60 protein-coding genes and 1 other RNA gene (2 of these 61 cut by a window edge) are annotated in these 55,329 nt (G+C 61.6%); 19 read left to right on the plus strand and 42 right to left on the minus strand.

Annotation, left to right across the window (positions count from 1 at the left end; genetic code table 11):
* Both GZH79_RS12400 and GZH79_RS12405 read left to right on the plus strand, forming a co-directional pair.
* Positions 1–136 carry the 3' end of a pyridoxal phosphate-dependent aminotransferase gene (locus GZH79_RS12400; RefSeq protein WP_211644095.1) on the plus strand. The gene continues 1,067 nt to the left of window position 1, outside the view, so 136 of the gene's 1,203 nt are visible here — the last part of the coding sequence; its start codon lies beyond the left edge, outside the window; its stop codon occupies positions 134–136.
* Between the two features lie 70 nt (positions 137–206).
* Positions 207–635 carry a hypothetical protein gene (locus GZH79_RS12405; RefSeq protein WP_211644096.1) on the plus strand — a complete coding sequence of 143 codons (429 nt, stop codon included), beginning with the start codon at positions 207–209 and terminating at the stop codon, positions 633–635.
* Here the strand turns inward: GZH79_RS12405 and GZH79_RS12410 are convergent.
* The 5 genes from GZH79_RS12410 to GZH79_RS12430 form a co-directional block, all read right to left on the minus strand.
* On the minus strand, positions 632–1,240 hold the full coding sequence (locus GZH79_RS12410) for a DedA family protein (protein WP_211644097.1): 609 nt from the start codon (positions 1,238–1,240) through the stop codon (positions 632–634). The genes GZH79_RS12405 and GZH79_RS12410 overlap by 4 nt on opposite strands.
* Entirely contained in the window at positions 1,233–2,627 is a 1,395-nt protein-coding gene (locus GZH79_RS12415; protein ID WP_349291198.1) for an MATE family efflux transporter, read from the minus strand. The genes GZH79_RS12410 and GZH79_RS12415 overlap by 8 nt, the downstream gene beginning before the upstream one ends.
* A gap of 45 nt (positions 2,628–2,672) precedes the next feature.
* Positions 2,673–3,473 (minus strand): hypothetical protein, encoded by an 801-nt coding sequence (locus GZH79_RS12420; RefSeq protein ID WP_211644098.1) that lies wholly within the window; start codon positions 3,471–3,473, stop codon positions 2,673–2,675.
* A 69-nt stretch (positions 3,474–3,542) separates the two neighbouring features.
* Positions 3,543–4,427, minus strand: coding sequence for an NAD(P)-dependent oxidoreductase (locus GZH79_RS12425; RefSeq protein ID WP_211644099.1), 885 nt, complete (start codon positions 4,425–4,427; stop codon positions 3,543–3,545).
* Positions 4,428–4,448: 21 nt separating this feature from the next.
* On the minus strand, positions 4,449–5,399 hold the full coding sequence (locus GZH79_RS12430) for a D-2-hydroxyacid dehydrogenase family protein (RefSeq protein WP_211644100.1): 951 nt from the start codon (positions 5,397–5,399) through the stop codon (positions 4,449–4,451).
* A gap of 123 nt (positions 5,400–5,522) precedes the next feature.
* Between GZH79_RS12430 and GZH79_RS12435 the strand changes: the two genes are divergently transcribed.
* Together GZH79_RS12435 and GZH79_RS12440 are read left to right on the plus strand one after the other, a co-directional pair.
* Positions 5,523–7,478, plus strand: a complete 1,956-nt coding sequence (locus tag GZH79_RS12435) for a DNA topoisomerase IV subunit B (RefSeq protein ID WP_211644101.1) — start codon at positions 5,523–5,525, stop codon at positions 7,476–7,478.
* Between the two features lie 12 nt (positions 7,479–7,490).
* Positions 7,491–8,282 (plus strand): TIR domain-containing protein, encoded by a 792-nt coding sequence (locus GZH79_RS12440; RefSeq protein ID WP_211644102.1) that lies wholly within the window; start codon positions 7,491–7,493, stop codon positions 8,280–8,282.
* Between the two features lie 41 nt (positions 8,283–8,323).
* Here GZH79_RS12440 and GZH79_RS12445 read toward each other — a convergent pair whose 3' ends face one another.
* Entirely contained in the window at positions 8,324–8,464 is a 141-nt protein-coding gene (locus GZH79_RS12445; protein WP_211644103.1) for a hypothetical protein, read from the minus strand.
* Positions 8,465–8,566: 102 nt separating this feature from the next.
* Positions 8,567–9,205 (minus strand): DUF3047 domain-containing protein, encoded by a 639-nt coding sequence (locus GZH79_RS12450; RefSeq protein WP_211644104.1) that lies wholly within the window; start codon positions 9,203–9,205, stop codon positions 8,567–8,569.
* A gap of 119 nt (positions 9,206–9,324) precedes the next feature.
* On the opposite strand from GZH79_RS12450, the gene GZH79_RS12455 reads away from it, so the two are divergent.
* The gene (locus GZH79_RS12455) at positions 9,325–10,035 is read left to right on the plus strand and encodes a DUF1194 domain-containing protein (RefSeq protein ID WP_211644105.1); all 711 of its coding nucleotides are present in this window, start codon (positions 9,325–9,327) and stop codon (positions 10,033–10,035) included.
* Here the strand turns inward: GZH79_RS12455 and GZH79_RS12460 are convergent, their stop codons facing one another.
* From GZH79_RS12460 to proS, 5 genes are all read right to left on the minus strand, one after another.
* Entirely contained in the window at positions 10,036–10,419 is a 384-nt protein-coding gene (locus tag GZH79_RS12460) for a cytochrome c (RefSeq protein WP_211644106.1), read from the minus strand. It lies immediately after the preceding gene.
* 91 nt (positions 10,420–10,510) lie between these two features.
* On the minus strand, positions 10,511–11,203 hold the full coding sequence (locus tag GZH79_RS12465; protein ID WP_211644107.1) for an ABC transporter ATP-binding protein: 693 nt from the start codon (positions 11,201–11,203) through the stop codon (positions 10,511–10,513).
* Positions 11,196–12,479 carry a lipoprotein-releasing ABC transporter permease subunit gene (locus GZH79_RS12470; RefSeq protein WP_211644108.1) on the minus strand — a complete coding sequence of 428 codons (1,284 nt, stop codon included), beginning with the start codon at positions 12,477–12,479 and terminating at the stop codon, positions 11,196–11,198. Before GZH79_RS12470 ends, GZH79_RS12465 begins: the two co-directional genes overlap by 8 nt.
* A gap of 146 nt (positions 12,480–12,625) precedes the next feature.
* Positions 12,626–13,222: a DUF2937 family protein gene (locus tag GZH79_RS12475; RefSeq protein WP_211644109.1), complete on the minus strand. Its 597-nt coding sequence runs from the start codon at positions 13,220–13,222 to the stop codon at positions 12,626–12,628.
* A gap of 99 nt (positions 13,223–13,321) precedes the next feature.
* The gene (proS, locus tag GZH79_RS12480; RefSeq protein WP_211644110.1) at positions 13,322–14,659 is read right to left on the minus strand and encodes a proline--tRNA ligase; all 1,338 of its coding nucleotides are present in this window, start codon (positions 14,657–14,659) and stop codon (positions 13,322–13,324) included.
* Between the two features lie 136 nt (positions 14,660–14,795).
* On the opposite strand from proS, the gene GZH79_RS12485 reads away from it, so the two are divergent.
* The 4 genes from GZH79_RS12485 to GZH79_RS12500 all read left to right on the plus strand — a co-directional run bounded on the left by GZH79_RS12485 (position 14,796) and on the right by GZH79_RS12500 (position 20,349).
* Positions 14,796–15,854, plus strand: coding sequence for an AI-2E family transporter (locus GZH79_RS12485; RefSeq protein ID WP_211644111.1), 1,059 nt, complete (start codon positions 14,796–14,798; stop codon positions 15,852–15,854).
* A gap of 4 nt (positions 15,855–15,858) precedes the next feature.
* A complete protein-coding gene (locus GZH79_RS12490) occupies positions 15,859–16,524 on the plus strand; it encodes a chromosomal replication initiator DnaA (protein ID WP_211644112.1) in 666 nt (221 codons plus the stop codon).
* A 39-nt stretch (positions 16,525–16,563) separates the two neighbouring features.
* The gene (locus GZH79_RS12495) at positions 16,564–18,729 is read left to right on the plus strand and encodes an RNA degradosome polyphosphate kinase (protein ID WP_211644113.1); all 2,166 of its coding nucleotides are present in this window, start codon (positions 16,564–16,566) and stop codon (positions 18,727–18,729) included.
* 72 nt (positions 18,730–18,801) lie between these two features.
* A complete protein-coding gene (locus GZH79_RS12500; protein WP_211644114.1) occupies positions 18,802–20,349 on the plus strand; it encodes a Ppx/GppA family phosphatase in 1,548 nt (515 codons plus the stop codon).
* On the opposite strand, the gene GZH79_RS12505 is transcribed toward GZH79_RS12500, so the two are convergent.
* From GZH79_RS12505 to scpA, 5 genes are all read right to left on the minus strand, one after another.
* Positions 20,346–20,720 carry a hypothetical protein gene (locus GZH79_RS12505; protein WP_211644115.1) on the minus strand — a complete coding sequence of 125 codons (375 nt, stop codon included), beginning with the start codon at positions 20,718–20,720 and terminating at the stop codon, positions 20,346–20,348. The genes GZH79_RS12500 and GZH79_RS12505 overlap by 4 nt on opposite strands.
* Before the next feature lie 118 nt (positions 20,721–20,838).
* Positions 20,839–21,519, minus strand: coding sequence for a molecular chaperone DjiA (locus tag GZH79_RS12510; RefSeq protein WP_211644116.1), 681 nt, complete (start codon positions 21,517–21,519; stop codon positions 20,839–20,841).
* Between the two features lie 9 nt (positions 21,520–21,528).
* On the minus strand, positions 21,529–21,999 hold the full coding sequence (locus GZH79_RS12515) for a GNAT family N-acetyltransferase (protein ID WP_211644117.1): 471 nt from the start codon (positions 21,997–21,999) through the stop codon (positions 21,529–21,531).
* Positions 21,996–22,601 (minus strand): VOC family protein, encoded by a 606-nt coding sequence (locus tag GZH79_RS12520; protein WP_211644118.1) that lies wholly within the window; start codon positions 22,599–22,601, stop codon positions 21,996–21,998. The genes GZH79_RS12515 and GZH79_RS12520 overlap by 4 nt, the downstream gene beginning before the upstream one ends.
* Positions 22,601–24,727, minus strand: coding sequence for a methylmalonyl-CoA mutase (scpA, locus tag GZH79_RS12525; protein WP_211644119.1), 2,127 nt, complete (start codon positions 24,725–24,727; stop codon positions 22,601–22,603). The genes GZH79_RS12520 and scpA overlap by 1 nt, the downstream gene beginning before the upstream one ends.
* A gap of 169 nt (positions 24,728–24,896) precedes the next feature.
* Here scpA and GZH79_RS12530 point away from each other — a divergent pair, with 169 nt between their 5' ends.
* A complete protein-coding gene (locus GZH79_RS12530; protein ID WP_211644120.1) occupies positions 24,897–25,373 on the plus strand; it encodes a DUF4174 domain-containing protein in 477 nt (158 codons plus the stop codon).
* Here GZH79_RS12530 and GZH79_RS12535 read toward each other — a convergent pair.
* The 7 genes from GZH79_RS12535 to GZH79_RS12565 all read right to left on the minus strand — a co-directional run bounded on the left by GZH79_RS12535 (position 25,367) and on the right by GZH79_RS12565 (position 30,820).
* A complete protein-coding gene (locus tag GZH79_RS12535) occupies positions 25,367–25,762 on the minus strand; it encodes a hypothetical protein (RefSeq protein ID WP_211644121.1) in 396 nt (131 codons plus the stop codon). The genes GZH79_RS12530 and GZH79_RS12535 overlap by 7 nt on opposite strands.
* Positions 25,759–27,756, minus strand: a complete 1,998-nt coding sequence (locus tag GZH79_RS12540; protein WP_211644122.1) for an acetyl/propionyl/methylcrotonyl-CoA carboxylase subunit alpha — start codon at positions 27,754–27,756, stop codon at positions 25,759–25,761. Before GZH79_RS12540 ends, GZH79_RS12535 begins: the two co-directional genes overlap by 4 nt.
* A gap of 90 nt (positions 27,757–27,846) precedes the next feature.
* On the minus strand, positions 27,847–28,071 hold the full coding sequence (locus GZH79_RS12545; RefSeq protein WP_249219152.1) for a hypothetical protein: 225 nt from the start codon (positions 28,069–28,071) through the stop codon (positions 27,847–27,849).
* 130 nt (positions 28,072–28,201) lie between these two features.
* Positions 28,202–28,546, minus strand: a complete 345-nt coding sequence (locus tag GZH79_RS12550; protein ID WP_211644123.1) for a hypothetical protein — start codon at positions 28,544–28,546, stop codon at positions 28,202–28,204.
* A complete protein-coding gene (locus GZH79_RS12555) occupies positions 28,546–29,031 on the minus strand; it encodes a DUF6497 family protein (protein ID WP_249219153.1) in 486 nt (161 codons plus the stop codon). The genes GZH79_RS12550 and GZH79_RS12555 overlap by 1 nt, the downstream gene beginning before the upstream one ends.
* On the minus strand, positions 28,929–29,192 hold the full coding sequence (locus GZH79_RS12560; RefSeq protein ID WP_211644125.1) for a Rho termination factor N-terminal domain-containing protein: 264 nt from the start codon (positions 29,190–29,192) through the stop codon (positions 28,929–28,931). Before GZH79_RS12560 ends, GZH79_RS12555 begins: the two co-directional genes overlap by 103 nt.
* 101 nt (positions 29,193–29,293) lie before the next feature.
* Entirely contained in the window at positions 29,294–30,820 is a 1,527-nt protein-coding gene (locus GZH79_RS12565; protein ID WP_211644126.1) for an acyl-CoA carboxylase subunit beta, read from the minus strand.
* A gap of 190 nt (positions 30,821–31,010) precedes the next feature.
* Between GZH79_RS12565 and GZH79_RS12570 the strand changes: the two genes are divergently transcribed.
* Together GZH79_RS12570 and GZH79_RS12575 are read left to right on the plus strand one after the other, a co-directional pair.
* On the plus strand, positions 31,011–32,231 hold the full coding sequence (locus GZH79_RS12570; protein ID WP_211644127.1) for a multidrug effflux MFS transporter: 1,221 nt from the start codon (positions 31,011–31,013) through the stop codon (positions 32,229–32,231).
* Between the two features lie 2 nt (positions 32,232–32,233).
* Positions 32,234–32,680, plus strand: a complete 447-nt coding sequence (locus GZH79_RS12575) for a VOC family protein (protein WP_211644128.1) — start codon at positions 32,234–32,236, stop codon at positions 32,678–32,680.
* A 55-nt stretch (positions 32,681–32,735) separates the two neighbouring features.
* On the opposite strand, the gene GZH79_RS12580 is transcribed toward GZH79_RS12575, so the two are convergent.
* From GZH79_RS12580 to mgtE, 6 genes are all read right to left on the minus strand, one after another.
* The gene (locus tag GZH79_RS12580; protein ID WP_211644129.1) at positions 32,736–33,485 is read right to left on the minus strand and encodes a YebC/PmpR family DNA-binding transcriptional regulator; all 750 of its coding nucleotides are present in this window, start codon (positions 33,483–33,485) and stop codon (positions 32,736–32,738) included.
* Between the two features lie 68 nt (positions 33,486–33,553).
* Complete coding sequence (locus GZH79_RS12585) at positions 33,554–35,326, minus strand: SLC13 family permease (protein WP_211644227.1); 1,773 nt, start codon at positions 35,324–35,326, stop codon at positions 33,554–33,556.
* Positions 35,327–35,346: 20 nt separating this feature from the next.
* The gene (locus GZH79_RS12590; RefSeq protein ID WP_349291199.1) at positions 35,347–36,273 is read right to left on the minus strand and encodes a DMT family transporter; all 927 of its coding nucleotides are present in this window, start codon (positions 36,271–36,273) and stop codon (positions 35,347–35,349) included.
* Positions 36,270–37,085: a TIGR00282 family metallophosphoesterase gene (locus tag GZH79_RS12595; protein ID WP_211644130.1), complete on the minus strand. Its 816-nt coding sequence runs from the start codon at positions 37,083–37,085 to the stop codon at positions 36,270–36,272. The genes GZH79_RS12590 and GZH79_RS12595 overlap by 4 nt, the downstream gene beginning before the upstream one ends.
* 223 nt (positions 37,086–37,308) lie before the next feature.
* Positions 37,309–37,869: a 5-formyltetrahydrofolate cyclo-ligase gene (locus tag GZH79_RS12600; protein ID WP_211644131.1), complete on the minus strand. Its 561-nt coding sequence runs from the start codon at positions 37,867–37,869 to the stop codon at positions 37,309–37,311.
* Complete coding sequence (gene mgtE, locus GZH79_RS12605) at positions 37,857–39,245, minus strand: magnesium transporter (RefSeq protein ID WP_211644132.1); 1,389 nt, start codon at positions 39,243–39,245, stop codon at positions 37,857–37,859. The genes GZH79_RS12600 and mgtE overlap by 13 nt, the downstream gene beginning before the upstream one ends.
* Before the next feature lie 107 nt (positions 39,246–39,352).
* Between mgtE and guaD the strand changes: the two genes are divergently transcribed.
* Both guaD and GZH79_RS12615 read left to right on the plus strand, forming a co-directional pair.
* The gene (gene guaD, locus GZH79_RS12610; RefSeq protein WP_211644133.1) at positions 39,353–40,648 is read left to right on the plus strand and encodes a guanine deaminase; all 1,296 of its coding nucleotides are present in this window, start codon (positions 39,353–39,355) and stop codon (positions 40,646–40,648) included.
* Positions 40,649–40,685: 37 nt separating this feature from the next.
* On the plus strand, positions 40,686–42,257 hold the full coding sequence (locus GZH79_RS12615) for a hypothetical protein (protein WP_211644134.1): 1,572 nt from the start codon (positions 40,686–40,688) through the stop codon (positions 42,255–42,257).
* Position 42,258: 1 nt separating this feature from the next.
* On the opposite strand, the gene GZH79_RS12620 is transcribed toward GZH79_RS12615, so the two are convergent.
* The 4 genes from GZH79_RS12620 to GZH79_RS12635 form a co-directional block, all read right to left on the minus strand.
* On the minus strand, positions 42,259–42,774 hold the full coding sequence (locus GZH79_RS12620; protein ID WP_211644135.1) for a CAP domain-containing protein: 516 nt from the start codon (positions 42,772–42,774) through the stop codon (positions 42,259–42,261).
* 85 nt (positions 42,775–42,859) lie between these two features.
* Positions 42,860–44,200 carry an 8-oxoguanine deaminase gene (locus GZH79_RS12625; protein WP_211644136.1) on the minus strand — a complete coding sequence of 447 codons (1,341 nt, stop codon included), beginning with the start codon at positions 44,198–44,200 and terminating at the stop codon, positions 42,860–42,862.
* Positions 44,193–45,005 (minus strand): inositol monophosphatase family protein, encoded by an 813-nt coding sequence (locus GZH79_RS12630; protein WP_211644229.1) that lies wholly within the window; start codon positions 45,003–45,005, stop codon positions 44,193–44,195. Before GZH79_RS12630 ends, GZH79_RS12625 begins: the two co-directional genes overlap by 8 nt.
* A 79-nt stretch (positions 45,006–45,084) precedes the next feature.
* The gene (locus GZH79_RS12635; protein WP_211644137.1) at positions 45,085–45,450 is read right to left on the minus strand and encodes a helix-turn-helix transcriptional regulator; all 366 of its coding nucleotides are present in this window, start codon (positions 45,448–45,450) and stop codon (positions 45,085–45,087) included.
* A gap of 258 nt (positions 45,451–45,708) precedes the next feature.
* On the opposite strand from GZH79_RS12635, the gene GZH79_RS12640 reads away from it, so the two are divergent.
* A complete protein-coding gene (locus tag GZH79_RS12640) occupies positions 45,709–46,668 on the plus strand; it encodes an NADPH:quinone oxidoreductase family protein (RefSeq protein WP_211644138.1) in 960 nt (319 codons plus the stop codon).
* Here GZH79_RS12640 and GZH79_RS12645 read toward each other — a convergent pair.
* Complete coding sequence (locus tag GZH79_RS12645; protein WP_211644139.1) at positions 46,658–47,524, minus strand: LysR family transcriptional regulator; 867 nt, start codon at positions 47,522–47,524, stop codon at positions 46,658–46,660. The two genes, GZH79_RS12640 and GZH79_RS12645, sit on opposite strands and share 11 nt — an antisense overlap.
* A 114-nt stretch (positions 47,525–47,638) precedes the next feature.
* Here GZH79_RS12645 and GZH79_RS12650 point away from each other — a divergent pair, with 114 nt between their 5' ends.
* Both GZH79_RS12650 and GZH79_RS12655 read left to right on the plus strand, forming a co-directional pair.
* A complete protein-coding gene (locus GZH79_RS12650; protein WP_211644140.1) occupies positions 47,639–47,851 on the plus strand; it encodes a DUF1127 domain-containing protein in 213 nt (70 codons plus the stop codon).
* Positions 47,852–47,976: 125 nt separating this feature from the next.
* Complete coding sequence (locus tag GZH79_RS12655; RefSeq protein WP_211644141.1) at positions 47,977–48,747, plus strand: Bax inhibitor-1/YccA family protein; 771 nt, start codon at positions 47,977–47,979, stop codon at positions 48,745–48,747.
* A 161-nt stretch (positions 48,748–48,908) separates the two neighbouring features.
* Here the strand turns inward: GZH79_RS12655 and rpmG are convergent, their stop codons facing one another.
* From rpmG to gatC, 7 genes are all read right to left on the minus strand, one after another.
* Positions 48,909–49,076 carry a 50S ribosomal protein L33 gene (gene rpmG / locus GZH79_RS12660; protein ID WP_193142580.1) on the minus strand — a complete coding sequence of 56 codons (168 nt, stop codon included), beginning with the start codon at positions 49,074–49,076 and terminating at the stop codon, positions 48,909–48,911.
* A 105-nt stretch (positions 49,077–49,181) separates the two neighbouring features.
* The gene (locus GZH79_RS12665; RefSeq protein WP_211644142.1) at positions 49,182–50,282 is read right to left on the minus strand and encodes a histidine kinase dimerization/phosphoacceptor domain -containing protein; all 1,101 of its coding nucleotides are present in this window, start codon (positions 50,280–50,282) and stop codon (positions 49,182–49,184) included.
* A 105-nt stretch (positions 50,283–50,387) separates the two neighbouring features.
* An RNA gene (gene rnpB, locus GZH79_RS12670) (RNase P RNA component class A) lies at positions 50,388–50,815 on the minus strand.
* Between the two features lie 12 nt (positions 50,816–50,827).
* Positions 50,828–51,439: an N-acetylmuramoyl-L-alanine amidase gene (locus tag GZH79_RS12675; protein ID WP_211644143.1), complete on the minus strand. Its 612-nt coding sequence runs from the start codon at positions 51,437–51,439 to the stop codon at positions 50,828–50,830.
* 59 nt (positions 51,440–51,498) lie between these two features.
* Positions 51,499–52,164 (minus strand): hypothetical protein, encoded by a 666-nt coding sequence (locus tag GZH79_RS12680; RefSeq protein WP_211644144.1) that lies wholly within the window; start codon positions 52,162–52,164, stop codon positions 51,499–51,501.
* Positions 52,165–52,192: 28 nt separating this feature from the next.
* The gene (gene gatA / locus GZH79_RS12685) at positions 52,193–53,674 is read right to left on the minus strand and encodes an Asp-tRNA(Asn)/Glu-tRNA(Gln) amidotransferase subunit GatA (RefSeq protein WP_211644145.1); all 1,482 of its coding nucleotides are present in this window, start codon (positions 53,672–53,674) and stop codon (positions 52,193–52,195) included.
* Positions 53,674–53,961: an Asp-tRNA(Asn)/Glu-tRNA(Gln) amidotransferase subunit GatC gene (gene gatC, locus GZH79_RS12690; protein ID WP_211644146.1), complete on the minus strand. Its 288-nt coding sequence runs from the start codon at positions 53,959–53,961 to the stop codon at positions 53,674–53,676. The genes gatA and gatC overlap by 1 nt, the downstream gene beginning before the upstream one ends.
* A 126-nt stretch (positions 53,962–54,087) precedes the next feature.
* Between gatC and GZH79_RS12695 the strand changes: the two genes are divergently transcribed.
* Both GZH79_RS12695 and lysM read left to right on the plus strand, forming a co-directional pair.
* Complete coding sequence (locus GZH79_RS12695) at positions 54,088–54,777, plus strand: metal-dependent hydrolase (RefSeq protein ID WP_211644147.1); 690 nt, start codon at positions 54,088–54,090, stop codon at positions 54,775–54,777.
* 214 nt (positions 54,778–54,991) lie between these two features.
* On the plus strand, positions 54,992–55,329 hold the 5' portion of the coding sequence (lysM, locus tag GZH79_RS12700; protein ID WP_211644148.1) for a peptidoglycan-binding protein LysM. It continues 103 nt past the right edge of the window; the window shows 338 of its 441 coding nt (coding positions 1–338); its start codon is at positions 54,992–54,994; its stop codon lies beyond the right edge, outside the window.

Raw genomic sequence — 55,329 nt, forward strand, 5'->3', positions numbered from 1 at the left:
CGAATCCGATGTCGCGGTGGTCTTTGGCGCGGCCTTTGGCCTATCACCGCATTTCCGGATTAGCTATGCGACCTCTGACGCGGCCCTGACAGAAGCCTGCGCGCGCATCAGGACGTTCTGCGACGGCCTGCGCTGAAATGAACCAACACACTGGCGGACGATGGCCGCACCTGTATAGTTAACGCGGCAAAAGATGGGCGGGCCAGATGGGCGCAGACCTACCAGACTATTACTTTCGGATCCGTGAAAATGGCGCGGTGGTGTTTCGCGTGGATACCGAAAACCGGCAACGCCGGATCGAAATGGATCAGCTGGCCGTGATCAACGTCCGCAACGGAGAGGTCAAACCCCACGGCGACACCGTTTTGTCAGATGGGGACATCGCCGCCATTCAGGCGTGGCTGGATGAACGGGTGGCCCTGCTGGCGCGCCGCGATATCGACGATATCCACCGCGCGATCGACTATCTGAACATCACGACCCAATGGGTGCAATCAAAGGCCAGCGACGGCCAGTTGGAAGACGTGACAGACCCGCTGTTGCTGGCAATGCACGATTTGCGGACCGTGCTGGTGCGCAAGAAAGCCGACCGCCTGCTCAGCCGTGCAGATGGCGGCAAGGCTGACGAAGACTAGCTGCGACTGCGTGCCCACAGGCGGCGCGTGACGCGCCAGACGTAAAATCCCAGGATGCCCAGTAGCAAAATGTTCGTGACCGGGTTCAGAAATGCGGCGACGCGATCATAATTCGCGGACAGCAAATAGCCCGCCGCGATCAGCGCCGCGTTCCATAGGGCAGATCCCAGCGTGGTATAGATGAAAAACCGTGTCAGCCCCATGCCGGACAGGCCCGCAGGCACCGAAATCAGCGTGCGGACACCCGGCACCATGCGCCCGAAAAACACCGCCGCCTTATCGTGGCGGTCGAACCATGCCACAGCCCTGCGAATATCCTCCACCTCAAGCGTCAGCCAGACGCCATGCCGGTCGATGAAATCCTCAATCCGGCGCTGGCCCAGCATCTGCCCCACCAGATACCATAGATACGCGCCCAGAACCGCGCCGATCGTTCCCAAGATGAAGACCGCAATCAGCGACATCCGGCCCTGTGCGGCCTGAAATCCTGCCAGCGGCATGACCAGTTCGGATGGAATGGGCGGAAATACGTTTTCCAGCAACATGACCAGCCCAACGCCAAAGGCGCCCGCTGCGTCGATCAGTCGGGTAATGAAATCAAACATGCTGCCCAACCTTTTCCCGACCCGGCAGTTCCATCAGGGGGCGCCGCTTTCGCCCGGCGATGAACCGCCAGCACAGGCAGACGGCAGCCACAGCCAGCCCAACGACCAGCCCCAACCACAACCCTTGCGGTCCCCAACCCAACGTGAACGCCAGCAAATAGCTTAACGGGATCGCCACAACCCAATAGCTGAATGCCGCAATCACCATCGGCACGACCGTATCCTGTAATCCGCGCAACAACCCCAGGGCCACGACCTGCGCGGCATCGACGATCTGGAACAAGGCCGCCATCGCCAGCAACGTCGTCCCCAGCGTCAGGATCATCGGCAACGAAGGGGCCTGTGGATCGACGAAAAACGAAATCAGCGTCCGGGGGATCGCCAGAAACGCCACGATCGTCAGACACACGAACGCACCCGACAGGACAAAGGACGCAATGGCGCCACGGCGCAACCCGGTCTCGTCCCGGCGGCCCACAGCACGCCCTGCCCGCACGGTGGCGGCTTGCGATATGGCGATATGCACCATGAATGTCAGGCTGGCTAGTTGCAGCGCGATCCCGTGGCTAGCCAGCGCAACCTCGCCGATCCAGCCCATCATGATGGAACTGGCGGTGAACAAACCGCCCTCTGCCAGTGACGTGATCCCGATCGGCAATCCCAAACGAAACACCCGCGACATGATCTGCGGATCGGGGCGGAACGGGTTTCTCAGCAGTTCCTGCTCTGGCAGCTTTCGCAGAATATAGATCACCAGCACGATCAGCGTCCCGGCCTGCATCAGCACAGATGCGATGGCCGCACCCCTGATCCCCATTTCCGGCGCACCGAAATTGCCAAAGATCAGCAGATAATTCACCCCGACGTTCAGGACGGCGGCGGCAACGGTGGACCAGAAAATGAATGCCGTCAGTTCCAGTGCGACCAAAAAGGATTTGAGCGTCATCACGATCAGCGCGGGGATCATGCCCAAAATCGCAATGACCAGATAATCCGCCCCTGCCGCCGCGACTGCGGGCGTTTGTCCGATTGCCAGCAGGATCGGTTCGGCCACGAAAAACGGGATCGACACCACACCACCGTAAAAGATCGACAGCCAGACCGCCATGCGGGTCACACGGCGGGCTGTGCGTGTATCGCCTTCTTCGGCGGCGGTGGCGACCAGCGGTGTGACGGCTTGCGCAAAACCGGCACCGACGATGAAGATGACAAACAACAGCGATGTCGCCAGTGTCGCTGCCGCCAGTGCCGTCACGTCATACCAGCCCAGCATCAGCGTGTCCGTGATATGAATTGCGAATTGCGCAAGATTGCTTGCCATCAGGGGCGCGCCAAGACGCAGCAGCGCGCGGAAATGGCCGGTGTATGTCATGGTGGGCGTCATCATGTCCGACGACTTATGCCCGTTGCGCTGGCCCGTCCAGCGCCTGCGTCATCCCCGGTTCGGAAACACCTGCTGCAGTTCGGCGTCGAACTGTGCCCATGAAATGGAAGACTTGTTTCCGGCATAGCCGTGGTAGTGCGATTTCCCCGTCGAATTTGGCAAACCAGCCCAGATCCGGGCCAGATTGTTCATGAAACGGTGGCGCCCCATGTCACCGGCACGCACATCGTCCAGACCCGCCTCTGCCAGCAGGACATCGGCCAGCCGGTCCTGCAGGGCGGGGGAAAACAGGTCCCGTTCAGACGTCCCTGTGACGCGCACAAGACGGCGCAGGGTGGACGGGATGAATTGATAGCGTCCGATGGCGTGGTTTTGCCGCGGTGTGGCGTCGATCCACGCAAAGATATCCCCGACGGTCATCTGTGTGGGGCGGGCCGGTGGCATCACGCGCGCGCCGTAAACTACGGCGTCATAACCATCGCGCCGGGATTCCGCATACCCGATGACCTGCCGCAGGACCTGCACATCGCGCGCGCCTGCCTGCCCCCGCAGCATGATCCGTTGGTCCGGTACGATCAGCGGGCTGACGGCGGCAACCCTGCGTCGATCGTTTTCTGCCGGTCGCGGTGCGGCGGGTGCAAACAGGCTATTGCCCGCCTGCCCCGCAAACAGACTGGGCGTACGTGTCAGTGCAGCCGGTCGCGGGGTGGGTTCGCGCGATACGATCAGCGGCCCGCGTTTTTGCAAGAAAGCGGCAGGCTGCGTGTCAGCCTTTGGTTGTTCGGGCCATAGGATCACAAGGGTGACAGTTGCGGACAGCACCGCTGCGAATAGGTGTTTCAAGATCATTGGCCCGCCTGTCTTGGTAAAGGAACAGGCGGACCATGTGATGCAGAAGTTTAGATTTCGTGTCCCCGCTTAGCCCTTGAGCACATCGCGCCAACTGTGTTTCGGCGCAAAGCCAACCATCTTTTTGGCCTTGTTGTTGGCATAGAACGTCTCATTCTGGCCCATATCTCGGGTCTTTGGCACGCCTTGATAGAAGCGTTCCATGACCTCATCGGTGCTCAGGTTCACGCTCATGTCGTCGTTGGATACGTTGAACACCTCGTACCCCAGACCATCGGTGTTCAGACAACATTCGACCATCTGCGCCAGATCGCGCGCGTCGATGTAGGCAAAGATATTGCGCCGCCGCAGGGCCGGATCATCCATGAAAGCGGGGAACATCTGTTCGTATTCGTGCGGCTCGATCACATTGTTGATCCGCAGGCCATAGATATCAGCCCCCGTGCGGGCCTGAAACGACCGCGCCGTCACCTCGTTCACGACCTTGGACATGGCATAGCTGTCCTGCGGCACCGTCGGGTGTTCTTCGTCGATGGGCACATAATCGGGCTTTATCTCGCCGTCCCAGAAACAGATGCCATAGGTGGTTTCGGACGAGGCAAAGATGACCTTGGGGATGCCCAGTTTCGCCGCCGCGTTCAGCACGTTGTAAGTGGACATCGTGTTGTTGCGATAGGTTTCGCCGTCCGGCACCAGCATGATCCGTGGCACGGCGGCAAAATGCACCACAGCATCATAGCGGGGCACACCGGTGCCGGGGTCCAGCTCGTCAAAATCGGCGTAGTTGTGCATCGCGTCGATCACTTGCCCCGCGTCGGTCAGATCGACCCGCAGCGCGCGATCATCCGCATCGGCGGCACTGTCGATATTCGTGACCTGATGGCCCGCATCCCGAAGATGCTGCACCGCATAGCGCCCGGCCTTGCCGCTGCCGCCTGTAAAGAAAATACGCATCGGCGTCTCCTGTTTTTGGTATCAAATTGTACGGATCGGGTCACCCGCCTGAAAGGCGCGGATCGCCTCGACCGTCTGGGTATAGAAGACGCGGAACGTCTCCTGTGTGGTATAGCCAAGGTGCGGCGTCAGCAGCAGCCTGCCCGAAGCAATCAGGTCGGGGTCGCGCAGTGGATCGTCCATCGGCAGCGGTTCCACATCGAACACATCCAGCCCCGCCATCGCCGGACGCCCCGCCGTCAGCCCGTTCAGCAGGGCGTCGGTATCCACCAGCGGCCCGCGCGAGGTGTTGATGAACACCTGTCCCTGACGCGCTGCGGCAAAGGCATCGGCCCCCACCAGCCCGCGCGTGCGATCCGACAGCACCATATGCACAGACGTCACATCGGCCCGCGCCATCAGGTCGGGCAGGCTGTCCATGCGGGCGACGTCGAGTGCGGCACAGCGGTCCGCCGTCAGGTTGGGCGACCATGCGACGATGTCCATGCCCAGCGCGCGGCCCAGCGTCGCCATCTGCGCACCGATGTTGCCGAGCCCGATCAGCCCCAGTGTCAGCCCGGCGACATCGCGGCCCAGCCCGACCTGCCAGCCTTTGGCGTGCAGGGCGCTGACCTCTGGCAGCAGGCGGCGGTTCAGCGCCAGCATCATCAGCACGGCCAGTTCCGATGTGGTCGTCTTGCGGCTTTCGGTGCCGCAGACTGTCACGCCCGCAGCGCGCGCCGCATCCAGATCAATGCTGGCGTTGCGCGGCCCCGACGTCACGATCAGCCGCAGCGCAGGCAGTGCGGCGATCAGGTCGGCGTCCATCGGCGTGCGTTCGCGCATCAGGCAAACCACGTCGTAGCCCGCCAGCTTGTCCGGCAGATCATCCCGCGCGATGGGGTCGGCAAACACATCGACCTGCCCCAGCCCGTCCCAGTCGGCCAGCCGCAATGCCGCGCGCGCATAATCGTCCAGTACCGCGATTTTCATGTCATCCCTCCCCGGTCAGACCACATCTATCGCGTTTGCCCCGCCTGACCACAAGTCCCGCCGCCCATTGCCGCCGGGCGCGCTGGCTCTTAGACTGGCGCAAACCAAAGCAAAGAGCAGCACATGTCCGATCTTCTGTCCGGCAAGACCACATCCACCTATGACGCCTCCTCGATCCAGGTGCTGGAGGATATGGAACACGTGCGCCTGCGTCCGGGCATGTATATCGGCGGCAAGGACGAACGGTCCCTGCATCACATGGTGGCGGAAATCGTCGACAACTCCATGGACGAAGCGGTCGCCGGACACGCCACATGGATCGAGATCGAACTGCACGCCAACGGCCATGTCAGCGTGCGCGACAACGGGCGCGGCATCCCCACCGATCCGCACCCCAAGGACCCCGCCAAATCCGCGCTGGAAATCATTTTCTGCACCCTGAACGCGGGCGGCAAGTTTTCCGGTGACAGCTATTCCACCTCGGGCGGTCTGCACGGCGTCGGGTCTTCGGTCGTGAACGCCCTGTCCGACCATTTGCGGGTCGAGGTCGCGCGCAACAAGGAACTGTTCGCGATGGAATTTTCGCGCGGCGTTCCGCAGGGCAAGCTGGAAAAGATCGGCGCGGCCCCCAACCGACGCGGCACCGCCGTCACATTCCACCCTGACGAGGAAATTTTCGGCAAGCTCAAGCTGAAGCCAAGCCGCCTGTTCCAGATGGCCCGGTCCAAGGCGTATCTGTTTTCCGGCGTCGAAATCCGCTGGAAAACCGACATCGACGATGGCGACACACCCACCACGGCCACGTTCAAATTTCCCGGCGGCCTGTCGGATTACCTGAACGAAACGCTGGCGGGGTCCACCACCTATTCCGACCGGCCCTTTGCGGGCACCGTCGATTTCACCGAAAAATTCGGCGTCCCGGGCAAGGTGGAATGGGCGATCAACTGGACCCCGGCCCGCGACGGGTTCATCCAGTCCTATTGCAACACGGTCCCCACGCCAGAGGGCGGCACCCACGAGGTCGGGTTCTGGAACGCGATCCTCAAGGGGATCAAGGCGTATGGAGAGCTGACCAACAACCGCAAGGCCGCGACCATCACCCGCGAAGACCTGATCGTCGGCGGCTGTGCGCTGGTGTCCTGTTTCATCCGCGAACCGGAATTTGTCGGCCAGACAAAGGACCGTCTGGCCACCGTTGACGCGCAGCGCATGGTCAATGCCGCCGTGTCGGACCATTTCGACAACTGGCTGGCGGCGGACAACAAATCGGCGGGCGCGATCCTTGATTTCCTGATCCTGCGCGCCGAAGAACGCCTGCGCCGCAAGCAGGAAAAGGAAACGTCGCGCAAATCGGCCACCAAGAAACTGCGCCTGCCCGGCAAACTGACCGACTGCACGTCAAAGACCCGCGAAGGCACCGAATTGTTCATCGTCGAAGGCGACAGCGCCGGCGGGTCCGGCAAGGGCGCGCGCGACCGCAAGACACAGGCGCTGCTGCCGCTGAAGGGCAAGATCCTGAACGTGCTGGGTGCGGCGTCGGGCAAGCTGACCACCAACGCCGAAATTTCCGACCTGTGCGAAGCTTTGGGTGTCGGCATGGGATCGAAATTCAATTTGGACGATCTGCGCTACGACAAGATCATCATCATGACTGACGCCGACGTGGACGGCGCGCATATCGCGGCCCTGCTGATGACGTTCTTTTTCAGCCAGATGCGTCCGCTGATCGACAGCGGCCACCTGTATCTGGCCTGTCCGCCGCTGTATCGTCTGACACAGGGGCCGAAACGGCTGTATGTGGCATCCGACGCGGAAAAGGACGTCGCCATGCAAAAGGGTCTGGGCGGCAAGGGCAAGATCGACGTGCAGCGGTTCAAGGGTCTGGGCGAAATGGACGCCAAGGACCTGAAGGAAACCACCATGGACCCCGCCACCCGCAAACTGATCCGCGTGATGGTCAACGACGACCTGCCCGGCGAAACTGGCGATCTGGTGGAACGTCTGATGGGGAAAAAGCCCGAACTGCGCTTTCAGTATATTCAGGAAAACGCCCGCTTCGTGGAGGAATTGGATGTTTGAGGAGTTGCATTTATGATAAACGTTTTTGTCAGCTGGAGCGGAGACTCGAGCAAAAAAATCGCTGAAGAGCTTAGAAACTGGATCCCTTCAGTTCTACAATTCGCGAAACCGTATTTTACACCTAGCGATGTCGATAAAGGCGCCAGATGGGGTAGTGACATATCTCAAAAACTGTCAGAATGCGATATTGGAATCATTTGCCTAACGAAAGAAAACCTAACGAAACCTTGGATACTTTTTGAAGCGGGCGCTCTTTCAAAGGACATGGACCGCTCAAAGGTATGCTCTGTTTTATTTGGTGTTGACAACGCAGATATCTCGGGACCCCTAACGACATTCCAAACTACCTCATTTGAAAAAGCAGATTTCAAAAAAATGATGTCGACTGTAAACGACGCCGGTGGGGAGAATTCTCTCACTAGCGGCACTTTCGACGATGTCTTCGAAATGTGGTGGCCAAGATTGGAGCAGAAGATATCGAAAATTCTTGCAGAAGGTACTCCCGTCGAGAGAAAACTTCGCGATGATCGGGAAATTTTAGAAGAAATTTTGATGCTAACCCGAAGCCAGCGGAGAATTGCACGAAACCAGCACTCCATAGCGCCTTCAATAGTCAAGGATTTACTATCTGTCGGTGACATTTTGCTGAAGGCGTACAATAGAGAAACTGATTATGGTTCGCAAACCCGATCTTACTTTAATGCGCTCGCTTCAATAATAAAGGCGGATGAGGCTCTAACTGTAATGTTCGAGGACGAACTAGTACGGCTAGACCAACAGTGGGACGAAATAATTCCATTTTGATTTTCTTCGGCTTGATGATCCGAAATTAAAATTTGATTTTGCTACTGCACCATCAACCCACTCACATGCTCCTCGATCAGCGTCTCGGTGTCGTCGCTGTCCGCGCGCACCGCCATGCCGACCAGTGCGCCCGACTCACCATCAAACGCGCGGGCGTAGCCGTCGACCTGGTTGCCGGACACGCTGGCTTCTTCTGCTGCCGCAATCCCCAGCGCCCTCCCGGGGGGAGGGTCGGGCGCTGCCGTTGCCTAGGGCAACGGCTGTCATTTTCCCCTCTTTAGCGCCTACTCCACCCGCAACCCGCTCACCTGTGCCTCGATCATCGTGACCGTGTCGTCGCTGTCGGCGCTGACGGCCATGCCGACCAATGCGCCGGGGGCGCTGCCGAATGCGCGGGCGTGGTCGGCGGCCAGATCGACGGTGACGCTGTCCTGCCCCGTGTCAGCTTGCCGCAGCGGGATCGTGACGGCGGTGCCTGCCACACCATAAGGCGACGGAATCGGCTGACCCACAGCGTTGTTGCCGCCCCAGACATACTGGATGATCCGCACGTCGTCGCGGCCCAGCAGGCTGCGGATATCGGCCTGCGATGCGGCGGCGGCGGCCCCGGCGGGCAACCACAGGAAATAGACCGCGATATTACGGTCGTCGCCGCCCTTGCGGCCCAGATCCGTGGGCGGCACGGATTGCGTGACCTGCCAGTTCCACTGTGCGCGTGTCGCGTCCCACAGCGGTTGCGGCAGCCGCGTCCACAGGATGCTGACCGTATTGTCGGACCGGATGCCCAGCGTGCCGCCCGATTGGGTGTAATCGTTGGATGACAGCAGCTTTAGCCGCTGTTCGTTCCAGTTGGCAAAGCTGATCGCCTCTGCCGTGGCGGTGGTGGCGAGAAATGTGGCGGCGATTGTCAGGGTGCGCAGCATGGGAATCTCCGTTTCAGTTGGGTTGACCATAGCGCCCGCGCCGGGTGCGTCACCTGAACCCGCCAGCCGTCACGCAATTGTCAGAGACAGGCGCGCCCGGACGGGTTTATGTTTCAGTCATGCGGATACTTGCCCTGTGCCTGACCCTGCTGGCCCCCGTGGCCCATGCCCAGACCCCGATGGTGGAAACATCGCTGGAACTGGTGCTGCTGGCCGATGCGTCGGGGTCCATCGACGCGGACGAACTGGCGTTCCAGCGGCAGGGCTACGGCAATGCGCTGACCAGCCAGCCCGTGCTGGACGCGATTGCCGATACGCTACACGGTCATATCGCCGTCACCTATGTGGAATGGGCGACCAATCAGGTGCAGGTCGTGGACTGGATGCTGATCGACGGGCCGGATGCTGCACGGGAATTTGCCGATGCGCTGCTGCTGGCCCCCCGGTCCGCCTATGGCCGAAACGCCATCGGTGCCGCCCTGCTGGAAGGTCAGCGCCTGATCGACAGCAACGGCTTTGACGGGTTCCGCCATGTCATCGACTTTTCCGGGGACAGCATGGGCAATTCGTCCGGCCCGCCCATCGTGCCGTCACGCGATGCGGTGCTGGCCACGGGCACCGTCATCAACGCCCTGCCGATCCTGCGCCCCGACAGCCCGCGCCGCGCGGGTCGCGATCTGGAACAGCTATATGCCGACAACATCATCGGCGGTCCCGGCGCATTCATGGTCACGGCAGACGGGCGCGACAGCTTTGCCGCTGCCGTGCAACGCAAGCTGTTTCTGGAAATCGCCGGACAGATGCCACAGGTGGAACTGGCCCGCCGCTGATCAGCGTTGCAGCGTTTCGATATAATTCGACAGCGCCAGCAATTCGGCGGGGACAGGCACGGGGTTGCCGTCTTCTTCGGTCATGATGATCGGCCCCAGATCGCCGTCACCGAATTTCGGCATCAACCCGCTGACATGCTGGCCCCGGTTGAACCCGTCAATCACGCTCATCACGTAATCGGCCGGATAGGTGCCGCCGTTGCGCGCGCTGATCCGTGTCAGGTCCGGCGCCGTGACACCGGCGGCCAATGCCACACCGTCCTGTCCCGTGATGCCGTGGCATTGGGCGCACTTCGCCTCGAACGCCGCCTTGCCGTTGACGGGGGGCTGTTCCGGCGTGCAGGCCGCAAGGGCAAGAACGGCGAACGGCAAAAAACGGAACATGGTGGATACTCCTGAAAGGGTGACAAGATCAAAGGCTATGCGCGCGGGCGGTCCTGCGCGTTGATCTGGGTCAAAACGCGCTGCTTTGGTGTCAGTCTGCCTTGGTCGCCACCAGTTTGCCAGACTCCAACCGCACCGACCGGTCCATACGGGACGCCAATTCCAGATTGTGTGTCGCAATAACCGCAGCCAGCCCGGTGGACCGCACCAGCGTCATCAGCGCATCGAACACCCGGTCCGACGTTTCGGGGTCAAGGTTGCCTGTCGGCTCGTCCGCCAGCAACAGCTTTGGATCGTTGGCCAGCGCCCGGCAGAACGCAACGCGCTGCTGTTCGCCGCCCGACAGTGCCGCAGGCCGGTGATCGGCGCGCGGCGCAATGCCCACGGTATCCAGCAGGCTGCGGGCGCGGTCGCGTGCGGCGGCATCCTCTGCACCATTGGCCAGTTGCGGCAGAACGATGTTTTCAAGTGCCGTGAATTCCGGCAGCAGGTGGTGGAATTGATAGATGAACCCCACGTCATTGCGCCGGATCGCGGTGCGGCGGCGATCCGACAGGCGGGTCACGTCCTCGCCCCCGATTTCGACAGTGCCGGAATCCGCTGTATCCAGCAGTCCCGCGATATGCAGCAGAGTGGATTTGCCTGCCCCCGACGGTGCGACGAGCGCCACGACTTCGCCCGGTGCGACCGACAGCGACGCGCCGTCCAGCACGCGGACTTCGGATGGCAGACCGTGATTGTAGCCTTTGGACAGGCTGGTCAGGGCAAGGACAGGATCATTCATAGCGCAGCGCCTCGACCGGGTTCATGCGGGCCGCCCGGCGCGCGGGAAAGATGGTGACAATCCACGACAAACCCAGCGACAGCACAACCGCCGACAGCACGTCGCGCAGGTGCAGTTCCGCAGGCAGGGCATAGATGCCGCGGATCGACGGGTCCCAGACGCCGCCCCCCGCCAGATAATTCACAAAGGCGAATATCGGGTCGATCCAGATCGCAAAGGCGCAACCCAGAATGACGCCCAAGATCGTGCCGACGGTTCCGATCCCCGCCCCGCAGATAAAGAAGATCCGCAGCACCGACCCTTCGGTCAGACCCATGGTCCGCAGGATGCCGATGTCGCGGCCCTTGTTCTTGACCAGCATGATGAGGCCGGAAATGATGTTCATCGACGCGATCAGCACAAGGATCGACAGCAACACGAACATCACGTTGTCTTCGACCGTCAGTGCGCGCAGGAACGCGCCCGCGCTGTCGCGCCATGTCCAGATGAACGCGAAATCGCCTGCCGCATTCAGGATATCGGGGGCGATATCTTCGACATTGTCGGGGTTTGCGACCATCACCTCGATTTCGTCGACGACGCCGTCGCGGTTGAAAAACGTCTGTGCCTCGGCCAGCGGCATGTAGACCCGCGTACGGTCGATGTCATAGCGACCGGCGGTGAAAATATAGGTGATGTCGTAAACGCCCACACGCGGGCTGGTGCCCATCGCGGTGCGCACGCCGTTGGGCGAAATCAGTTTGATCCGGTCGCCCAGCCCGACGCCCAACTCGCGCGCAACGCCCGACCCGATGGCGATCCCGTCGCCAAAGGCGTCGATGCTGCCGATCGCTTCCTCTGGCGTGGCGATGCGGGGGATGGTGCGCAGGTCGGCTTCGCTGATGCCAAAAACCTCTACCCCGGAATTGAAGTTGCCCCGGTTCGCCATGACCTGCTGGCGCACCAGCGGGGCGGCGCGGATGACACCGGGCACATCGGCGATGGCCGCAGCAAGCGTTTCATAATCACTGATGATCCGCGTCGTCTGGTCGGTGCCCGCGATGGGGGTCTGTTCATAGACGGTGACATGGGCGTTGGCGCCCAGGATCGTATCCACGAATTCGGCCCGGAACCCAGACCGGATCGCCAATGTCGCAATCAGCGCGAACACCGCCAGCGTGATGCCCAGCAGGCTGATCCACGTCATGACGCTGACGCCGCCTTCGGCGCGTTTGGCCCGAATATAGCGCCACGCGATCATCCATTCGAAGCGTGCAAAGGGGGGCGTGCTGGCCATGGCATGGTCCCGTCAGGTTGGTCGCGCGGACCTTGGGGGTATTTGGCGCCTCGCGTCAATGCAACCGGGTGTGAACGGTATCGGCGGACTTGGGGGCGCTGCCCCCAAACCCCCGGGATATTTTCGGCAAGAAGAAGATGCCGACGTCACGCGCGGGTTTTGCGCACGCCGTCCAAACGCGGACCGGGGCGGGCGGCAGATCGGGCAAGGGTTGGTTCGGCACGATTTGGCCTTGCGCGGGACCGGCTGCGGCGGCGCGGGCCACGGCGCAGCAACGCGGACAGTCCAGACCATGTGATCGCCGCAACGACCCAGCCCACTGCCGCACCGATTGCGGCTGTGGCCAGCCCTGCGATCGACAACGGCATTGCCGGTTCAAAATCGCCCCATGCCGCACGCAGCGTCGCGGGATCACTGACCCGAGCGACCAATGCGATCCGGCCCAGCGATGTGGCATCACGCAAGCGCGCCAGATCGTCGGTCAGCACCGCATGGCGGCGAAAGGTACGGCGCATGTCGTCCTGACGATCCGCCAGAAAGGCCGTGCCTGTCATCTGCGCCAGCGCGTCAGTCCGGGTCAGACCGGCGCGCATGGCGGATGCTTCAAAATCACCAACGACGACGTCCAGCGCATCGACCTGCCCTGCCAGACGCTGCACATATTGCTGCGTGAACGCAGGATATTGCGAACAGGCGGCAGCACCTGCCACAGCGCCTGCCAGCGTCAGTGCGCGCCCGATCATCGGGGCACCGGACAATATCCGGGTGTCATGGGTGTCATCTGCTGCCTCTTGCGTTTTAGGGCAGCATACAGGGGCGCAGCGCCCCTGTCATCGCCTGCGTCAGATGCCGTCGTAGATCGTTGCAATCCGGGCAATCGCATCTTCGAGCGACATCTCTTCAGCCACGCCACTGCGGCGGCTGGTCAGTTCGACGACGCCGTTCTTGACCCCGCGCGGACCCACGGTGATCCGCCACGGCAGGCCGATGATATCCATTGTCCCGAATTTCGCGCCCGCGCGTTCGTCGCGGTCGTCATAGAGCGGGTCCAGACCGCGCGCGCGCAACCGGGCGTACAGATCTTCGCAGACCGCGTCACAGGCATCGTCACCCTGCCGCATGTTCAGAATACCGACATGGAACGGTGTGACACCTTCGGGCCAGATGATGCCCTTGTCGTCGTGGCTGGCTTCGATGATGGCACCCAGCAGGCGGCTGACGCCGATCCCGTGCGACCCCATGTGAACGGGCAGGCTTTCGCCGTCGCGGGTCTGGACGGTCGCACCCAGCGCCTCGGAATACTTGGTTCCGAAATAAAAGATCTGGCCGACTTCGATGCCGCGTGCGCTGCGGCGGCGGTCCTCTGGCACTTGGGCGAACAGGGCTTCGTCGTGGGTTTCATCGGTCCGGGCATAGCGCGAGGTGAATTCGTCCATGACGGCCTGACAGGCGGCACGGTCGTCGAAATCGATGTCCCGGTCGCCAAAGGTCAGATCGGTAATCGCGCTGTCGTAGAACACCTCTGATTCGCCGGTTTCCGCGAGCACCAGAAATTCATGGGTGTCGTCGCCGCCAATCGGGCCGGAATCGGCCCGCATTGGAATCGCCTGCAGCCCCATGCGTTCATAGGTCCGCAGATAGGTCACCAGATGGCGGTTGTAGGCGTGCAGCGCGTCTTCCTTGGTCAGATCGAAGTTGTAGCCATCTTTCATCAGGAATTCGCGGCCCCGCATGACGCCGAAACGCGGGCGCACTTCATCACGAAATTTCCACTGAATCTGATAGAGCGTCAGCGGCAGGTCCTTGTAGCTGCCGACATGGGCGCGGAAGATGTCGGTCACCAATTCTTCGGCCGTAGGCGTGAACAGCATGTCGCGGCCGCTGCGATCCTTGACCCGCAGCATTTCGTCGCCATAGGCGTCGTACCGCCCGCTTTCACGCCACAGGTCGGCGGACTGCATGGTCGGCATCAGCATCGCCAGATGACCGGCGCGGGCCTGTTCTTCGTGGACGATCTGTTCGATCCGCTTGAGCACCTTGTAACCCATCGGCAGCCACGAATAGATGCCGGCGCTGGCCTGCTTGATCAGACCGGCCTGCAACATCAGGCGGTGGCTGACGATCTGCGCCTCGCGTGGGGTTTCCTTGAGGACGGGCAGGAAATAGCGGGACAGACGCATGGTGTGGTGATCCTTCACTCAAGCTACATTCGCGCCGGGTGTAATCGGCGGGCCAAAGCGCCGCAAGCGCTGCGTGGCTTGCGTGAAGCTGCCGGGTGGGTCATTTAGAACGAATATCTGTCAGGAATGAACCGTCATGCCGCTCACCTCGCGTCAGCAAACGATCTACTGGGGCTTTGCCATCGTCGTGTTCCTGCTGCTGCTTTATGCACTGGGCAATGTGATCATGCCCTTCGTGCTGGGCGGGGCCATCGCGTATATCCTTGATCCGGTGGCCGACAGGCTGCAGCGGCTGGGGTTAAGCAGGGTTGTGTCGGTCGCGGTCATTTCAGTCGTGGCGCTATTGCTGTTCGTGCTGGCCGTGTTGCTGGTGATCCCGACGCTGATCCGTCAGACCAGCGATCTGATCCAGATCGCGCCGGAATTGTTCGAAAACCTTCAGGTCTGGCTAGCGGCCCGGTTCCCGGACCTGCTGGTCGAAGGCAGCACGATCCGCACCCAGCTTGATAACATCGGCAGCATGATCCAGTCGCGCGGCGGCGCGCTGCTGGAAACGGTGGTGTCTTCGGCGATGGGACTGGTCAACGTGGTGGTGTTGCTGGTCATCGTGCCGGTCGTGGCCATTTATCTGCTGGTGGACTGGGACAATATGGTCGCGCGGATTGATGAAATGCTGCCCCGAGACCACGTGCAGACCATCCGCCAGCTTGCCAGCCAGATCGACAGGACGTTGGCCAGCTTTATCCGTGGACAGGGTTTGGTCTGCCTGATCCTTGGCAGCTATTACGCGGTTGCGCTGGCGCTTGTCGGCCTGAACTTTGGTCTGGTCGTCGGCGCGATCGCGGGCGCGCTGACCTTTATCCCCTATGTCGGGGCGGTCGTTGGCGGTGGTTTGGCGATGGGTTTGGCCCTGTTCCAATTTTGGGGCGACTGGCCGTGGATCATCGCTGTCTATGCGATTTTTCAGTCCGGCCAGTTCGTCGAAGGCAACATCCTGACGCCCAAACTGGTCGGATCATCCGTCGGATTGCACCCCGTCTGGCTGTTGTTCGCGCTGTCGGTCTTTGGGTCGCTGTTCGGTTTTGTCGGCCTGCTGGTCGCGGTGCCCATCGCTGCCGTCATCGGTGTGCTGGCCCGCTTTGCTGTCGAACGCTACCGCGCCAGCCCACTTTATCGCGGCACTGCGGAGGACTAGTCCGGTGTCCGAACAGCTGACCTTTGACTGGCCGGTCGGGGTGTCGCTGGAAGCGGCGGATTTCTTTGTGTCCACCGCCAACAGCGACGCGTTCCGCATGGTTCGCCACCCGGCGCGCTGGCCACAGGGTAAACTGTTGCTGGTCGGCCCGTCCGGGTCGGGCAAAAGCCATCTGGCGCGCGTCTTTGCCGCGACCCACGGGGCCGCGATCATTCAGGCGCAGGACGCGGCAGATCGTTTTCCGGACACTGCCACCGTGGTCGAATCGGTCGACACCCTGCCCGCCGCGCTGGAACCCGCGCTGTTTCATCTGCACAATCACATGGTGGCGCACGGCCTGCCGCTGCTGATGACCGCGCGCAGCCTGCCTGCGACCTGGAATATCGGCCTGCCAGACCTGAACAGCCGGATGCAGGCGACGACGCCGGTGCGGATTGCGCCACCTGACGATGCGCTGCTGGAAGCCTTGCTGATGAAACTGTTCGCGGATCGCCAGATCCTGCCGCCGCCCAGCCTGCCGCGTTATCTGGCGTCGCGCATTGATCGGTCATATCTTGCCGCACAACAGATTGTCGCGGCACTGGACGCTGTGGCACTGGGCAGCGGCAAATCCGTCAGCACCCGCATGGCGGCCCGACTGTTGGAAAAGGATGATCCCGATGCAGAATGAGTGTCATAATCCTGAGATACAATCGGTGCAACTGCGCCCATGACCCATGCTGATTTTCTGGCCTCTGCCTTTCCCGAACCTGTCGCCTTTGATCTGGATTTCACCGGCCCCGACCGGTTCGTGAACCGTGAACTGTCATGGATCGGGTTCAACATGCGGGTCCTTGAAGAGGCCGAAAACCCGCGTGTCCCTTTGCTGGAACGGCTGCGGTTCCTGTCGATTTCCGCGACCAATCTTGATGAATTCTACACGGTCCGCGTGGCGGGTCTGCGCGAACTGGCACAGGCTGGCAATACGACGCCCGCGATGGACGGTCTGACGCCTGCCGAACAGCTGCGCCTGATTGATTCGGCAGCGCGCGATCTGATGAACCGGCAGCAGGACGCGTTGGACATCCTGACGCGCGAAATGGCGCAAAAAGGAATTGCCGTTCTCACGACCTCCGACCTGTCAAAGGACGATATCGCCTTTCTCGAAGGCTTCTTTCTGGAACAGGTGTTTCCCGTCCTGTCGCCGCTGGCCATCGACCCGGCCCATCCGTTCCCGTTTTTGCCGAACGAAGGCTTTGCGCTGGCACTGCAACTGGAACGTTCGCGCGACAAGCGCGCACTGCGCGCCCTGTTGCCGGTGCCAGCGCAGATCGCGCGATTTGTACGCCTGCCCGGCGACGCCTATCGCTACATCCCGCTAGAAGACCTGCTGCTGCAATTTGTCGGGCGCCTGTATCCCGGCTACGTGATCAAGGGACATTGCGCTTTCAAGGTGCTGCGCGACAGCGATCTTGAACTTGAAGACGAAGCCGAAGACCTTGTCCGGGAATTCGAGACAGCGCTGAAGCGCCGCCGCCGGGGCGAAGTGGTCAGACTCAAGATATCGGCCAATGCGCCCACAGCCCTGCGCAAGCTCATCATGGATGCCCTGCCCGTGACAGAGGCCGAAATCGTGGCCGTCGATGGTCTGATCGGTATCGCGGATCTGTCCGAACTGGTGTTGGACGAACGGCCCGATCTGTTGTGGCCGACGTTTGCGCCGCGCGTCCCTGAACGTGTGCAGGATCACGACGGCGACATGTTCGCCGCGATCCAGCAAAAGGACATGCTGCTGCATCACCCCTATGAAACGTTCGACATGGTCGTCCGGTTTCTGTCGCAGGCCGCGCGCGACCCCGATGTCGTGGCGATCAAGCAGACGCTGTACCGCACGTCCAAAAAATCGCCCATCGTCGAAGCCCTGTGCGAAGCCGCCGAAGACGGCAAATCCGTCACAGCACTGGTGGAACTGAAGGCCCGTTTCGACGAAGCCGCCAACATCCGCCAGTCACGGCGGCTGGAACGGTCCGGCGCGCATGTGGTTTACGGGTTCCTTGACCTGAAAACCCACGCCAAGATCAGCACCGTTGTGCGGCGCGAAGGCAATCGTCTGGTGACCTACACCCATTTCGGCACCGGAAATTACCATCCGATCACGGCCAAGATCTATACCGACGTGTCGCTGTTCACCTGCGACGCGCAACTGGGCCGCGACGCAAACAAGGTGTTCAATTACCTGTCTGGCTACGCACAGCCCGAAGCATTGGAAAACCTGTCGATCGCGCCCATCGACCTGAAATCCACCTTGCTCGCCCGCATTGCCGAAGAAACCGAATACGCCCGCAACGGCAAACCCGCGACCATCTGGGCCAAAATGAACAGCCTGATCGAAACCGACGTGATCGACGCGCTTTATGCCGCGTCGCAGGCCGGTGTGCAGATCAGCCTTGTGGTGCGCGGCATCTGTGGGCTGCGGCCCGGTGTGGCGGGGCTGTCCGACAATATCCGCGTCAAATCCATCGTCGGGCGGTTTTTGGAACATTCGCGGATCGTGTGTTTCGGTGGTGGCCAGGCGCTGCCGAACAAGAAGGCCAGGGTCTACATCAGCTCTGCCGACTGGATGGGCCGTAATCTGAAACGCCGGGTCGAAACATTGGTTGAAATTACCAACAACACGGTCAAGGCGCAGATCGTCAGCCAGATCATGGCCGCCAATATGGCCGACGTAGCGCAAAGCTGGGTCATGCAGCCAGATGGGCAATTTGTGCGCGCCACCGTCGCTGACGGTGAATTCGCGTTCAATTGCCATAGGTTTTTCATGGAAAATCCGTCGCTGTCCGGGCGTGGTTCGGCAGGCGCGTCCGATGTGCCGCAGCTGACCCACACCGACGACTGAACCTGCACTGTCGGGCGTTGACACCGGGGGAACCTGCCCTGATTGATGACCAAAGACCGATGGGAACGACCGATGACGGACAGCAACAGTGACGAGGCCATCGACTGGGGGCCGTTCGGGCGCCCCCTGTTCAACGACGAAGCCGCGCAAAACCTGAAACGGGTCGGCGTCGTGGATGTGGGATCGAACTCTGTCCGTCTGGTGGTGTTCGATGGCGCAGCGCGTAGTCCCGCCTATTTCTACAACGAAAAAATCATGTGTGCCTTGGGCGCGGGTCTGTCCGATTCAGGTCGCCTGAATCCCGAAGGCCGGGTGCGCGCGCTGTCTGCGATCCGGCGTTTCGCGGCGCTGGCACAGGGCATGGGATGCGGCCCGCTGACCGCTGTCGCAACCGCCGCCGTCCGCGAAGCCAGCGACGGCGCGGATTTCCGGGCCGAGGTTGAACGTGAAACCGGCGTCAAGCTGTGGGTCATCGACGGCGAGGAAGAAGCCCGCCTGTCCGCTCAGGGTGTTTTGCTGGGATGGCCCGGCAGCTACGGCCTTGTCTGCGACATCGGTGGGTCCAGCATGGAACTGGCCGATCTGGCCGATGGCCGGGTTGGGCGACGCGTCACCTCTGCGTTGGGTCCGCTGAAATTGCGCGAAATCAAGGGCGGTCATCAGGCCGTAAAGGCCTATATCAAAACCGTCGTGGCCGATCTGCACGACCGCATGGGAAACCAGACCGACATGCGGCTGTTTCTGGTCGGCGGCAGTTGGCGTGCCATCGCCCGCGTCGACATGGAACGCCGTGGATACCCCCTGACGGTGCTGCATGAATACCGGATGACGTCGCGCCGGATCGCCCATACCGCCGCCTATATCAAGGCGTCCGATCTTCAAAGCCTGCGGGCGCGCTGTTCGATTTCCGACAGCCGGATGTCACTGGTGCCGCTTGCGGTGCTGGTGCTGAAGGAACTGATACGGGTGTTCAAACCCAAGGATGTGGCCGTGTCGGCCTATGGCATCCGCGAAGGCATGCTGTTCGAACAGATGCCGCGTGAATTGCGTGAGCGCGATCCCCTGATCGAAGCCTGTCGCTTTGCCGAAAGCAAGGACGCCCGCCTGCCCGGCTTTGGTCGTCTGTTGTATGATTTCATCAAGCCGCTGTTTCCGCGCGCCAATTGGCAGCGCCTGCGGATCATCAAGGCCGCTTGCCTGCTGCACGATGTCAGCTGGCGCGCTCATCCAGATTATCGTGGTGAAATCACGTTCGACAACGCGACCCGCGCCAACCTTGGCGGGCTGAAGCATTATGAACGCGTTCTTTTGGGTCTGGCGCTGATGAAACGCTATTCCGGCAAGACACCCGATGGCCGATTTGAACCGCTGTTCGCCCTACTGTCCGACGACCAAAAGCGCGAGGCGGAAATCATTGGCCGCGCCATGCGGTTCGGGGCGATGCTGTGGCTGGACGGCGACCGCCAGCCCGGCACCTTCAAATGGAGCGCCAAGCACAAGCAACTGACGCTGACCTTGGCCGAAGACGCACGCCCGCTGTTTGGTGAAGTCGCGGAATCCCGCCTGAACGCACTGGCGCAGGCTATGGATGCGACGCTGACCGTTCAGTTCAAACGTTAAAGTTCGATATCGTCATTGGTGACGGCGGGTGGCACATAGGCCGGTGCATCAGGTTCGCGCCGGATGATGATATCACCGTTCGGCAGGATTTCCGGCGGCTGATAATTGGCGATATCGTCGATCTGCGACATGATCTGCGCCAGCGCCGGTCCCATTTCCTCTCGGAGCATTTGCAGGGCTGGTCCGACGTTGTTGGCGAGATCCTGCAATTCACGGATCGCCGGGTCCGCTTCGCGCAGCAGACCGCGCAAAAACAACTTTGTCCCTTCTTCGATCAGGTCACGACCGGGCGCGTCGTCGACTGGCGGCGTCTGCGCAAGCACCGGGGTGGCGGACAGGGTTAAACAGGCGGCGATGATGATGTGTTTCATACATGTGATCTAGGCTGGTGCGCGCGATTTGCAATCTTGGGGCGCAATCGGGGTTCGACCGGCCTGTCGTCCTGCCCCACCGCGCGCTCAAAAATGGGCGCTAATGGTTCAGCAGATGTCACGCCCGCGCGGCGCTGATCTGTTCCCAGGCCCGGTTGATCGCGATCAGCCGCTTTTCCGCCAGGCGCACGGCTTCTTCGGGGACGCCGCGCGCGATCATCCGGTCGGGATGGGTTTCGCGCACCTGCGCCCGCCACGCATGGCGCACATCGTCAAGTGACGCATCGGGCGTGACACCCAGCACATCATAAGGGTCGTGTTCGGCCCCCGGCACAAACTGTGCCCTGATCCGCGCGAACCGTGCCGCGTCGAACCCGAAAATATCAGCCACACGCGCCAGAAAGGCATCTTCTGCCGGATGATAATCACCGTCGGACAGCGCGATATGAAACAGACCTTCCATCAGGTCGCACAACGGGCCTTCGGCGCCGCGGAACATGTCAGCGATCCGGGTCGCATAGGATTCAAACCCGGCCACGTCGGTGCGGGCCATGTTGAACACGCGCGCGGCATGTGCCTCGTCCGCCTGCGGAATATGAAACACCTCACGAAATGCCGCCACTTCGTTGCGGGTCACCATGCCGTCGGCCTTTGCCATCTTGGCCCCCAGCGCGATCACGGCGATGGTAAACGCCACCGACCGGTCCGGCGGCGTGCGCAACCGGTCGAATACAGCGGCCAATCCTTCGCCTGCGCGAAGCGCCGCCAGCGCATCAGAAATTCGGGTCCAGATCGACATGCGATCAGTCTAAATCACTTTGGTCAAAAGTATAAGATCCATCCATCGGTCAAATTTGCGTCCGACCTGCGGCAATATCGCCACCTGATGAAAGCCCAGCCTTTGGTGAAACGCGACGCCGCCCGGATTTTCCGCGCTGCATCCGGCCCAAAGCGTATGGATGCCCGCATCGCGGGCGTGCACGATCAGATGATCCATCAGAATCCGGCCAACCCCCTGTCCGCGCGCGTCCGGGTGCAGGTGGATCGTATGTTCCGCCGTATGGCGGTAGCCATCCCCGCCGCGAAACGGGCCATAGGTCGCAAATCCGACAAGCGCCCCGACCCGTTCGACTACCAGAACCGGCCGCGTCGCAATCAGATCGCGCAAGCTGTCCGCCGTCTTTTCCACGGCGGTAAAAGTAATGCCGGTGTCCCGGATCACCGGGTTCCAGATCGCTGCAATGGCGACCGCATCATCAGGCTTTGCATCGCGGATCATGTCAGCGTGCGCAGCCCATACGGTGTGCGGATCGTCGCAGTGAATCCCGGCGCACCCGCAACAAAGCTGATGCGCGGATCATCCAGTGCAAGCTGTGCTTGCACCATCGCGGCCTGCGGGTGCTGCACCTGCCATCCGACCAGTGCGCAGCCTTGATCAGTCAGCGTATCCGTCGGATGCGGCGTCCCATCGGCCCAGCGCATCAAGGTAGGATAAGCCCCCTGCAGCGGCAGGCTGCCGTCGTCCGGCACAGTGATCGCCCAACGCAACGCGCCGCGTTCCAGCGGCACGGCAAGACCAGTATCGGTTGGTGCGGCGGTGATCGCCGCATCCAGATCGTCGGCGCGGCAAATCCAGTTGGCACAGCGCGGTGTTCCGGCAAAGCTGTCCAGCCCGAACCATGCGGGCCGGGTCCGGGTGGCGCCGGGGTCCAGTGCGATCACCTCTAGGTAGGTGTCGCCTAACCCCAGCAGCGCATTGTGGGTGCCATAGCGCGCGTGCTGCCCGCCAGCTTGCAGCGGCACGCCCAGCGTCTGTTCGACCCATGCGACCCCTGCCGCCAGATCGGTGCAGGCGACAGCAATATGGTCCAGCGTCAGCATCAGACGCGCGTGTCGCGGATCAGCTTCAGGATATCCTGCGCCGCTTTGGGTATATTGGTGCCGGGACCGAAAATCGCCTTGACGCCCGCGTCGGTCAGGAACTTGTAATCCTGCTGCGGGATGACCCCGCCGCAGATCACCAGAATGTCGCCCGCACCCGCCGCGTCCAGCGCCTTGATCAACTTCGGCGCCAGCGTCTTGTGTCCCGCTGCCTGAGAGCTGATGCCGATCACATGCACATCGTTGTCGATGGCATCCTGCGCTGCTTCTTCGGGGGTCTGGAACAACGGGCCCACATCAACGTCGAACCCGATATCAGCGAACGCCGTGGCAATCACTTTGGCCCCGCGGTCGTGGCCATCCTGCCCCATCTTGACCACCAGCATACGCGGACGGCGGCCTTCTTCGGCGGCGAAATCTTCGATATCCTTTTGGATGGCGGCAAAGCCTGCATCGCCTTCGTAGGCGGCACCGTAGACGCCCGCCAGCGTCTTGACCTCTGCCCGGTGGCGGCCAAACACGTCTTCCATCGCGGTGCTGATTTCACCCACAGTGGCGCGGGCGCGGGCCGCTTCGACCGCTGCCGCCAGCAGGTTGCCCCCTTCGCGCGCGCGCCGGGTCAGTTCGGCCAGCGCCGCATCACAGGCTGCCTGATCGCGGCTGTCGCGCGTCGATTTCAGCCGCGCGATCTGGCTGTCGCGCACGCCGGCATTGTCGATATCGCGGATGTCGATCGGGTCTTCGCGGTCCTTGCGGTATTTGTTGACGCCGACGATCACTTCGGTGCCGCGGTCGATATGGGCCTGCCGTGTGGCGGCGGTTTCTTCGATCCGCAGCTTCGGCATGCCGGATGCAACGGCCTTGGTCATGCCGCCCATCTCCTCGACCTCTTCCATCAGTGCCCAAGCGGCCTCTGCCAGATCGTGGGTCAGCTTTTCGACGTAATAGCTGCCTGCCAGCGGATCGACGACCTTTGTCACGCCGGTTTCTTCTTGCAGGATCAGTTGTGTGTTCCGCGCAATCCGGGCCGCGAAATCCGACGGCAGGGCAATCGCTTCGTCCAATGCGTTGGTGTGCAGTGACTGGGTACCGCCCAGCACCGCGCTCATCGCTTCATAGGCGGTGCGGACCACATTGTTATAGGGATCTTGTTCCTGCAACGACACGCCCGACGTCTGGCAATGGGTCCGCAGCATCGACGATTTCGGGTTCTTGGGCTCAAATTCCGCCATCACCCGATACCACAGCAACCGTGCCGCCCGTAGTTTCGCCGCTTCCATGAAAAAGTTCGTCCCGATGGCAAAGAAAAAGCTAAGCCGCCCGGCAAAGCGATCCACATCCATGCCAGCATGGATCGCCGCGCGCACATATTCGCGCCCGTCCGCCAGCGTATAAGCCAGTTCCTGCACCAGACTGGCCCCGGCTTCCTGCATGTGGTAGCCGGAAATCGAGATCGAATTGAATTTCGGCATCTCGTCAGAGGTATATTCGATGATGTCCGAAATGATCCGCATCGACGGTTCCGGCGGATAGACATAGGTGTTGCGCACCATGAATTCTTTCAGAATGTCGTTCTGGATCGTGCCGGACAGAACCGACCGATCATGTCCCTGTTCTTCGCCCACGACGATGAAATTCGCGAGGATCGGAATGACCGCGCCATTCATCGTCATGCTGACCGACACCTTGTCCAGCGGGATGTCGTCAAACAGAATCTTCATGTCCTCGACGCTGTCGATGGCGACACCGGCCTTGCCCACATCGCCTTCGACGCGGGGATGATCGCTGTCATAGCCCCGGTGCGTTGCCAGATCGAACGCGACCGATACCCCCTGCTGCCCCGCCGCCAGTGCCTGCCGATAAAAGGCGTTCGATTCCTCTGCCGTGGAAAAACCCGCGTATTGCCGGATCGTCCAGGGGCGGCCCGCATACATCGTGGCCTTCACACCCCGCGTATAGGGGGCGACCCCGGGAATGCCGCCCATATGCGGCAGGTCAGCAATGTCGTCGGCTGTGTACAGGGGCTGGACGTCGATGCCTTCCAGCGTGTGCCACGTCAAATCGGCCAAAGAACGCCCCCGCAGTTCCTGTTCAGCGATCTTTTCCCATTCGGTTTTGTCGGACATCACGCGGCGCTCCCATCTTCGTGCAGCACCTACATGCCGCGCCCCAGCGCAAAGGTCAAAAACTTGCGCTAAGATGGTGACATTATTTTACTGTTACCGGTAACATAATTACGCGACTGTGACACCTTGAAGCCATGACATCCCTAAGCCCCGCACCTATATGAAAGACATGAACAAAAGATATTTCATCGCCAGTGTCGCGGCGCTCGCATTCATGCCATTTGCAAGCGGTGCGCAGACTGCGCCATCCGATGCCGTGACCACATGGCTGGCCGATCCTACGATACCGTTGTCAGCAGATTCCATCGACGTCACTGATTTTCAGTGGATCGCGCGCACGGTGGCCGTTTTCGCGGATTCGCCCAATGATCCTGCGTTTATCGAACAGATGACGCTGCTGGAAGCGCGGTCAGATGAACTGGCGGAACGCGATGTTGTGGTGATCTATGACACCGACCCTGACGCGCGGTCGCCCCTGCGGCTGAAACTGCGGCCACGCGGGTTCATGCTGGCATTAGTCGGAAAGGATGGACAGATCGTGCTGCGCAAGCCAAGTCCGTGGGACGTGCGTGAATTGTCCCGATCGATCGACAAGATGCCGATGCGGCAAACCGAAATAGACGACAGGCGCGGGTCGGATCAGTGACGTTCCAGCGGTTCGCGCACACCGCGCGCTGCCGCACGGATGGCGATCCATGCCATCAGCATCAATAGCCCCGTCACGATCAGCACCACCAGCATCGGACTGATCGCGACGGTCGACAACAACCGCCCCACCACGAACAGCGCCAGATAGACGGCCAGCCCGCCAAAGGTAAACGTGCGGACCGGTTCAAGCTTTACACCCGACGCCCGCACGACCCCCCAAAAGACGATCACGCAAATCATCGGCACGGTCACGACCGACCGCGGCATCTGTGTCTCGTAACTGATCTGGCTGTCCTGCACCATGATCGACAGCAGGCCAAAGCCCGCGATCGCCGCGATGATGCAGGCCGCAAGCCAGATCAATATCAATTGCCAGGTGCGGGTCACTCGAACTCCATGATGATGTCATCGACTGCGAGACTGTCACCCGCGCTGGCGTTGATCTTGGACACGATTCCCTTGCGTTCGGCACGCAGGATGTTTTCCATCTTCATCGCCTCGACGGTACACAGCGGTTGGCCGTCCTGCACCTCGTCGCCGACGGCCACGTTGACGTTCACGATCAGGCCGGGCATCGGGCACAGCAGCAATTTCGACGTATCGGCAGGCTGCTTGACCGGCATCAGCCGGGCCAGTTCCGCCTGACGCGGCGTGCGCACATGCACCTTGATATCCGCACCACGGTGCCGGACCCGGAATCCGCCGGAAATCTTGGCGACCTTCAGCACCAATGGCGTGCCGTCCACCGTCAGGGTCGCCAGCGGCTGCCCCGGCAACCAATCGCTTTCGACGCGCAGGGTGCGGTCCCCGATGGTGACATGCGCACCACCCTTGTCGGCATCGATGACCGCATCCAGACTTTCACCCTGCAAGGTCACGTTCCAGTCCGCCCCGACATGACGTTCGTGGTTGTTCATCCGGCCGGTGATGCGGGTGCGCCTGATTTCACCGATCCGGTGCATGGCCGCCGTCGCCGCCGCGATCCGCACCAGCGCATCGTGGGGCAGATCCACCCCGGCGAACCCATCGGGGAATTCTTCCTCGATAAAGGCGGTGGTCATCTCTCCGGCTGTAAACTTTGGATGGTCCATCACCGCCGCCAGAAACGGCAGGTTGTGACCGATGCCTTCCAGCTCGAACGAATCAAGTGCCAGCCGCATTTCTTCGATCGCGGCGGCACGGGTCGGCGCCCATGTGCACAGCTTGGCGATCATGGGATCGTAAAACATGCTGATCTCGCCGCCTTCATAGACGCCGGTATCGTTGCGGACAGCACGGTCAGCTGTGTGTTCTTCCACAGGCGGGCGATAGCGCGTCAGCCGCCCGATGGATGGCAGGAAATTGCGGAACGGGTCTTCGGCGTACAATCGGCTTTCAACGGCCCAGCCGTTGATTTTCAGATCATCCTGCCCGAAGGACAGTTTTTCGCCAGCCGCGACCCGGATCATCTGTTCCACAAGGTCGATCCCCGTGATCAGTTCCGTCACCGGATGTTCGACCTGCAAACGGGTGTTCATTTCCAGAAAGTAGAAATTCCGGTCGCCATCGACGATGAATTCCACGGTACCCGCGCTGGCATAGCCCACCGCCTGCGCCAGTGCCACGGATTGCGCGCCCATCGCGGCACGTGTTTCGGGGTCCAGAAACGGGCTCGGCGCTTCTTCGATGACCTTTTGGTTGCGGCGCTGGATCGAACATTCGCGTTCATGCAGATAAACCGCGTTGCCATGACTGTCGGCCAGCACCTGAATTTCGATATGGCGCGGCTGGGTCACAAATTTTTCGATGAAAATGCGGTCATCGCCAAAACTGTTGGCCGCTTCATTCTTTGAAGACTGAAAACCCTCGCGCGCGCCCGCGTCGTCCCATGCGATCCGCATCCCCTTGCCACCGCCCCCCGCGCTGGCCTTGATCATCACCGGATAGCCGATTTGCTGGCTGATTTTCACCGCCTCGTCCGCATCGGCAATCAGGTCCATGTGGCCGGGTACGGTGCTGACCCCGGCCTCGTCCGCCAGTTTCTTTGATGTGATCTTGTCGCCCATCGCCTTGATCGCATTCACCGGCGGCCCGATAAAGGCCACGCCTGCGGCTTGCAGCGCCTCGGCGAACTTGGGGTTTTCCGACAGAAAGCCATAGCCGGGATGCACCGCTTCGGCGCCCGTCTGGCGAATGGCATCCATGATCTTGTCGATCACGATATACGACTGGTTGGCGGGTGACGGGCCGATATGCACGGCTTCGTCAGCCATTTTCACATGCAGCGCCTGCGCGTCCGCGTCAGAATAGACGGCGACCGTCGCAATGCCCATCTTGCGCGCCGTCTTGATGACGCGGCAGGCGATTTCGCCACGATTGGCGATCAGGATCTTCTTGAACATTTAGGCCCTCCCTCAAACGAAAAACCGCCACCGGGGGTGTCCCGGTGACGGTTGAAATAATCGTTCTCCCCCCGCAGAGGGAAAAAGTATTTAGCGGCTGCGACGCACCAGACCGATATCGTCGGCCAGCGCACCGGCGGCAGCGCCACCCAATGCAGCAGCGACGGTATCACGGTCATCGCCGCCCAATGCTGCGGAACCGGCAGCGCCGACGCCTGCGCCGATAAGCGCGCGCTCACCGTCGGTGTCGATGTTGTCACAGCCTGCGACGCCCAGAACGGCGACGAGTGCGAATACGGATGTAGCTTTGAACATTTTATCTTGCCTTTGATTGGTTTGAAGATGCCTGCAAATTCGCTTGCACCACGGGTGAACTCAAGCCCGATTAACGACAAAAGGCGCAAACCCGCCGAAAAGTTCCCCGCCGTGAAAATTGCCCTTTGCGTCACTTGAAGACATCCGGAAAACTGACACGGGCGATTTTGACATTAATCTGCAGCAATGCATCATAGCTTTCGGGGTCGAACGGGTCCTCTGCCGCGATAACCTCGCGTTCGAACAACCAGCTCAGCCGACCCGCATCCAGATTGCCGCGCACAAACGGCTCTTCCCCGAAATGATCCCACAGCGCCTGCAGAAACCCTTCGTCAGCGCGTCGGTCCGGCGGTCTGCGGTCGGAAAACCGTTCACGCGCCCGCAACGGGGTCGCCCCATCCTTGTGGGCCCGCCGGATGACGAACTGAAAATCGGTCCCCGGCAGGCGGCCCGGAAATCCACGGTGTTTTTCCATCAAAAGTCTTCCCAGCGACAGGCGCCGTCCGCCACGCGAAACGGCTGAAAGAATTGCGTGACCTGCGGATCGTAGATCCCAAATTCCGTCGGACGGTCAGACACCGACAGCACCACCTGTTGCCCGGTCCATTCCTGCAATTCAAGCGCTGGCACGACAACGCTGTCACAAAGCCATGTCAGATCATCGATCACATCGGAAAATGTCGCGGCTTCGTCACCACCCGACAGCGCGGATGACAGAAACCGGAACCGGGCGATCCCCGCACCGGAATCCATGATGACATCGGCCAATGCGATATCCAGCCCGGATGGCACCGTGATCGGTTGCGGTGCGCGCACCGCATCCTGTGCCGCGGCAGGTGCAGCCCACAGTGCTGCGATCAGTGCGACCGCAAAGCGTCGATCAATTCGTCCTTTGTCATATCCGACCGGCCTTCGATCCCGATCTCCTGGGCGCGGGCATAAAGATCGTCCTTCGTCCAATCCTCGTAGGCCGGCGCCTTGCCCCCCTTGTGCGAAGGGTCCATGTCGTCGTTGGCCTGCGCATTGGCGATCCGGGCGGCTTTTTCCTTGCTCGCCCCGTCGTCGATCAGGGCTTGATAGGTTTCGTCGTCCTTGATGGACGGTCCATGATCCTTGGTCATCGCAATCTCCTTTGCGCACCAACGGACCGGCCCCGCGCGGGGTTCCCTGCATCATCTTGCCGAAAATACTCCGGGGGGTCCGGGGGGCTGGCCCCCCGGGATCACAGCGGAATGTTATCATGCTTTTTCCAAGGGTTCTGCAATTTCTTGCCGCGCAAGGATGCAAAAGCCCGGCACACGCGCCGCCGGGTCGACCGTGGCATGATGACCTCGTCGACGAACCCCTTGGATGCCGCAACGAACGGGTTGGCGAACCGGTCCTCGTATTCCTTTGTCAGTTCTGCAATCTCGTCGGCAGACCGGCCACGATAGATGATCTCGACAGCACCCTTGGCCCCCATCACCGCGATTTCAGCGGTTGGCCAGGCATAGTTGAAATCGCCCCGCAGGTGTTTCGACGCCATCACGTCATAAGCCCCGCCATAGGCTTTGCGGGTGATGACCGTGACCTTGGGCACCGTCGCTTCGCCATAGGCGAACAGAAGTTTCGCACCGTGCTTGATGACGCCACCGTATTCCTGACTGGTGCCCGGCAAGAAGCCCGGCACGTCCACCAGCGTCAGGATCGGAATTTCAAAGGCATCGCAGAACCGCACGAACCGGGCGGCCTTGCGGCTGCTGTCGATATCCAGCACGCCTGCCAGCACCATCGGCTGGTTTGCCACGACACCGACGGTCTGGCCTTCCAGCCGGATGAACCCGGTCAGGATATTGCCCGCATAATCCGCCTGAATTTCGTAGAAATCGCTTTCGTCAGCAATCTTGTGGATCAGTTCCTTCATGTCATAGGGCGTGTTGGCGTTGGCGGGGATCAACGTATCAAGACTGTCCTCGATCCGGCCGACATCGTCAAAGAACGGTCGCGTCGGCGCTTTCTCACGGTTGTTCAGCGGCAGGAAATCGAACAGGCGACGGCATTCGGCTAGCGCTTCGACATCGTTGTCGAATGCACCGTCCACCACGCCGGATTTTTTGGTGTGGGTGGACGCCCCGCCCAGTTCTTCTGCAGTCACGACTTCATTTGTTACGGTCTTGACCACATCGGGGCCGGTCACGAACATATAGGACGTGTCGCGCACCATAAAGATAAAGTCAGTCATCGCGGGGCTATAAACGGCCCCCCCCGCACATGGCCCCATGATCAGGCTGATCTGCGGCACCACGCCCGATGCCATGATGTTGCGCTGAAACACATCGGCATAGCCCGCCAGACTGGCGACGCCTTCCTGAATGCGCGCACCACCGGAATCATTGATCCCGATGACAGGCGCGCCGTTCTGGATCGCCATATCCATGATCTTGCAGATCTTTTGCGCGTGGGTTTCGGACAATGACCCGCCAAAGACAGTAAAATCCTGGCTAAAGACATAGACCATGCGCCCGTTGATCGTGCCCCAACCGGTGACGACCCCGTCGCCCATCGGTGTGGTGGCCTGCATGCCGAAATCAGTGGCCCGGTGCGTCACAAAGGCGTCGAATTCTTCAAAGCTGTCGTCATCCAGCAGCAATTCGATCCGTTCGCGTGCGGTCAGCTTTCCCTTGGCGTGCTGCGCATCGATCCGCGCTTGCCCGCCGCCGAGTCGTGATTCCGCCCGCCGGGATTCCAACGCTTCGATGTGATCTTTCATGCAGGGCCCTTTCGTGCAAACGGCCCGTCGGACCGCACCTCGCGGCACTCTAGTCACCGCCAACGACAAGGAAAACCCCCACACGGTCATAATTCTGCATCGCGCGCGCGCGTGACGAAACAATCTAACGCCACCAAAGGTCAGCACCGGGTCGTCTGGACATCCCGCAGCGCTTGGCTAACGTGTGGCTATGACTGATTTTCCGCCGGCCCGGTTTCTGGACCGCAGCACCCCGCCCCATATCTTCACCCTGACGCTGCTGGCCGGCGTATCGGCGTTGAATATGTCCATTTTCCTGCCTTCGCTGACGCGGATGGCGGCTGATTTCCGCACCGATTACGCCACGATTCAATTCGCGGTGTCGGGCTATCTGGCCGCAACGGCTGTCTTGCAGGTCATCGTCGGCCCCTTGTCCGACCGTTACGGGCGGCGCACGATCACATTGTCGGCGCTGATCGTGTTTATCCTCGCGACACTCGGTGCCTATCTCGCCCCCACGATAGAGCTGTTTCTGCTGTGCCGCCTGCTGCAGGCCGCTGTCGCCACCGGCATCGTGCTCAGCCGTGCCATTGTGCGCGATATGTTCGCGGCAGAACGCAGTGCGTCCATGATCGGCTATGTAACAATGGGCATGGCGTTGATCCCGATGATCGGCCCGACCATCGGCGGTGTGCTGGATCAGGCATTCGGCTGGCATGCCTCTTTCGTGTTTCTGATGGGTGCCGGCATCGTCGTTTTCATCCTGTGCTATTTTGATCAGGGCGAAACCGTCCGGGGCGGCGGCACGGGGTTCCGCGAACAACTGGCCAGCTATCCCGCCCTGCTGCGCGCACCCCGGTTTTGGGGCTACGCGCTGTGCACGGCGTTCGCGTCAGGATCGTTCTTTGCCTTTTTGGGTGGTGCAGCATTTGTCGCAGACCGGATCTATGGCCTGTCACCGTTCCAAAGCGGCATGGCCTTGGGCGCGCCGGCCATTGGCTATGCCATCGGCAACGGGGTTTCGGGGCGTTATTCGGTGCGGGTCGGCATCAACCGCATGGTGGTGCTGGGCTGCGGGATCGCGGCGTTAGGCATGGGGTTTTCACTGCTGCTGGCGTTGGCGGGGATCAGTTCGCCGGCTGTGTTCTTTGGTCTGTGCACGCTGTTAGGGCTGGGCAACGGCATGACGCTGCCGAACGCGACCGCGGGTCTGTTGTCGGTCCGGCCCAATCTTGCGGGCACCGCAAGCGGGCTGGGCGGCGCGCTGATGATCGGCGGCGGTGCCGCGCTCAGCCAGTTGGCGGGTGTCCTGCTGGCGGGCGGCACCACGGCGATCCCGCTGCAGGCCTTGATGCTGGTGTCTGCCCTGCTGGCAATCGTCGCCATTGTTTTCGTGATCCATCGCGAACGGCGCATCGCCTTGGTGGCCTGAACATGCGCCACCACAATGCCACCCCGAAATCCAGCGCGACCAACCAGACATGGGCCGCCCTTGTTCCGGAACTGGTCTGTACCGACCTTGCCAGTAGCCTGCGGTTCTGGTGCGACATCCTAGGGTTTGCCGTGCGCTACGACAGACCGGGTTTTGCCTATCTCCATCTGGGCGGGGCAGAGGTTATGCTGGAACAGGCCGGCGGCCACTGGGAAACTGCACCGCTGGACCCGCCACTGGGCCGTGGCATCAATTTCCAGATCGAGGTCGCGGACGTGAAAACCCTGCACGACCGCGTGGTCGCGGCGGATGTTCCACTGTTTCGCCCGCTGGCGACCCAGTGGTATCGCGCCAAGGACCAGCAATTCGGCCAGACCGAATTTCTGGTGGCCGCCCCCGATGGCTACCTGTTGCGGTTCATGCAGCACATCGGGGAAAAACCGGCCTGACCGACAGCACAGGTTTTCGACGACACATCGACCCCGGACTGGACGCAGGGCGGCGTCAGCTTTCGGCGTAGGCGGCCATCACATCGTCGCTGGCGTCGACATTGGTAGTGACGTTCTGCACGTCGTCATCATCTTCCAGCGTTTCGACCAGACGCATCAGCTTGGTCAGGCCGTCCAGATCCAGTTCGGTCTGCATGTTGGGCTGCCAGATCAGCTTGGTCGATTCCGCCTCTCCCAATGCGGCTTCGAGTGCGGTAGACACGTCGTTCAAATCGGTCGCATCACAAAGGATCACGTGGTTTTCCGCGTCCGATTGCACGTCTTCAGCGCCCGCTTCGATCGCGGCCATCATCACCGTGTCGTCGTCCCCGATTGACGCCGGATAGACGATCTGCCCCTTGCGGTCGAACATGTAGCCGACGCTGCCGGTTTCGCCCAGATTGCCGCCACTTTTGGTAAAGGTCGACCGCACGGACGATGCCGTCCGGTTGCGGTTGTCGGTCATCGCTTCGACGATGACGGCAACACCACCGGGGCCATAACCTTCATAACGGATTTCGTCATAGTTTTCCGCGTCACCGCCCACGGCCTTGTTGATGGCGCGCTCGATCACGTCCTTTGGCACGGACGATGATTTGGCTTCCTTGACCGCCAGCCGCAGGCGCGGGTTCTTGTCGGGGTCAGGGTCGCCCATCTTGGCCGCGACGGTGATTTCCTTGCTCAGCTTGGAAAACAGCTTTGCCCGGAGCTTGTCCTGACGGCCCTTGCGGTGCTGGATGTTCGCCCATTTGGAATGGCCGGCCATGGCGGGAATCCTTTTGCAAAAATCGGTGTCGCGTGCCTATAGCGCAGCCGCCCCCTGCCCTGCAAGGTTCACGGCATCAGCGGATAGATCATCGGGATCGCGATCGAACAGATCACCGCAAGGCTGATATTCAACGGCAGGCCAACGCGCAGAAAGTCGGTGAATTTGTAACCACCCGGCCCATAGACCAGCGTGTTGGTCTGATAGCCGATCGGCGTTGAAAAGCTGGCAGATGCCGCCATCATCACCGCGATCACCAGCGGTCGCGGATCAACGCCAAGCGCTGCCGCAAGGCCAATCGCAATCGGCGTGATGACAACCGCAACCGCATTGTTGGACACCATTTCGGTCAACACCATCGACAGCGCATAAACCGCAAATATTACCACAAACGGCGGCATGGTTTCCAAAAACGGCGCGACGGCCACCGCGATGATTTCGACCGCACCCGATGCCTCTAGTGCGGCACCCACGGCCAGCATGCCAAAGATCAGCGCCAAAAGCGGACCGTCGATACTGGCGAACGCCTCGTCCGCGTCAATGCAGCCTGTCAGCAGCACGATGACCACCCCCAGAAACGCCAGATGCAGGATCGGCGCGACGCCCAGCGCGGCCAGCACGACGATCCCCAGCATGGTCGCAATGGCGATGGGCGCATGACTGCGGCGGTAAGCGCGTTCCGACGGTTTGGATACATCGGCAAGGTTCATTTCCAGCGCCAGACGCTGGATATCTTCCGGCGCGCCTTCCAACAGCAGGGTATCGCCCACCTTGACCACGACTTCCTGCAACTGGCGCACGTTCTTGTCGCGGCGGTGCACCGCCAGCACGTAAACACCATAGCGCCGCCGCAGGCGCATCGCCCCCAGCGACCGGCCCACCATCTTGCATTCGGGCGAAATCAGCACTTCGACGGTCGAGGTTTCGACCGCCGACAGCTGATCGACCCGGCGCAGTTCCTTATTGGCCTGAAGCGACAGGATTTCCGACATCGCGGTGCGCAGCACCACCCGGTCACCGACCTGTAATTCGACCTCTTCCAGATCGTGCCGCAGGGATGCATCGCCGCGCACCACGTCGATCAGGCGCACACCGTCCCGTTTGAACAGTTGCACGCCCGAAACAACGCGACCGATCAGGTTGCTTTCGGGCGGAATCACGGCTTCGGTGAAAAACCGCATTCTGGACCGGTCCGACAGCATCGCGCCCATGCTGGTCCGGTCCGGCAACAGCTGGTTTCCGAACAGGATCAAATACGTCATCGCCCAGACCGCGATCACCAGACCGATGGGCGTCACCTCGAAGATGCCAAAAGGTTCCATACCCGCTTGCCGCGCCACACCGTCGACCACTAGGTTGGTCGATGTCCCGATCAGCGTCAGCGTGCCTCCGACGATGGACCCGTATGACAGCGGGATCAGCAGTTTGGACGCCGCGATCTTCATCGTGCGGGCCATCTGAATGAACACCGGAAGCATGACCACCACGACGGGCGTATTGTTCACAAAGGCAGAGGCCGAGATCACGAACCCCATCACCCCGCCCATGGCCTGCCGTGGGTTGCGTTTGGCCGCGCGTTCGGCGGCCTGCGTGACATAATTCAGCGCCCCGGTGCGGACCAGCGCACCCATCACGATGAACATCATCGCGATGGTCCAGGGTGCCGCGTTCGACAGCACCGCAATCGCATCGTCGTAGGGCAGGATGCCCAACAGCAACAGAACCCCCGCGCCCGACATGGCGACCACTTCCGTCGGATAGACCTCGCGCAGGAACAGCACGAACATGACCCCCAGCACGATCAATGTCGCGGCGGCCTGATGGTCGGCCAGAAAATCCATTGGGGTCATGAAACGGCGCCCTACAAAGTTACCGGCGCATCATCGCGTGTCGGCGCATCCGCCGCAATGGGCTCTCTGGGTTTGACCAGTGCAATCCCTGCGATCATGGTGGCCAAGGCGGCCCAGACCCACAGGGAATAACGCTCGCCCAGAAACAACATCGACCAGACCACACCAAATCCCGTGACCAGATACGCGACCTGCCCCGCGAACGTGGCCCCCGCCCGCCCGACAAGCCAGACATAGGTGGTATAAACGACCGCATGCAGGATCGAATTGGCCAGCAAGGTGGCATCGGGCAGGATGAACGGCGCACGCGGCACGAACATCTGCCCCGATGCGATGGCGACTGTCCCGCTTAGGATCGCGCCCAGCGCAGACGCCCCGAACAGCACCCCGACCGCATCCAGCGGACCGGTTCCCCAGCGGGCGACGGCATTTGCCTCTATCGCGTAGCAAAAGGCGGGAAACAGGGCCAATGGCAGAAATGCGACCATGGCGGGATCAGGCAGGCTGGACTGCGGCAGCGCGATCAGCGCCACGCCCGTCAGACCCAGCGCCAGCCCGAACAGCCGCAGCCAGCTGAACCGATCCGTGCGCAGGATCAGCGCGATGGGAAAGGCGAACATCGGCACACTGGCAATCGCGATTGCCATGACACCTGCGGGCAGTTGCGCCGCCGCACGAAACCCGGCGGAATTGGGAATGATCGTGCCCATCAGCGCAATGAGCAGCCAGACCGACAGGGTCACGCGTGTGATCGGCAGCCGCCGTCCCCGCCACAGGATCAGCGCGCCCAATACCAGCGTGCCCACCAGCATTTGCCAGAACACCAGCGCGATTTCCGCCCGTCCCGCCGACACCGTGATTTTCGTCAGCGGTTGCGTCAGACCCCAGCCCGCGCCCAGCACGATCAGCAGGCCCGTCAGCCGCATGCGGTCGGTCACACAGGGCCCGCCTGTTGCAAACGCCCGCCCTGCCGGACCATGTCGATCCGGGTGGCCTTGCCTGTCCGGTCATCGGTTTCGACGTAGATCCCGGACAGCGTCGCTTCGTCCTCGGCGGGTTGAAACCGGCCTTTGGGCATTCCGGTGATAAACCGGCGCAAGGGTTCGTCCTTTTGCATCCCGATGACGGATTGATAATCGCCGCACATGCCCGCGTCCGATAGATAGGCGGTGCCACCGGGCAGGATCATCGCATCGGCGGTGGGCACATGGGTATGTGTGCCGACCACGATGCTGGCGCGCCCGTCGCAATAATGACCGACGGCCATCTTTTCCGATGTGGCCTCGCAATGGATATCGACCAGCGACGCGGCCAGTTGTCCGCCCATCGGGTATTGTTTCAACACGCTGTCCAGCGCCGAGAACGGATCGTCAAAGGGGCGTTTCATGAACACCTGACCCAGCACCTGCGCGACCAGCACCTTGCGCCCGCGCGCATCGCTGAACACCCGCGCGCCCATACCCGGCGCGGATTTGGCAAAGTTGATGGGGCGCAGAACGCGCGGTTCCTTTTCGATGAACGCCATCATGTCCCGCTGGTCAAAGGCGTGATCGCCCAGCGTCACCACATCGGCACCGGCATCAAGGATCAGCCGCGCGTGATCCGGCGACAGCCCCGCGCCATTGGTCGCGTTCTCGCCATTCACGACGACAAAATCCAGCCGCCATTCGGTCCGGAGACGTGGCAGATGATCGGTTATGGCACTGCGGCCCGCGCGTCCCATGACGTCGCCCAGAAAGAGTATCTTCATCCGTCCGGTGTTAGGCGACCGGGCGCCCATTTGCCAGTGCAGATACAGGCCAGACCATCGCGCACGGCCATGGCGCGACCAATGGGCGCGCCGTTACCTGCCAATGTCACCACCCGGCATCGCTGTCAGTCGATGGTCACGATCCGGGGCGGCTACACCATCGGCAATGCCCCAACTGACATTTCGTCACGCCATTCCCTGCGGCCTGCCCGGATCGCTGGGATCATCCCGGAAAGGTCAGAACCTCTGCATCCGTCACGATCATGTCCAGTGGCTGATCGGTCGGTTCCAGCGGCAGATCGTCTGCCTCTTGCGCGGCATAGGCGAACCCGATGGCCATGACCGGACCCTGCGCGCGTAGCAATTCCAGCGTGCGGTCATAGAACCCGCCGCCGTAGCCCAGCCGCCCGCCACGCCTGTCGAACGCGACCAGTGGCACGATCAGGATCTGCGGGATCATCCAGTCGCCGGTTGCGGGCACCTGTGCGCCGAATGTGCCTGCCGCCATCGCGCAGTCCGGCGTCCACGTGCGAAATTGCAGCGGCGCATCCCTTGCCACGATCACCGGCAGGCCGACGGGGCCATACGCCACAGCCTCTGCCATTGCAGGCATCGGGTCGATTTCGGTCCGCATCGCGGCGTAGCCTGCCAGCGGCACGCCCCGATGCGCAGCCAGCACGTCGGACAACCGGCTTGCGGGGGCTATCACGCGGCCATGCGCCGCCGCCCGCCGGGCAAAGGCCGCCACCCGCGCCGCAGCCTTGCGTGCGATCAAAGAAGCCATACTGCGGCCAACCCCAGAAAGGCAAAGAAGCCCACGATATCCGTGACCGTGGTGACAAACGCACCCGACGCCAGCGCGGGGTCGATATTCAGCCGGTCCAGAATGATCGGCACGCCCGTCCCTGCCAGCCCCGCCACCACAAGGTTGATGACCATCGCCGTGGCGATCACCAGACCCAGCATCGGGCTGCCGAACCAGACCACGCCGACGATCCCCATCACCACGGCAAAGATCAGGCCGTTGATCAGGCCGACCAGCACCTCGCGTCGGATCACGCGCCAGACGTTCGACCCGGTCAGGTCGCGGGTGGCCAGCGCGCGCACCGCCACGGTCAGCGATTGTGTGCCCGCGTTGCCACCCATCGACGCAACAATGGGCATCAGAACCGCCAGCGCCACCAATGCGGACAAGGTATCTTCGAACAGCGAAATCACCAGCGACGCCAGAATGGCAGTGCCCAAATTCACCGCCAGCCACGGCGCGCGTTGTTTGGTCGTTTCCATCACGCGGTCCGACAGGCTGCCTTCGCCCACCCCGGCCAGACGCAAAAGATCTTCCTCTGCCTCTTCTTCCAGAAATGCCATGGCGTCGTCGATGGTGATGACACCGACGATCCGGTCATTGTCATCGACCACCGGGGCCGTGATCATGTGATAATGGTTGATCGCCTGCGCGACCTCTTCCACATCCTGCGAGACGTGAAATGTGCGGAACGTATCCTCGATCAGATCTTTCAGCGGGGTGTCGCGTGGATGCGACAGGACACGCCCCAGCGTGACATAGCCCACAGCCTTGAGCCGCGGATCAACCAGAATGATATGGTAGAACTGATCCGGCAGCACCACGTCGGACCGCAGGAAATCGATGGTATCGCCGACCGTCCAGTGTTCCGGCGCGCGCACCAGTTCCACCTGCATGTGACGGCCCGCGGATTCTTCGGGGTAGGTCAGCGATTTTTCGACGACCACCCGGTCGGTCGGTGACAGCGCGTCCAGCACCGCCTCTTGCTGTTGCTGATCCAGATATTCGACAAGGTCGACGACATCGTCGCTATCCAGATCGCGCATTGCTTCCGCCAGTTCGGCGGGCTGCATCAGATCGATGATTTCTTGGCGCAGGTTTTCGTCAAGTTCCGACAGTACCTCGCCGTCGACACCTTTCCACAGCTCCAGCAGTTCACGCCGGGGGCGCACGTCGATCACCTCGATCAGGTGGGCGATGTCGGCGGGGTGCAGCGGGTCCAGCAGCGCATTGATATCTTCGACATTGCGCGCATCGATGGCGTCGATGACGTCCGACACGATCCGTTCGGTAATGCCGAACGCTTCGTCGGTGTCGTCGTCGGGGGCTTCGGTTTCGGTCTGCGCGTCCGTCATGGCGGCCCCCTGTTGATCTGTTGCGTCAAGCATAGCCTCGCAGGACGTGACGACAACCGTGCAGCACGGCGATTGTGCTGGTCCGGCGCCCCCCCTAGGGTGCCCGAATGACACAGCATTTGATCTTGGGCCAGACCCTGCGTTTCACCGGCGACGCCCTGCACGACTGGCAGACCGGCACCGTTCACGACAGCGCGGGGGGCGTGCTGATCGACGCGGGCCGGATCACGCAGGTCGGCCCCGGTGCCGCCCTGCGCGCCGCCCATCCACAGGTGCCTGTCACCGATTACGGCGACGCGCTGATCTGCGCGGGTTTTGTCGATGCCCACATGCATTACCCCCAGACCGCCATGATCGCGAGCTGGGGCAAACGCCTGATCGACTGGCTGAACACCTATACCTTTCCCGAAGAGGCGAAATTTGCCGACCCCGCCTATGCCGATGACATCGCAGGCCGCACGCTGGATCTGGCACTGGCGCATGGCACCACGACTCTGACCAGTTTCTGCACGATCCACCCTGCGTCGGTCGATGCGTGGTTTCAGGCGGCACAGGCCCGCCACATGGCCGTGATCGGCGGCAAGACCTGCATGGACCGCAATGCGCCCGACGATCTGCGCGACACGGCGCAATCCGCCTATGACGACAGCAAGGCCCTGTTGGACCGCTGGCATGGTCAGGGCCGTGCGACCTATGCGATCACGCCGCGTTTTTCCCCCACGTCCACACCCGACCAGTTGTCGGCACTGGGCGCGCTCTGGGCCGCACATCCCGACTGCCTGATGCAGACGCACCTGTCCGAACAGATCGACGAAATCGCCTGGGTCAAGGGGTTATACCCCGACGCCCGCGATTATCTGGATACCTACGAGGCGCATGGCCTGCTGGGCGCGCGCGGGCTATACGGCCACGCCATCCACCTTGAACCCCGAGAGATCGCCCGCCTGACAGAAGTCGGCGCCGCCGTCGTGCATTGCCCCACCTCCAACACCTTTATCGGGTCGGGGCTGTTCGACATGATGGGTCTGGCGCAGGCCGGGCTGCGGATCGGGCTGGCGACGGATACCGGTGGCGGGTCCAGCTTTTCGATGCTGCGCGTCATGGCCGCGACCTATGAAATCGGCCAGTTGCGCGGCACGCCCCTGCACCCCGCCCAACTGATGTGGCTGGCAACCGAAGGGTCCGCCCGCGCCCTGCACATGGGCGGCGATATCGGCCACCTTGGCCCCGGTGCGATGGCCGACCTGTGCATCCTCGACCTTGCCTCTACCCCCGCCATCGCCCAGCGGACCGCCTGCGCGGATGACATATGGGAGGCGTTATTTCCCACGATCATGATGGGCGACGACCGCGCCGTGCGCGACGTCTGGGTGGCCGGTCGGCGGGTTGCCCAAACAGAATAACCGTTTAACGTAACGTCAAACGTTAAAGGCTGTACAGGTGACGACACCAAATACGCGCGAAAATTACGGTTTGGTCGTTACAACGTTCCTTGCCGTGCTTGCGCTTTTTGTTGCGATTTGGAGCATGGCCCCAGTGCCTTGGCAGGTCGCGATATGCCTGTCGGCATTCGTCGGTGGCGTCGGGGTTTGCATCATTGCCATGACCAACCAGCGCGACACCGACCGGTTGGCGCGCTGGTTGCGGGCGACGGATTTTGCGGACCTTTACCTGATCATCGCAACGCCCGTCATGCGCCGTTTGTGGAACTGGTGCGCACCAGAATTGGAACAGGACGCGGGGTTCCGGCACAGCCTGCGCGCCGCGCTGAACTGTCGGCTGTACGATCGCGCCCTGCTGATCGCCGTCATCTATCCGGTCACGCTGCTGTTTCTGCCGTGGTACACCAGCGGTGCCGCCGTCACGCTTGCGGGTGCGGTCATCGTGCCCGCAGTGCCCAGATACGGGGCAGCGCACGTCACGGCGCTTTGCATTCTCAGCCTGTTTTTGATCACCGGTATCATGGCGGCTTTGCGAAAATATCGGGGTGCGCAGGATGTAACCTACCCCGATTTTCTACTTTACTTCTCTTGTTTTGTGACTGTTTCAGCTGTTTGGTTCGACATCATTCCAGTCGCAGTCGTAATCGTAGTCGCAGCCGCAGCCACAGCCGCAGTCGCAGCCGCAGTCGCAGTCGTAGTCGGAGGCGCAGTCGTAGGCGCAGCCGCAATCGTAGGCGCAGCCGCAATGGTAGGCGTAGCCGTAGCCGTAGCCGTAGCCGCAGTCGCAGTCGCAGTCGTAGTCGTAGTCGTAGTCGTAGTGGTAGTCGCAGTCGTAGTCGCAGTCGAACAATCGGTCAAAAAAGGGCACGGAAACCTTGCCTACCTCGCCCTGACCTGCGGTCTTTCAACTGTCGTCATCGGGGCAGCGATCTGGCTGCCGTGGGATGAAGTCAGCCAGTTCGGCCGGACAATCTTTATCTTCTTTGGCCTATTTCCGTTGCTGAACGCCATCTTTGACACGCTGTCCTACGCCATCACCCTGACACTCGCACGGGCAGGACTGCGCACATCGCGCAAGTGGACGATTGCCTATGGATTTGCCGATCTCGTGGTCGCGATCGTCCTTTTTGCGGTGCTCGGTGTAACGTTGGTCAGCGCTGTCACAGGATTAAGTTATCTGGCGGGTGTCGACCTGCTGCCGCTAGCGCCCATTATCGGAGGTCTGTCCGCCGATCCCATCCCGGCAGAGGTGCATTGGGTCCTGTTGATGGTGTTCTCAACCTTGATCCCAACGCTGTTGCACTTGTCCATCGCGGTCCTGAGCCTGCAAGCGTTATTGCCGCTGCAATTCCGCACACGGCTTGCGGACCGTATTGCCGCGCATGCCACACAATCGGCGCTGACAACCGTCGGCGCGTGGATCACGTTCGGTTTGGTCTGTGCACTACACTTAGCAGCGGTTCTGATCATCTGGCGTCTGGCCGCGTTCGCGTGGGGCCCCCTGACAGAAATGATTGCGCAGGGCTATCTGCTTTTGCTTGGCGTTCTGGCTGGCGTCATCGGTGTGTGACCTAGCAGGGCAGCGTCATCACCATGACCCAGGTGCGGCCCGCGCGGCCCAGACCGTAGTTGGCGTAGCCGCTGTTCAGCAGGTTGCGGCGGTGGCCCGGCGACGCGAGCCATGCAGTCAGCGCCTGCGCGGCGGTATCGAACCCCGCGCCCAGATTTTCGCCCGCGCCGCAGGTCGCGATACCAGCGCGCTGCACGCGGGTCGTGGCGTTGCCGCCCGCCGTGTCACGATGGGTCAGCGTGCCGCGGGCGTTCAGTTCAGCGGCATAGGCTTCCGCCACGCGGTCCAGCGCGGCGTTCGACGCCAATGGCGCGCGCCCCGCCTGCACCCGCGCGGCATTCACCGCCCTGTCAAAGCTCGCATTTGCGGGCGCGAATACGGGCAAGGCCAGTCGGGGTGCGGGGGGTGTGATCTGGATGACCGGCACCGGGATCGGCACAGGGACGCAGGCGCTGACCGTCAAGAAAAACAACTGCAGGGCGATCAGATACGGGGGAATACAACCTGAAATCTTCATGCCGTCACTATCCCCGACAGCGGAATATTGGACAAGCGCGGCTGCCACGATGCGCGGATGCCCGCCCGCACGCAGCCACGTCCGGTTAAAGCCGGTCCGCCAGCCGCCGTGCCAGCCTGTTCTGACGGGCGATCACAGCGTCACTGTCCACCGTTGTGACGCGCCCGTCGCGCACCACGCCGCGCCCTTCGACGAACAGGTCACGCACGCGGGTCGGCCCCGCCAGCACCAGTGCCGCCGGGTCCCAACTGCCTGCACTTTCGATCCCAGACACATCCCAGACCGCCAGATCGGCCCGCATCCCCGGCACGATCTGGCCCACGTCGTCGCGGCCCAACACCTGTGCACCGCCACGTGTGGCAAGCCGCAGGGCCGCCCGTGCGCTCATCGCATCGGCGCCTTGAGCCACCCGTTGCAGCAACATGGCCTGACGCGCCTCTCCGATCAGGTTGGCAGCGTCGTTGCTGGCCGATCCATCCACCCCCAGCCCGACCTGCACACCCGCATCCAGCATCGCGCGCACCGGTGCGATCCCCGATCCCAGACGACAGTTCGAACAGGGACAATGCGCGACACCGGTCCGCGTGCGGGCGAACAGGTCGATTTCCACCGCATCCAGCATCACGCAATGCGCATGCCAGACATCGTCACCGGTCCAGCCCAGATCCTGCGCGTATTGCCCCGGACGGCAGCCGAATTTTTCCAGACTATAGGCCACGTCCTGCGCGTTTTCGGCCAGATGCGTATGCAGCATGACGCCCTTGTCACACGCCAGCAGCGCCGTTTCGCGCATCAGGTCACGGCTGACCGAAAACGGCGAACAGGGCGCCAGCCCGACCCGCACCATCGCGCCCGGTGACGGATCGTGGAACGCGTCCACCACACGGATGCAATCGTCCAGAATGGCGGCTTCCGCTTCGACCAGCGTGTCGGGGGGCAGGCCGCCGTCGCTGACGCCGATGCTCATGGATCCGCGCGTGGGGTGAAACCGCAAACCGACCTCTGCTGCGGCGGCGATCGTGTCGTCCAGCCGCGCGCCATTGGGATACAGATACAGATGATCCGACGTCGTGGTGCATCCCGACAGTGCCAGTTCGATCAGCCCCGTCTGGGTCGATACAAACATGTCCTCTGGGCCAAAGCGCGCCCAGATCGGATAAAGCGTCTGCAACCAGCCGAACAACAGCGCGTCCTGCCCGCCGGGCACCGCGCGGGTCAGCGTCTGGTACAGATGGTGGTGCGTGTTGATCAGGCCGGGCGTGACCACGCAGCCATCCACCGCAATCTTCTGCCCTGTCGTCGTCAGATCCGGCCCGACGGCCGCGATGATGCCGTCGCGGATCAGGATGTCACAGCCTGCATGTTCATGGCCCGCGTCGTCCATCGTCAGGACATGCGCAGCCCCTTTCAGCAGAACCTCAGCCATCGACGACGTCTTGTAGAATGGAAAGTGCGACAGCGTGAATATCCGCATTGGCGGCGGCAATCACGCGCCCGCCATTATACGCGGCCCCGCCCTGCCAGTTCGACACGATCCCGCCTGCCGCCTGCACCACGCAGATCGGCGCGTGGATGTCATAGGCATTCAACCCTGCCTCGACCACCAGGTCGATCTGACCCGCCGCCAGCAGGGCATAGGCGTAACAATCCATCCCGTAGCGGGTCAGCCGCACCCGTTCTGACAGGGCGCGAAATGCGCGATATTCCGTCTGTGTGCCGACCTCTGGAAAGGTGGTCATCAGCGTCGCCATATCCGGGTGGCGGCTGACCCGGGTCCGCAGCGGGTGGGTGCCGTGCGGTCCCTGCACCTCTGCCACGCCAAAGCCACCGATAAACCGTTCCTTGATGAACGGCTGGTCGATCAGGCCGAACACAGGGCCACTGCTGGTCGCAACCGAAATCAACGTGCCCCACGTCGGCGTCCCGCTGATGAAACCCCGCGTGCCATCAATCGGGTCCAGCACCCACATCAGGCCACTGCTGCCATGCTTGGTTTCCAGCTCTTCGCCCAGAATGCTGTCGTCGGGACGTTCGCGGGCGATGACGGCCCGGATCGCGGCTTCGGCTTCGCGGTCGGCCTGCGTGACGGGGTCAAACGCGCCGACCCCCTTGTCTTCTGCGTGCAGCGCATCGGTCCGGAAATAGGACAATGTCACATCGCGCGCCGCATCTGCGGCCAATGACGCAACGCGCATCAGGTCCTGCTTTAGTCCATCGTCCAACGCTGCCATCCCATCCAAGACCGTGCGTGTCACGCTAGCGGTCCTGCACGCGATATTCCACCGTTAACCTTTTGCCAAAGCGCGTATGTCAGGCCGCGTCACTTAGCACACGTGCAAGATCGAACAGCCGCCGACGCTGGTTTTCCGGAATTGAATAATAGGACCGCAAAAGATCAAGCGCTTCTTTGTCCGTCACGGGATCACCGGGCGTCGCGGTTCGTTCGGTTGCGCCATCCATGTCGATCCCTTCAAAGAAAAACGACACGGGCACATCCAGCACCTTGGAAATATCCCAAAGCCGTGATGCGCTGACCCGGTTCATGCCCGTTTCGTATTTCTGTATTTGCTGGAATTTGATCCCGACAGATTCCGCCAGTTGTTGCTGCGTGGTGCCCAACATCCAGCGGCGGTGGCGGATGCGCTTCCCGACATGCACGTCAACTTCGTGTTTCATTCTCGTTCCTCGATCGTTCAATAGATGAAACCGACAGACAATAACCCATCGATCAATTGACGCAGCAGACCGATCCATGTCTCCTCCCCGGAAAACACGCGGCGGTTGCAACCGTCGCGGGCAATTTACGGTGCTACCAAAACGGAACAAGTTGGCTAAAAGGTCAGGTCAGCCCCAGAATTTGCCTTAACACCATTGTGTTGACAAAAGGATGGTTTCCCGGTCGGCTGCGGTCATTGCAACTGACAAGAGCATCCTGTGCGCGCATTCCAGATCCAGAACTTTGACACGCCACCGGCGCTTGTCGACATCACAGAACCGACGCCGGGCGCGGGCGAAGTTGCCGTCAAAATCACGGCCTGCGGCCTGAATTTCGCAGATATGCTGATGTCCAAAGGCACCTATCAGGACACCCCGGAACCCCCCTTTACCCTGGGAATGGAAATCTGCGGCACCGTCATCGCGCAAGGTGCCGGTGTGACCTCTCCCGCCATCGGGGACCGTATTGCGGTGTTCGGTGGCCGGGGCGGGCTTGCACAGGTCGGCACCTATCCCGCCGCCCTGTGCCGCAAGGTGCCGGACGCCATGCCTGACACCATCGCGGCGGGGTTTCAGGTGGCCTATGGCACATCGCATCTGGCCCTGACACGGCGCGCGCACCTGCAACCGGGGGAAACGCTGCTGGTGCTGGGCGCGGCGGGCGGCGTCGGCCTGACGGCGGTCGAAATCGGCAAGGCGATGGGCGCGCGGGTCATTGCGGTCGCGCGCGGCGCGGACAAGCTAAAGGTCGCGCAGGATGCGGGCGCCGACCACCTGATCGACAGCGATTCGGGCGATCTGAAATCACAGCTGAGGGCATTGGGCGGCGTCGATGTGGTCTATGATCCCGTCGGTGGCGATGCGTTCAAGGCGGCCCTGTCCGCCTGCAACCGCGAAGCCCGCGTTATTGTCATTGGCTTTGCCAGCGGCGATGTGCCGCAAATTCCCGCCAATATCCTGTTGGTGAAAAACATCACCGTGATCGGCTTTTACTGGGGCGGCTATCTGCAGTTTCAGCCCGACGCGCTGACCGACAGTCTGGCCACGCTGATGGATTGGTATGCGACCGGCAAGCTGCGCCCGCATGTCAGCCACACCCTGCCGCTGGACGATGCAGCCACCGGGCTGGATTTGCTGGCCACCCGCAAGGCGACTGGCAAGATCGTCATCACGCTCTGACCGCTTCGCGCTGCCCATAGGTGGTGCGGATCATCTCTGACATCCGCGCGATCACCGGCGCGTCGCCGCCTTGGGCATACATCGCAATCTTTGTCCGCCCCAGATCGGGCAGCGCGCCGCCATGCACGATTTCTTCGTGCTGGGCAGAGATATTGGTTTTGATCACCGCCTGTATGGCCATGTCGGCGCTGACGGCCGCATCGACCGCGCTGTCGCCTTCGGATTCCACGACCAGCTCCCACGGGATACCAGCCATTTCCAACGCCCGCGTCACCGCGGGCCGGAACACGCAGTTGGAACAATAGGCCAGCCGCAACGGCCGCGTGCGCCATGCCGTGCCCGCGATCCCGCCGACCCAGACCAGCGGGATATCCGTCAGCGTTTCAGCCTGCGCGCCTGGCTGCGCCTCTGTTGTCAGGATCACGTCGCATTCGCCGCGCCGAAACATGTCCAGCAACCGCAACGTCGGCGCGGATATCAGTTGCACCCGGACCCGTGGAAATTCGGTCGAAAACGCCTTGAGCACGCGGGGCACATAGGGAAACACGATGTCATGCGGCACGCCCAGCCGGATTTCGCCGGAATATTCCTGCGCGGTGAGGCGCGAAAACACTTCGTCGTTCAGGGCCAGCATCCGGTGGCCATAGGTCAGCAGTTGTTCGCCCGCCGCCGTCAGCCCGATGGTCCGGGCGGATCGGTCCATCAGCGTCAAACCGAGCGAATCTTCCAACCGGCGCAACTGCATCGACACAGCCGATTGCGTCAAATTCAGCAGACCCGCCGCCCGCGTCACACCGCCGCAGTCTGCCACCGCCACAAAGGACCGCAGCGCGGTCATGTCGATATTTCTTGGCACATCACGATCCTTGATATCAGACGTCACACTTATTCGTTTGAACGATGCAGGGTTAACCCCCAGATATCAACATATCAAATGAATGACCGACTCAAACACACGAAAGCTGATACAATGTTCGCTTCAACCCTTGGGCGCCTTGCGCCAAAGACCCGAAAACCAAATCTGCTGACGCGGATCATCGCGGCCGACACCGCCTATCGGCAGCGACGGTCGCTGCAACGGCTGACCGACGCGCAACTGGCCGATGCCGGCCTGGACCGAAATGCCGTGGCCGCACAGCGAAGCCAGTCGCTTTGGAATAGTCCCGCCCATTGGCGTCAATGACCGCTGGCATCCGGTGTCGCACCGGTCCGATTTCGGCGTGTTGCCTCTTGAAATAAAGGGGCGACCTGCCAATATCGGACCCGAACGCCAGACTTTTGGCGTAGCGACATTAGCAGGAGGTCAATATGGCTCAATACCAAACGATGCCCCGCGCGGGAACGACTCGCACGGCGCAGATCGACGAAGGGCTGCGCGCCCACATGAACAAGGTCTACGGCATTATGTCCGTAGGCATGCTGATTACCGCCCTCGCGGCTTGGGCCATTTCCGGTCTGGCGATTTCGTCCGAACCGACACAATACGCGATCGGGTCCAGCACCTATCTGACCGAGTTCGGCGCGACGCTGTGGACCAGCCCGCTGAAATGGGTCGTGATGTTCGCCCCGCTGGTCATGGTGTTCGCCTTTGGCGCGATGATCAACAAATTGTCCGCCGCTGGTGCGCAGACGTTCTTTTACGCCTTCGCCGCGCTGATGGGCATTTCGCTGTCGTGGATCTTTTCGATCTACACCGGCGCGTCCATCATTCAGGTGTTCCTGATCACATCCATCGCATTCGCGTCGCTGTCTCTGTACGGCTACACGACAAAGCGTGACATCTCTGCCTGGGGCAGCTTCCTGATCATGGGTGTGGTCGGTCTGATCATCGCCAGCATCGTGAACATCTTCCTTGGCTCGGGCGTTGTCCAACTGGCGATCTCTGTTCTGGGTATCCTGATCTTTGCCGGTCTGACCGCCTACGACACGCAGAAGATCAAAAATGACTACATCGCGCACGCCCAGCACGGCGACAGCGAATGGCTTTCAAAGTCTGCGATCATGGGGGCGCTGAACCTCTACCTCGACTTCATTAACATGTTCATGTTCATGTTGCAGCTGTTCGGCAACCGCGAATAACATCCTGACGCTACGCTGAAATCAGGCCGGCCCCCAACGGGGTCGGCCTTTTTCGTTGCCGGACAAATTCCCGCTGTCGGGCACGCATCACAGACCCCCAAACAGCAAAAGGCCCCGCAAACGCGAGGCCCTGCATCATCCAGATCGGCTGGCAGATCAGATTACTTGATCTTGCCTTCCTTGTATTCGACATGCTTGCGCACAACGGGATCGTATTTCTTGGTGACCATCTTTTCGGTCATCGTGCGGGCGTTCTTTTTGGTGACGTAGAAATGCCCGGTGCCCGCGGTCGAGTTCAGGCGGATCTTGATCGTGGTTGGCTTCGCCATGGTCTCTCTCCTGTTCGCGGCGGACAGGGGTCGCGCGCGCAGATAATCTCTTGAAGTCCGCCTTCTACCCGGCGCGCGGGCCGAGTCAACCGTAAAAGCAGCGTTTCACGCTTGTGGAAAGGTCACGGCAAAGCAGGTGCCGCCGTCCGGCACAGGCATCCAATCCAACTCGCCCTTGATTTGCGCGATCATTGCCAGAACCACAGTCATCCCAAGCCCTGTATCGGCCAAGCTGAATCCATCCGGCAGGCCGCCGCCGGGATCGGTCACCGTCAGCGCCAATTGCCCCCTGCCTGTTGCCGCAAGCGCCACCTTGATCGTTTCGCCGGCCACCAGCCCGGCGTGGCGCAGCGCGTTGCCAGTCAGTTCAGCAACGACCAGACCAATCGCACGGCTGGCCTCTGCCGTGACGGCAAGATCGTGACCCAGCCCGTCGTATGTTACAGCCACGGCGTTGCCGATGCTGGTCTGGATATCAAGACAAAGCGCGGCCAGATAATCATCCAGTGCGACGTTATGCGTGTCGCTGCGATACAGCCTGTCATGCACGGACGCGATGGTGCGGACGCGCATCGCGGCATCGCTCAGCACATCACGCACCTGCGGTTCGGTCATGGTCTGCGCGCGCAGGTTCAGCATGCTGCAGACCAGCGTGAGCGAGTTTTTGACCCTGTGATCCACTTCACGCCGCAGAATTTCGCTTTGAGACAGGGCCGCTTCCAAAGCGACCTGACGGTCCATCATCACGGTGACATCGCGTGACACCGTCAACAGGTGTTCCACCTTGCCGTCTACGCCGGCGACAGGCGATACGGTCACGGACCACCAGCGCGGATTACCGATGCGGGTCGGACAAAACGCCGTGAATGTTTCGACCGATCCGGCTGCGGCGTCCTTGACCGCCTTTTTCAGGCGGTCGTGTTCGACGGCAGGCCATAGATCCCACCAGAATTGGTTGATCACCTCTGCCGGGTCGTCGATGTCCAGCGCGCGACTGCCGTTCGCACTCAGGAACAGCAAGTGGCCATCGGTCGACAGGATTTTGCTGCAGTCGGTCAAGACACCCATCAAGGCAATGGCCAAAGCCGAATCGCCAATGGCCAGTTGCGACAGCGCTGCAGCATCAGCCTGATTCGCCATACGATTTGCCACCGTCAGTCCACACTGCACGGGGGATGTTTCGGTCTGATAAAGTGCGTCGCTCATCATAAGGCTCAATTCGATACCGCAGACCCACTGCCACGACCCAACAAATGATAAATGATGCAGCTGCAGCGATCAATAAAAACGCACGACGATGTAACGCAAGGATGACACGGATGGCCTGTAAGCCGGATTTTGTCCCCCGCGCACTGCGCGGTTGGGCGATCATTCGTCTAAAGCCGCCGTTACCGACGACCCTCTGGCTGCCAACCCGGGCCTTTTGGGTCAAGCATCCCTGCCGGATTGCTCCGGCGCAAGGCCCCTATTTGGCATTGCTCCCGGTGGGGCTTGCCGTGCCGCTTACGTTACCGCTCGCGCGGTGGGCTCTTACCCCACCGTTTCACCGTGACCGTGGCTGTTACCACTGGCGCACCATCGGTGCTTACCAATGGCGCACCTTTGGTGCGACCACGGCCGTTTGTTTTCTGTGGCGCTATCCCTGGGGTTACCCCCGCCGGGCGTTACCCGGCACCGTGCCTTGTGGAGTCCGGACTTTCCTCGGACGGTTGCCCGCCCGCGATCACCCAGCCATCCGTGTCGCATATGCGTTACTGGCGGCGCGGGGTTGCGTCAACGGGAAACCTGCGCGCCAGATCAGCGGCCAACGCGCGGTCGGTGTCGTCCAGCGGTCCCGTGTGGCGCGGACGAAACCGCAGGCGGAACGCCGACAAAAGCGTATCGTCATCCACATTCGCCGTATAGCCGAACCGCGCCAGATCGGCGCGGATATCGCCGGGCGTGGTGGCCGTGGGCCAGATGGACAGCCCGTCGCGCGCCAGCCTGCGCCAGTCGAACCGCGCGCCCGGATCGATCTTGCGGCCCGGCGCCATGTCGGAATGACCGATCACGCGATGCGGCGGAATCTGCCAGCGCTGCAGGATACCGGGCAACAAATCGCACAGCGCATCCATCTGGGCCGCTGCAAAAGGACAGGTGCCGACATTGGAAAGCTCGATCCCGATGGACCTGCTGTTCACGTCGGTCACATCACCCCAGCACCCAGCACCTGCGTGCCAGGCGCGCTGCTCTTCTTCGACCAGCGCCAGAACGGTGCCATCGGTGCCAATCAGGTAATGCGCCGACACCTCTCGCGTGGGGTCGCAAAGCACGCGCGCGGCGGCGTCATGATCGGCCATCGCGGTGTAGTGCAGCACGACCATATCGGGAACAGCGCCACCCCGGCGCGGCCCGCAATTCGGGGATGGATGCAGGGTCGGGTTCAGTTGCCACCCGCCGCAAGCCGGAACGGTGCTGGATCCCAGCCACAGGCAAAGCCGTCACCATCGGGATCCAGCCCGCGCGCATTACGCTCTGGTCCGCCGCGCGCCAGAAAATCGCGCTGTGCGGCATCCGGAGAATTGTATTCAGCGCAATTGTTGCGGAACTTGCGTTCACTGGCAAAGATCGACCGCGAATACCATTCCTGCCCTTTTCGGTTCGGTGCAGCCAACGCGTATTCAACAATGTTCGGCCCAGTGTCCGCAGGCCGCGTCGGCAGGGCCGTCGGCATGACGATCTGACGTTGTGCGGCCAATTGCGCGCGGCGTTGGGCATCGGATTCGATGGTTTCACGCGACGCGACGGCGTCGAATTCATTTTCATCCGAAATGCCGGGATTGTTGGTCGCAACCGGCGCTGTGCCGATGGCCGACAACGGCGCACCGACGGGTTGTGCCGCACCGATCCCCAGCGCCGCCAGTTCTGCCGTGGCGACAGCCTGACCGGATGCATCAAGCGACGCTGCCGCGACGGGTGCCGGTGCATCGAACACGGCAGGGGCTGGTTGTTGCGTTGTGCGCATGGCGGTCGCACCGCTGTCGGGCACGCGCGGCGCGCAGGCCGCGATGGCGGCAAGCGCTGTCAGGCACAGGATCGATCGGATCACGGTAAACCCCTTTGTGATTACCACGCTGCTACCACCACTTGTCCGGCTTCGCCACGAATCCCGCGCTGCGTTCCAGCGCATAGGCGACATTCAGCAAATCGGCTTCTTCCCACGGACGCCCGATCAGTTGCAGGCCCAGCGGCAGCCCTTTGGCATCCATCCCGGCGGGCACGCTGATCCCCGGCAGACCGGCAAGGTTCACTGTCACGGTGAACACGTCGTTCAGATACATCTGGATCGGATCGGCGTTCTTCATCTCTCCCAGTCCAAAGGCGGCGGACGGCGTGGCCGGCGTCAGGATCGCATCGACGCCGTCGGCAAAAACCTGATCAAAGTCGCGCTTGATCAGGGCGCGCACCTTGCGGGCGCGGTTGTAGTACGCATCGTAAAAGCCCGCCGACAGCACATAGGTGCCGACCATGACGCGGCGCTGCACCTCTGGCCCGAACCCTTCGGCGCGGGTCTTTTCGTACATCTCTGTGATCCCGTCGCCCTGTGCCAGCTTGGCCCGGTGGCCGAACCGCACGCCGTCATAGCGCGCCAGATTCGAAGATGCCTCTGCCGGGGCGATCACGTAATAGGCGGGCAGCGCGTATTTGGTGTGCGGCAGGGTGATATCGCGGACCTCTGCCCCGGCGTCGCGCAGCATGTCGGTGCCGTCTTCCCACAGCTTTTCAATCTCGGACGGCATTCCGTCCATCCGGTATTCACGCGGGATGCCGATCACCTTACCGCGTATGTCGCCGGTCAGTGCCGCCTCGAAATCGGGGACGGGCAGGTTCGCACTTGTCGAATCCTTGGGGTCGAAACCGGACATGGCCTGCAACATGATGGCACTGTCGCGCACATCCTTGGTCATTGGCCCCGCCTGATCAAGGCTAGAGGCAAAAGCCACAACGCCCCAACGGCTGACACGGCCATAGGTCGGTTTGATCCCGGTAATCCCGGTAAATGCGGCAGGTTGGCGGATCGATCCGCCGGTATCGGTGCCGGTCGCACCCAGACACAGATCGGCAGCCACGGCGGCAGCGGACCCACCCGACGATCCACCCGGCGTCAGCCTGCGGTCGTCGATTTTCCACGGGTTGACCGCATCGCCATAGACGGACGTTTCGTTGGACGACCCCATGGCGAATTCGTCCATATTCAACTTGCCCAGCATCACGGCGCCTGCGTCGAACAACTGCGTCGTGACGGTGGATTCGTATTCCGGCTTGAACCCTTCAAGGATCCGGCTGGCGGCCTGACTGGCGACGCCCTTGGTGCAGAACAGATCCTTGATCCCCAGCGGGATACCGCACAAATCTGGCGCATCGCCTGCTTTCAGACGCTGATCGGCGGCGTCCGCTTGGCTTTTTGCAACTTCGGGCGTTTTGTGAACGAAAGCGTTCAGCGCGTCGGCCGCGTCGATCGCGGTCAGGCAGGCGGCTGTCAATTCGGCGCTGGTCACATCGCCCTTGCGCAGGGCGTCACGAGCGGCGGCAATGGTCAGTTTGGACAAATCGGACATTATTCAACCACCTTCGGCACGGCAAAGAACCCTTCGCGGGCATCGGGCGCGTTGGCCAACACCTTGGACTGCTGGCTGCCGTCGGTCACCACGTCGTCACGGCGGTACAGGCGCTGCGGGGTCACGGATGTCATCGGTTCGATCCCGTCCACGTCCACCTCGTTCAGCTGCTCGATGAAGCCAAGGATCGCGCTGAATTCCTGCGCCAGCGCGGGCAGCGCGTCGTCTTCGACCTTGATGCGGGCCAGCTTGGCCACGCGGCGGGCGGTGTCGGTATCAATGGACATCGGGGCCTCGTCTTTGGGTTCGTCACGCGTTTACCCGCCCCCGCCCATAGCTGCAAGCGTGCCCGCATTGCCTGAACCGCCTGCTGCCCTATCCTCTGGCTGTCTAAATCACAAAAGGACTTTTGCATGAAAATCATTTGGCTTGGCCACGCCAGTTTCCGGATCGAAATCGGTGACGCCGTTCTGCTGATCGACCCGTGGCTTGCGGAAAATCCGTCCTTTCCCGACGACCAGCGCGATGCGGCCCTGCAGGGCGTGACCCATATCCTGCTGACCCACGGCCATGTCGACCACGCATCAGAGGTGCCGCAGATCGCACGCGATACCGGCGCCAGCATTTATACCATGGTAGAACTGGCAAGCCTGTTGGAGGCCGACGGCGTGACAACGGTCGGGTTCAACAAGGGCGGCACCGTCGATCTGAAAGGCGTGCGCGCCACCATGGTCAACGCGGTCCATTCGTCGTCTTTCGCCACGGCAGACGGCGCACGTTACGCGGGCACCGAATGCGGCTACATGATCGAAGGCGACGGCCGCACGATCTATTTCAGCGGCGATACCGACATCATGGCCGACATGGACTGGATGGGCGATTTGCACAGACCCGACATCGGCATCCTGTGCGCGGGCGGTCATTACACGATGGACATGAGCCGGGCCGCCTATGCCGCGAAACGGTATTTCAATTTTACGACATTGATCCCGTGCCACTATGGCACGTTCGACGCGCTGGATCAGGACGCAAGCGTGATGCGCGATGCCCTGCCCGACGTCGATGTCCTGACCCCTGCGGTCATGGAAACGGTCACACTGTAGTGCGATACCGCGACCCGATTGCCAATTGGCAATCGGGTCGAAAAACACGTCAGATCAAGTGGTTCAACCACCGCGCGGCGTAATTAATAAATATTTAATTTCAGACACTTAGATCCAATTCGCGGGCGAGTAAGACCGACGGTCACAGATGTCGTGACTTTATGACGTAATCGTGATTAAGCTGCGATAGATCAATATTTTGGAGGGATCGCGCATGGGATTGTTCAGCTTCGTCAAGGACGCGGGAAAGAAACTGTTTGGCAAGGATGACGCGCCGGAATCGACGCAGGACGCATTGAATGCCAAACTCAAAGACCTTGGTCTTGACGCGCAGGACGTTCAGGTTTCCGTCGACGGCGACAAGGTGATGATCAAAGGCAAGGCGCCGACGCAGGAACAGCGTGAAAAGATCATTCTGGCCGCCGGAAACGTCGATGGCGTCGCCACTGTCGAAGACGATATCGACGTTGCCGACACTGCCGCCGAACCGGTGTTCTACACTGTGAAAAAGGGCGACACCCTGTCCGCGATCGCGCAGGCGACACTAGGCAA

This window comes from Loktanella sp. SALINAS62 (genome assembly GCF_018263905.1).
In the GTDB taxonomy this organism is placed as follows: domain Bacteria; phylum Pseudomonadota; class Alphaproteobacteria; order Rhodobacterales; family Rhodobacteraceae; genus Loktanella.

Coding starts and splice junctions, on each gene's coding strand:
- GZH79_RS12505 (WP_211644115.1), bottom strand. CDS start 20,720: ATGAAACACATCATCATCGCCGCCTGTTTAACCCTGTCCGCCACCCCG.
- GZH79_RS12580 (WP_211644129.1), bottom strand. CDS start 33,485: ATGGCCGGCCATTCCAAATGGGCGAACATCCAGCACCGCAAGGGCCGT.
- GZH79_RS12465 (WP_211644107.1), bottom strand. CDS start 11,203: ATGAATGATCCTGTCCTTGCCCTGACCAGCCTGTCCAAAGGCTACAAT.
- GZH79_RS12650 (WP_211644140.1), top strand. CDS start 47,639: ATGTTCGCTTCAACCCTTGGGCGCCTTGCGCCAAAGACCCGAAAACCA.
- GZH79_RS12415 (WP_349291198.1), bottom strand. CDS start 2,627: ATGATGACGCCCACCATGACATACACCGGCCATTTCCGCGCGCTGCTG.
- gatA (WP_211644145.1), bottom strand. CDS start 53,674: ATGTCCGATTTGTCCAAACTGACCATTGCCGCCGCTCGTGACGCCCTG.
- GZH79_RS12435 (WP_211644101.1), top strand. CDS start 5,523: ATGTCCGATCTTCTGTCCGGCAAGACCACATCCACCTATGACGCCTCC.
- GZH79_RS12600 (WP_211644131.1), bottom strand. CDS start 37,869: ATGGCTTCTTTGATCGCACGCAAGGCTGCGGCGCGGGTGGCGGCCTTT.
- GZH79_RS12455 (WP_211644105.1), top strand. CDS start 9,325: ATGCGGATACTTGCCCTGTGCCTGACCCTGCTGGCCCCCGTGGCCCAT.
- GZH79_RS12405 (WP_211644096.1), top strand. CDS start 207: ATGGGCGCAGACCTACCAGACTATTACTTTCGGATCCGTGAAAATGGC.
- GZH79_RS12620 (WP_211644135.1), bottom strand. CDS start 42,774: ATGAAGATTTCAGGTTGTATTCCCCCGTATCTGATCGCCCTGCAGTTG.
- GZH79_RS12470 (WP_211644108.1), bottom strand. CDS start 12,479: ATGGCCAGCACGCCCCCCTTTGCACGCTTCGAATGGATGATCGCGTGG.
- GZH79_RS12655 (WP_211644141.1), top strand. CDS start 47,977: ATGGCTCAATACCAAACGATGCCCCGCGCGGGAACGACTCGCACGGCG.
- GZH79_RS12560 (WP_211644125.1), bottom strand. CDS start 29,192: ATGACCAAGGATCATGGACCGTCCATCAAGGACGACGAAACCTATCAA.
- GZH79_RS12545 (WP_249219152.1), bottom strand. CDS start 28,071: ATGTTCAAAGCTACATCCGTATTCGCACTCGTCGCCGTTCTGGGCGTC.
- GZH79_RS12635 (WP_211644137.1), bottom strand. CDS start 45,450: ATGAAACACGAAGTTGACGTGCATGTCGGGAAGCGCATCCGCCACCGC.
- GZH79_RS12585 (WP_211644227.1), bottom strand. CDS start 35,326: ATGGATTTTCTGGCCGACCATCAGGCCGCCGCGACATTGATCGTGCTG.
- GZH79_RS12440 (WP_211644102.1), top strand. CDS start 7,491: ATGATAAACGTTTTTGTCAGCTGGAGCGGAGACTCGAGCAAAAAAATC.
- proS (WP_211644110.1), bottom strand. CDS start 14,659: ATGCGTCTGTCCCGCTATTTCCTGCCCGTCCTCAAGGAAACCCCACGC.
- GZH79_RS12530 (WP_211644120.1), top strand. CDS start 24,897: ATGAACAAAAGATATTTCATCGCCAGTGTCGCGGCGCTCGCATTCATG.
- GZH79_RS12510 (WP_211644116.1), bottom strand. CDS start 21,519: ATGTCGATCTGGACCCGAATTTCTGATGCGCTGGCGGCGCTTCGCGCA.
- GZH79_RS12410 (WP_211644097.1), bottom strand. CDS start 1,240: ATGTTTGATTTCATTACCCGACTGATCGACGCAGCGGGCGCCTTTGGC.
- GZH79_RS12540 (WP_211644122.1), bottom strand. CDS start 27,756: ATGTTCAAGAAGATCCTGATCGCCAATCGTGGCGAAATCGCCTGCCGC.
- GZH79_RS12430 (WP_211644100.1), bottom strand. CDS start 5,399: ATGAAAATCGCGGTACTGGACGATTATGCGCGCGCGGCATTGCGGCTG.
- GZH79_RS12520 (WP_211644118.1), bottom strand. CDS start 22,601: ATGCTGACGCTGGACCATATTGCTGTCGCCTGCACCGATCTGGCGGCA.
- GZH79_RS12625 (WP_211644136.1), bottom strand. CDS start 44,200: ATGGCTGAGGTTCTGCTGAAAGGGGCTGCGCATGTCCTGACGATGGAC.
- GZH79_RS12485 (WP_211644111.1), top strand. CDS start 14,796: ATGCCGCTCACCTCGCGTCAGCAAACGATCTACTGGGGCTTTGCCATC.
- GZH79_RS12500 (WP_211644114.1), top strand. CDS start 18,802: ATGACGGACAGCAACAGTGACGAGGCCATCGACTGGGGGCCGTTCGGG.
- GZH79_RS12495 (WP_211644113.1), top strand. CDS start 16,564: ATGACCCATGCTGATTTTCTGGCCTCTGCCTTTCCCGAACCTGTCGCC.
- GZH79_RS12515 (WP_211644117.1), bottom strand. CDS start 21,999: ATGATCCGCGATGCAAAGCCTGATGATGCGGTCGCCATTGCAGCGATC.
- rpmG (WP_193142580.1), bottom strand. CDS start 49,076: ATGGCGAAGCCAACCACGATCAAGATCCGCCTGAACTCGACCGCGGGC.
- GZH79_RS12550 (WP_211644123.1), bottom strand. CDS start 28,546: ATGGAAAAACACCGTGGATTTCCGGGCCGCCTGCCGGGGACCGATTTT.
- GZH79_RS12420 (WP_211644098.1), bottom strand. CDS start 3,473: ATGATCTTGAAACACCTATTCGCAGCGGTGCTGTCCGCAACTGTCACC.
- GZH79_RS12675 (WP_211644143.1), bottom strand. CDS start 51,439: ATGGTCGTGCTGCACTACACCGCGATGGCCGATCATGACGCCGCCGCG.
- GZH79_RS12595 (WP_211644130.1), bottom strand. CDS start 37,085: ATGAAGATACTCTTTCTGGGCGACGTCATGGGACGCGCGGGCCGCAGT.
- GZH79_RS12460 (WP_211644106.1), bottom strand. CDS start 10,419: ATGTTCCGTTTTTTGCCGTTCGCCGTTCTTGCCCTTGCGGCCTGCACG.
- GZH79_RS12565 (WP_211644126.1), bottom strand. CDS start 30,820: ATGAAAGATCACATCGAAGCGTTGGAATCCCGGCGGGCGGAATCACGA.
- GZH79_RS12570 (WP_211644127.1), top strand. CDS start 31,011: ATGACTGATTTTCCGCCGGCCCGGTTTCTGGACCGCAGCACCCCGCCC.
- GZH79_RS12450 (WP_211644104.1), bottom strand. CDS start 9,205: ATGCTGCGCACCCTGACAATCGCCGCCACATTTCTCGCCACCACCGCC.
- GZH79_RS12665 (WP_211644142.1), bottom strand. CDS start 50,282: ATGAGCGACGCACTTTATCAGACCGAAACATCCCCCGTGCAGTGTGGA.
- GZH79_RS12630 (WP_211644229.1), bottom strand. CDS start 45,005: ATGGCAGCGTTGGACGATGGACTAAAGCAGGACCTGATGCGCGTTGCG.
- GZH79_RS12575 (WP_211644128.1), top strand. CDS start 32,234: ATGCGCCACCACAATGCCACCCCGAAATCCAGCGCGACCAACCAGACA.
- scpA (WP_211644119.1), bottom strand. CDS start 24,727: ATGTCCGACAAAACCGAATGGGAAAAGATCGCTGAACAGGAACTGCGG.
- GZH79_RS12695 (WP_211644147.1), top strand. CDS start 54,088: ATGAAAATCATTTGGCTTGGCCACGCCAGTTTCCGGATCGAAATCGGT.
- GZH79_RS12425 (WP_211644099.1), bottom strand. CDS start 4,427: ATGCGTATTTTCTTTACAGGCGGCAGCGGCAAGGCCGGGCGCTATGCG.
- gatC (WP_211644146.1), bottom strand. CDS start 53,961: ATGTCCATTGATACCGACACCGCCCGCCGCGTGGCCAAGCTGGCCCGC.
- GZH79_RS12475 (WP_211644109.1), bottom strand. CDS start 13,222: ATGATCGGGCGCGCACTGACGCTGGCAGGCGCTGTGGCAGGTGCTGCC.
- mgtE (WP_211644132.1), bottom strand. CDS start 39,245: ATGACGGACGCGCAGACCGAAACCGAAGCCCCCGACGACGACACCGAC.
- guaD (WP_211644133.1), top strand. CDS start 39,353: ATGACACAGCATTTGATCTTGGGCCAGACCCTGCGTTTCACCGGCGAC.